At 45.6% G+C, this 54,280-nt stretch carries 52 protein-coding genes; 27 read left to right on the top strand and 25 right to left on the bottom strand.

Annotated features, from left to right (window positions below):
* A partial coding sequence (locus tag IQP38_RS10920) for an SDR family NAD(P)-dependent oxidoreductase (RefSeq protein WP_193837569.1) occupies window positions 1-486 on the bottom strand: 486 nt, incomplete at its 3' end.
* Window positions 487-713: 227 nt separating this feature from the next.
* On the opposite strand from IQP38_RS10920, the gene IQP38_RS10915 reads away from it, so the two are divergent.
* A complete protein-coding gene (locus tag IQP38_RS10915) occupies window positions 714-1,982 on the top strand; it encodes a DUF2254 domain-containing protein (RefSeq protein ID WP_005385537.1) in 1,269 nt (422 codons plus the stop codon).
* A gap of 184 nt (window positions 1,983-2,166) precedes the next feature.
* Window positions 2,167-2,646: an RDD family protein gene (locus tag IQP38_RS10910; protein WP_005381070.1), complete on the top strand. Its 480-nt coding sequence runs from the start codon at window positions 2,167-2,169 to the stop codon at window positions 2,644-2,646.
* Window positions 2,647-2,733: 87 nt separating this feature from the next.
* Here IQP38_RS10910 and lptG read toward each other — a convergent pair whose 3' ends face one another.
* Both lptG and lptF read right to left on the bottom strand, forming a co-directional pair.
* On the bottom strand, window positions 2,734-3,804 hold the full coding sequence (gene lptG / locus IQP38_RS10905) for an LPS export ABC transporter permease LptG (RefSeq protein WP_005381071.1): 1,071 nt from the start codon (window positions 3,802-3,804) through the stop codon (window positions 2,734-2,736).
* Between the two features lie 3 nt (window positions 3,805-3,807).
* Window positions 3,808-4,908, bottom strand: a complete 1,101-nt coding sequence (gene lptF / locus IQP38_RS10900; RefSeq protein ID WP_005381072.1) for an LPS export ABC transporter permease LptF — start codon at window positions 4,906-4,908, stop codon at window positions 3,808-3,810.
* A gap of 200 nt (window positions 4,909-5,108) precedes the next feature.
* On the opposite strand from lptF, the gene pepA reads away from it, so the two are divergent.
* The 5 genes from pepA (at window position 5,109) to IQP38_RS10875 (ending at window position 11,765) form a co-directional block, all read left to right on the top strand.
* Window positions 5,109-6,617, top strand: coding sequence for a leucyl aminopeptidase (gene pepA / locus IQP38_RS10895; RefSeq protein WP_005381073.1), 1,509 nt, complete (start codon window positions 5,109-5,111; stop codon window positions 6,615-6,617).
* A gap of 115 nt (window positions 6,618-6,732) precedes the next feature.
* Window positions 6,733-7,182 carry a DNA polymerase III subunit chi gene (locus IQP38_RS10890; protein ID WP_025998737.1) on the top strand — a complete coding sequence of 150 codons (450 nt, stop codon included), beginning with the start codon at window positions 6,733-6,735 and terminating at the stop codon, window positions 7,180-7,182.
* Window positions 7,183-7,278: 96 nt separating this feature from the next.
* Window positions 7,279-10,137: a valine--tRNA ligase gene (locus IQP38_RS10885; protein ID WP_025767623.1), complete on the top strand. Its 2,859-nt coding sequence runs from the start codon at window positions 7,279-7,281 to the stop codon at window positions 10,135-10,137.
* Between the two features lie 202 nt (window positions 10,138-10,339).
* Complete coding sequence (locus IQP38_RS10880; RefSeq protein ID WP_005381078.1) at window positions 10,340-10,744, top strand: DUF2061 domain-containing protein; 405 nt, start codon at window positions 10,340-10,342, stop codon at window positions 10,742-10,744.
* A gap of 115 nt (window positions 10,745-10,859) precedes the next feature.
* Entirely contained in the window at window positions 10,860-11,765 is a 906-nt protein-coding gene (locus tag IQP38_RS10875) for a bifunctional helix-turn-helix transcriptional regulator/GNAT family N-acetyltransferase (RefSeq protein ID WP_080276939.1), read from the top strand.
* A gap of 19 nt (window positions 11,766-11,784) precedes the next feature.
* On the opposite strand, the gene IQP38_RS10870 is transcribed toward IQP38_RS10875, so the two are convergent.
* Both IQP38_RS10870 and rraB read right to left on the bottom strand, forming a co-directional pair.
* A complete protein-coding gene (locus tag IQP38_RS10870) occupies window positions 11,785-12,585 on the bottom strand; it encodes a glycosyl hydrolase 2 galactose-binding domain-containing protein (RefSeq protein ID WP_104975633.1) in 801 nt (266 codons plus the stop codon).
* Window positions 12,586-12,739: 154 nt separating this feature from the next.
* Window positions 12,740-13,153, bottom strand: a complete 414-nt coding sequence (gene rraB / locus IQP38_RS10865) for a ribonuclease E inhibitor RraB (protein ID WP_005381081.1) — start codon at window positions 13,151-13,153, stop codon at window positions 12,740-12,742.
* Between the two features lie 583 nt (window positions 13,154-13,736).
* On the opposite strand from rraB, the gene arcA reads away from it, so the two are divergent.
* From arcA to IQP38_RS10835, 6 genes are all read left to right on the top strand, one after another.
* Window positions 13,737-14,957 carry an arginine deiminase gene (gene arcA, locus IQP38_RS10860; protein WP_005381082.1) on the top strand — a complete coding sequence of 407 codons (1,221 nt, stop codon included), beginning with the start codon at window positions 13,737-13,739 and terminating at the stop codon, window positions 14,955-14,957.
* A 156-nt stretch (window positions 14,958-15,113) separates the two neighbouring features.
* Window positions 15,114-16,118, top strand: a complete 1,005-nt coding sequence (locus tag IQP38_RS10855) for an ornithine carbamoyltransferase (protein ID WP_193837568.1) — start codon at window positions 15,114-15,116, stop codon at window positions 16,116-16,118.
* Between the two features lie 99 nt (window positions 16,119-16,217).
* Window positions 16,218-16,313 carry a hypothetical protein gene (locus tag IQP38_RS10850; protein WP_005381084.1) on the top strand — a complete coding sequence of 32 codons (96 nt, stop codon included), beginning with the start codon at window positions 16,218-16,220 and terminating at the stop codon, window positions 16,311-16,313.
* Window positions 16,314-16,399: 86 nt separating this feature from the next.
* On the top strand, window positions 16,400-17,329 hold the full coding sequence (gene pyrB, locus IQP38_RS10845) for an aspartate carbamoyltransferase (protein WP_005381085.1): 930 nt from the start codon (window positions 16,400-16,402) through the stop codon (window positions 17,327-17,329).
* A gap of 15 nt (window positions 17,330-17,344) precedes the next feature.
* Entirely contained in the window at window positions 17,345-17,806 is a 462-nt protein-coding gene (gene pyrI / locus IQP38_RS10840) for an aspartate carbamoyltransferase regulatory subunit (protein ID WP_005381086.1), read from the top strand.
* Window positions 17,807-17,936: 130 nt separating this feature from the next.
* A complete protein-coding gene (locus tag IQP38_RS10835; protein ID WP_005381087.1) occupies window positions 17,937-18,326 on the top strand; it encodes a RidA family protein in 390 nt (129 codons plus the stop codon).
* 85 nt (window positions 18,327-18,411) lie between these two features.
* On the opposite strand, the gene IQP38_RS10830 is transcribed toward IQP38_RS10835, so the two are convergent.
* The 8 genes from IQP38_RS10830 to mlaF form a co-directional block, all read right to left on the bottom strand.
* Window positions 18,412-19,137: a 1-acylglycerol-3-phosphate O-acyltransferase gene (locus IQP38_RS10830; RefSeq protein WP_005381088.1), complete on the bottom strand. Its 726-nt coding sequence runs from the start codon at window positions 19,135-19,137 to the stop codon at window positions 18,412-18,414.
* Window positions 19,138-19,292: 155 nt separating this feature from the next.
* On the bottom strand, window positions 19,293-20,549 hold the full coding sequence (gene murA / locus IQP38_RS10825) for a UDP-N-acetylglucosamine 1-carboxyvinyltransferase (protein WP_005388419.1): 1,257 nt from the start codon (window positions 20,547-20,549) through the stop codon (window positions 19,293-19,295).
* A 9-nt stretch (window positions 20,550-20,558) separates the two neighbouring features.
* Entirely contained in the window at window positions 20,559-20,813 is a 255-nt protein-coding gene (gene ibaG, locus IQP38_RS10820) for a BolA family iron metabolism protein IbaG (protein WP_005381092.1), read from the bottom strand.
* A gap of 3 nt (window positions 20,814-20,816) precedes the next feature.
* Window positions 20,817-21,137, bottom strand: coding sequence for an STAS domain-containing protein (locus IQP38_RS10815; protein WP_005381093.1), 321 nt, complete (start codon window positions 21,135-21,137; stop codon window positions 20,817-20,819).
* Complete coding sequence (gene mlaC, locus IQP38_RS10810) at window positions 21,137-21,775, bottom strand: phospholipid-binding protein MlaC (RefSeq protein ID WP_005381098.1); 639 nt, start codon at window positions 21,773-21,775, stop codon at window positions 21,137-21,139. Before mlaC ends, IQP38_RS10815 begins: the two co-directional genes overlap by 1 nt.
* A gap of 2 nt (window positions 21,776-21,777) precedes the next feature.
* Window positions 21,778-22,266: an outer membrane lipid asymmetry maintenance protein MlaD gene (gene mlaD, locus IQP38_RS10805; RefSeq protein ID WP_085570021.1), complete on the bottom strand. Its 489-nt coding sequence runs from the start codon at window positions 22,264-22,266 to the stop codon at window positions 21,778-21,780.
* Window positions 22,267-22,268: 2 nt separating this feature from the next.
* A complete protein-coding gene (gene mlaE, locus IQP38_RS10800) occupies window positions 22,269-23,060 on the bottom strand; it encodes a lipid asymmetry maintenance ABC transporter permease subunit MlaE (RefSeq protein ID WP_005381100.1) in 792 nt (263 codons plus the stop codon).
* Window positions 23,050-23,853 carry a phospholipid ABC transporter ATP-binding protein MlaF gene (mlaF, locus tag IQP38_RS10795; RefSeq protein WP_005388422.1) on the bottom strand — a complete coding sequence of 268 codons (804 nt, stop codon included), beginning with the start codon at window positions 23,851-23,853 and terminating at the stop codon, window positions 23,050-23,052. Before mlaF ends, mlaE begins: the two co-directional genes overlap by 11 nt.
* 374 nt (window positions 23,854-24,227) lie before the next feature.
* Here mlaF and IQP38_RS10790 point away from each other — a divergent pair, with 374 nt between their 5' ends.
* The 11 genes from IQP38_RS10790 (at window position 24,228) to mgtE (ending at window position 32,990) form a co-directional block, all read left to right on the top strand.
* Entirely contained in the window at window positions 24,228-25,193 is a 966-nt protein-coding gene (locus IQP38_RS10790) for a calcium/sodium antiporter (RefSeq protein ID WP_005381102.1), read from the top strand.
* 29 nt (window positions 25,194-25,222) lie between these two features.
* Complete coding sequence (gene kdsD / locus IQP38_RS10785) at window positions 25,223-26,194, top strand: arabinose-5-phosphate isomerase KdsD (RefSeq protein ID WP_005381104.1); 972 nt, start codon at window positions 25,223-25,225, stop codon at window positions 26,192-26,194.
* 86 nt (window positions 26,195-26,280) lie between these two features.
* Window positions 26,281-26,844, top strand: a complete 564-nt coding sequence (lptC, locus tag IQP38_RS10780) for an LPS export ABC transporter periplasmic protein LptC (RefSeq protein ID WP_005381106.1) — start codon at window positions 26,281-26,283, stop codon at window positions 26,842-26,844.
* A complete protein-coding gene (gene lptA / locus IQP38_RS10775) occupies window positions 26,825-27,319 on the top strand; it encodes a lipopolysaccharide transport periplasmic protein LptA (protein WP_005381109.1) in 495 nt (164 codons plus the stop codon). Before lptC ends, lptA begins: the two co-directional genes overlap by 20 nt.
* 1 nt (window position 27,320) lies before the next feature.
* Window positions 27,321-28,046, top strand: a complete 726-nt coding sequence (gene lptB / locus IQP38_RS10770; protein ID WP_005381111.1) for an LPS export ABC transporter ATP-binding protein — start codon at window positions 27,321-27,323, stop codon at window positions 28,044-28,046.
* Window positions 28,047-28,096: 50 nt separating this feature from the next.
* Window positions 28,097-29,566: an RNA polymerase factor sigma-54 gene (locus IQP38_RS10765; RefSeq protein ID WP_005381112.1), complete on the top strand. Its 1,470-nt coding sequence runs from the start codon at window positions 28,097-28,099 to the stop codon at window positions 29,564-29,566.
* Between the two features lie 24 nt (window positions 29,567-29,590).
* Window positions 29,591-29,878, top strand: coding sequence for a ribosome hibernation promoting factor (gene hpf, locus IQP38_RS10760; protein WP_005381114.1), 288 nt, complete (start codon window positions 29,591-29,593; stop codon window positions 29,876-29,878).
* A gap of 2 nt (window positions 29,879-29,880) precedes the next feature.
* Window positions 29,881-30,327, top strand: a complete 447-nt coding sequence (gene ptsN, locus IQP38_RS10755; RefSeq protein WP_005381116.1) for a PTS IIA-like nitrogen regulatory protein PtsN — start codon at window positions 29,881-29,883, stop codon at window positions 30,325-30,327.
* Window positions 30,328-30,341: 14 nt separating this feature from the next.
* On the top strand, window positions 30,342-31,205 hold the full coding sequence (gene rapZ / locus IQP38_RS10750; RefSeq protein ID WP_005388424.1) for an RNase adapter RapZ: 864 nt from the start codon (window positions 30,342-30,344) through the stop codon (window positions 31,203-31,205).
* Window positions 31,206-31,207: 2 nt separating this feature from the next.
* Window positions 31,208-31,483, top strand: a complete 276-nt coding sequence (locus tag IQP38_RS10745) for an HPr family phosphocarrier protein (RefSeq protein ID WP_005381120.1) — start codon at window positions 31,208-31,210, stop codon at window positions 31,481-31,483.
* Between the two features lie 148 nt (window positions 31,484-31,631).
* Window positions 31,632-32,990, top strand: coding sequence for a magnesium transporter (gene mgtE / locus IQP38_RS10740; protein ID WP_005381121.1), 1,359 nt, complete (start codon window positions 31,632-31,634; stop codon window positions 32,988-32,990).
* 64 nt (window positions 32,991-33,054) lie between these two features.
* On the opposite strand, the gene pmbA is transcribed toward mgtE, so the two are convergent.
* Window positions 33,055-34,398: a metalloprotease PmbA gene (gene pmbA, locus IQP38_RS10735; RefSeq protein WP_005381122.1), complete on the bottom strand. Its 1,344-nt coding sequence runs from the start codon at window positions 34,396-34,398 to the stop codon at window positions 33,055-33,057.
* Between the two features lie 110 nt (window positions 34,399-34,508).
* Here pmbA and yjgA point away from each other — a divergent pair, with 110 nt between their 5' ends.
* Entirely contained in the window at window positions 34,509-35,036 is a 528-nt protein-coding gene (gene yjgA / locus IQP38_RS10730) for a ribosome biogenesis factor YjgA (RefSeq protein WP_025767614.1), read from the top strand.
* A gap of 89 nt (window positions 35,037-35,125) precedes the next feature.
* On the opposite strand, the gene IQP38_RS10725 is transcribed toward yjgA, so the two are convergent.
* Window positions 35,126-36,088, bottom strand: coding sequence for a D-2-hydroxyacid dehydrogenase (locus tag IQP38_RS10725; RefSeq protein ID WP_025767613.1), 963 nt, complete (start codon window positions 36,086-36,088; stop codon window positions 35,126-35,128).
* A 103-nt stretch (window positions 36,089-36,191) separates the two neighbouring features.
* On the bottom strand, window positions 36,192-36,944 hold the full coding sequence (rluA, locus tag IQP38_RS10720; RefSeq protein WP_054575320.1) for a bifunctional tRNA pseudouridine(32) synthase/23S rRNA pseudouridine(746) synthase RluA: 753 nt from the start codon (window positions 36,942-36,944) through the stop codon (window positions 36,192-36,194).
* 342 nt (window positions 36,945-37,286) lie between these two features.
* Here rluA and IQP38_RS10715 point away from each other — a divergent pair, with 342 nt between their 5' ends.
* A complete protein-coding gene (locus tag IQP38_RS10715; RefSeq protein ID WP_054575321.1) occupies window positions 37,287-38,552 on the top strand; it encodes an NRAMP family divalent metal transporter in 1,266 nt (421 codons plus the stop codon).
* A gap of 109 nt (window positions 38,553-38,661) precedes the next feature.
* Here IQP38_RS10715 and rapA read toward each other — a convergent pair whose 3' ends face one another.
* Entirely contained in the window at window positions 38,662-41,571 is a 2,910-nt protein-coding gene (gene rapA / locus IQP38_RS10710; protein ID WP_005381132.1) for an RNA polymerase-associated protein RapA, read from the bottom strand.
* 561 nt (window positions 41,572-42,132) lie between these two features.
* Between rapA and IQP38_RS10705 the strand changes: the two genes are divergently transcribed.
* On the top strand, window positions 42,133-43,509 hold the full coding sequence (locus IQP38_RS10705; protein WP_005381133.1) for a PhoH family protein: 1,377 nt from the start codon (window positions 42,133-42,135) through the stop codon (window positions 43,507-43,509).
* A 66-nt stretch (window positions 43,510-43,575) separates the two neighbouring features.
* On the opposite strand, the gene tldD is transcribed toward IQP38_RS10705, so the two are convergent.
* The 8 genes from tldD to IQP38_RS10665 form a co-directional block, all read right to left on the bottom strand.
* A complete protein-coding gene (gene tldD, locus IQP38_RS10700) occupies window positions 43,576-45,021 on the bottom strand; it encodes a metalloprotease TldD (protein WP_005381134.1) in 1,446 nt (481 codons plus the stop codon).
* 11 nt (window positions 45,022-45,032) lie between these two features.
* Window positions 45,033-45,854, bottom strand: a complete 822-nt coding sequence (locus IQP38_RS10695) for a carbon-nitrogen hydrolase family protein (protein WP_005381136.1) — start codon at window positions 45,852-45,854, stop codon at window positions 45,033-45,035.
* 33 nt (window positions 45,855-45,887) lie between these two features.
* A complete protein-coding gene (locus IQP38_RS10690; RefSeq protein WP_193837567.1) occupies window positions 45,888-49,769 on the bottom strand; it encodes a YhdP family protein in 3,882 nt (1,293 codons plus the stop codon).
* A 12-nt stretch (window positions 49,770-49,781) separates the two neighbouring features.
* Window positions 49,782-51,251, bottom strand: coding sequence for a ribonuclease G (rng, locus tag IQP38_RS10685; protein ID WP_005381138.1), 1,470 nt, complete (start codon window positions 51,249-51,251; stop codon window positions 49,782-49,784).
* A gap of 18 nt (window positions 51,252-51,269) precedes the next feature.
* Complete coding sequence (locus tag IQP38_RS10680; RefSeq protein ID WP_005381139.1) at window positions 51,270-51,839, bottom strand: Maf family protein; 570 nt, start codon at window positions 51,837-51,839, stop codon at window positions 51,270-51,272.
* A 4-nt stretch (window positions 51,840-51,843) separates the two neighbouring features.
* On the bottom strand, window positions 51,844-52,332 hold the full coding sequence (mreD, locus tag IQP38_RS10675) for a rod shape-determining protein MreD (RefSeq protein ID WP_005381141.1): 489 nt from the start codon (window positions 52,330-52,332) through the stop codon (window positions 51,844-51,846).
* The gene (gene mreC, locus IQP38_RS10670; protein ID WP_005381142.1) at window positions 52,322-53,218 is read right to left on the bottom strand and encodes a rod shape-determining protein MreC; all 897 of its coding nucleotides are present in this window, start codon (window positions 53,216-53,218) and stop codon (window positions 52,322-52,324) included. The genes mreD and mreC overlap by 11 nt, the downstream gene beginning before the upstream one ends.
* A 150-nt stretch (window positions 53,219-53,368) precedes the next feature.
* A partial coding sequence (locus tag IQP38_RS10665; RefSeq protein WP_228010041.1) for a rod shape-determining protein occupies window positions 53,369-54,280 on the bottom strand: 912 nt, incomplete at its 5' end.

Below are 54,280 nucleotides of genomic sequence, written 5' to 3'. Positions count from 1 at the left end.
TTTTCCTTTTAGCTCCAAACGAACCGACTCAATTAATCCTTTGACGGCCCATTTCACTGCACAATACGTAGACTCTTGCGCTTTAGGTTGTTGCGCGGCTGTGGACATGATCATGACCACTTTTATTGGATGATCTTTGTAACGCTTTACTAACTCTCTTAGCACATGAATCGCAGAATTCAGGTTGTTATCAATCAACTTTTGAATCTCTTTCGGCTCCTGCTCTTCCAGTAAGCCAAAATAACCACTTCCCGCACTATGAATGACCATTTCAGGGGACTGTTTCACCCCATCAAAGAGCTGTTTCACATTTTGGTGCAATGAGAGGTTGCAAGCTTGATAACCAACGTTATGAGAGAGTTGTTTTGCTAGTGCGGATAGTTTTTCTGTATTTCTTCCTATTACATACGTCTCTTTGCCTTCCGCATCATAACGCTTTGCTAGTTCCGCCCCTAAGCCGCTACTTGCACCTGTAATTACAATCATGCGCTACCTCTTTTCAATCACATACTTTTAATTCATCTATCAATTAAGGTAACAGAATCGTGGTAATTCACACCTCAAGAGCACCATTCTTTGAAGCAAGCAGCTTTCTTACTTTCGTGATGCATGAAATATCAAGCAGAACGACGGGCATTTAACCTATGCTTAAGCAAGAATAACTTTCTGAATTTTCTATCGACTTTCTAGTGAGAACTGAATAGGAGCAAAGAATGACTGGGTCAAAATGGCAGTGGTTACTGAAACAGATGACACGAAAACTGTGGGTCCGGACGTCACTCTACGCATTACTAGCTGTTGCTACCGCCTTAATGTCGATTGTTTTAAACCAGTTCATTACTCTGCCCCCTGCCATCAACGTCAGCAAGGATTTGTTGAACAACATATTAAATATCCTCGCAACCTCCATGCTTGCAGTGACTACATTCTCTCTCAATATTATGGTCTCAGCGTACAGTGCCGCTAGTGCAGGGGTAACGCCGCGAGCGACAAAACTGTTGATGGAAGACAGCACAACACAAAATGCCTTAGCAACCTTTCTTGGCTCTTTTCTATTTAGTTTGGTAGGAATTATCGCGCTAGGTATTGGGGCCTATCATCAACAAGCACAAATTTATCTATTCATCGTGACTATCGCCGTAATCGTGATGATCATACTCACTCTGCTACGTTGGATTCAGCACCTTTCCGTACTAGGAAGGGTCAGTGAAACCACTTCATACGTAGAGCAAGCCTTGTTAGATGCGATAAGAAAACGGGGCAAAGAGCGCTGGCTAGGTGCTCACCCATGGAGCCACCCAGAGCATAAGCCCAGAGGAAGTAAGCCTATTTTGAGCCAAGAAATTGGCTACTTACAGCATGTTGATATGCATCACCTCGATAGTATTGCTGAAGCAAACCAATGCACCATCTACCTTGAGCGACAACCGGGAAGTTTTGTGTACGTAGGTCAACCATTGGCTTGGGTTTGTGGAGAATTGCCAGACGAAAGCGAAGTAACGGCAGCCTTCACGATTCGAACGGAGCGTTCATATGATCAGGACCCTCGCTTTGGTTTAGTCGTTATGGCGGAAATCGCCTCACGAGCACTATCTCCGGCTGTAAATGATAATGGCACCGCGATTGACGTTCTTGGGCGTTCTGTACGAGCACTTTCATTATGGGGAGACCTACTCAGTGAGCCACCTACCAAAACTCGATATCCTAGACTATTTGTGCCCGCATTGAGCTGCCAGGATTTGTTTGATGATGTCTTTTTGCCGATAGCACACGATGGTGCAGCGCAACTCCAAATACAGATTCGCCTACAAAAGGCCTTGCTAGCTCTCTCTAGTATGCACCCTAAGTTATTTTTGTCACCAGCAATCAAGCTGTCAGAAAAAGCTTTAGAGCTTTCATTAAGCCAACATTATACCGAAGATGAGAAACACCAACTCTCTCAGCTATCTAATCTGGTCACAGACCAAAAAGCCAATGGTTAAGAGAGTCGAATTCAGTTGAAACATATTGCTGCACGGCCTCGTGTATCATGACATGTGCTGATAACGTAGGGCAGAAAAGTCTCTTCGTTTATACACAATTAAAGACTCTGTGCGTTAGGTCTCTTTTCTCTTGGTGAGGGAATCTATATTCTGACGCACAATTTTTAAGGTAAGTGATGGAATAATGACAACGTCTACAACTCTTCCACCTGCAGGTCTCTTTCGTCGACTTGCAGCGTTGATTTACGACACATTGATTATTATCGCAATTGAAATGATGGCCGCAGGTATTGTTATGGCCGTTGTGTTTGCACTAAATGCAGCAGGATTGTTGAGCTATGGCGAGTACGCTGATGCCGCAGATATGCTCGGAAAACACCCTGTATTGAGCCCTCTATTTACACTTTATCTTGCGGGTGTGTGGATATATTTCTTTGTGTTCTTCTGGACGCGAGCAGGACAAACTCTTGGGATGCGCGCTTGGAAGCTTCGAGTTCGCAATGCCAAAGACGGTGCACCAATTACGGTAACTCAAGCTCTGATTCGTATTTCGACATCTGGCTTTGGCTTGGCAAATCTGACTGTACCGATTGATCCGAAGAAACGTGGTTTCCACGACATTTGGGCCAAAACAGAGGTAGTTGTATTACCCAAGGCAAACTAACTTGTCTAGGAACACAAAAAAGGAAGGCGTAATGCCTTCCTTTTACATTTGGTTCGGTAAAATTTGGTTTATTCGATGATGCTTCAGTTATAGCTTTCTTCGTAGCAATGCAATCGCAATAGCTAAGAACACCAAACTCGGGGCCAAAGCACCAAACACTGGGGATATGCCATACACCAAGCTTAATGGGCCAAAGAACTCACTGGATATGTAAAAAGTAAACCCGGCAACCACGCCCGACAATACCCTTGCCCCCATGGTCACGCTTCTGAGTGGGCCGAAAACAAAAGATAGCGCCATTAACATCATCACAGCAATTGAAAGCGGCTGAGTCAACTTACGCCAAAACGCCAACTCATAGCGAGATGCATCTTGTTCCGATGCTTTTAGGTAAGTCACATAATCATACAAACCGCTCAGTGACAGTTCTTCTGGCTTCACGGTCACCACAGCTAGCTTATCTGGTGCCAAAGAGGTGTGCCACTCCATCTGTTCGATGTCTTGCTTTGAAATTACGTTTTCATTTTCCATGTCCGTAATTTGTACGTAACGCATCAGCCAGTTGTTATCTTGTTGGTAGTCGACTTCTTCGGCGAAAATAACTTTTTGTAGATTCTTATCATCATCAAAACGCCACATATTTAAAGCATAAAGTTTGTCGTCTTCGACTTTACCGATAAAGATAAAGTCGTTTGCATCACGAGCCCACACACCTGAGCGCACAGACACAATGCTACCACCTGATATCGCAAACGCACGTAAGTCACGGGCCATCTTCTGGGCCTCAGGAGCGCCCCATTGACCTAACGCCATAACAACAATCATGAGCGGGACGGCCGTTTTGAGTACCGATAACCCGATATCCAGCTTAGAGAAACCAGCAGCTTGCATCACCACAAGCTCAGAGCTTGAAGCCAACATACCTAAGCCGATCAGGGCACCGAGTAATGCCGCCATTGGAAAGAACATTTCGATATCACGCGGCACACTGAGTAACACAAAGTACAACGCATGAGTGAGGTCGTACACACCTCGCCCTACTTTACGTAGCTGTTCTACATATTTGATGATGCCCGATAAGCCAACAAACGTCGCTAAAACCAAGGCAGTGGTAGAGATGATGGTTCTACCGATGTAAAGGTCTAAGATTTTGAACACAGCTTACGCGAGCCTCTTCTTGCGGAATTTGTCTTTTATTCGTCTAGCAGCAACGCTGTCCATCATATTCGCCATGATAGCAACAATCAGCAACATCGCATTGATTGGCCACATACCAATAGCAGCCGGGATGTCACCATCTTCTAATGCAGATTTGGTTGCACTGATCGCCAAGAAATACGCTAGATAGATCAGAATCGCAGGCCCCATTTTGGCAAACCGTCCCTGACGCGGATTCACCGCAGACAAAGGAATAACGAGCATTGTTAAGAGTGGAATACACACAAATAACGAAATTCGCCATTGTAGCTCCGCTTGCGCCTCTGGATCTGGGTGACCTATCAAGTCAACCGTTGGGTATGCTTCCCAGTCTCGCCCTTTCTTTTTGACCTCACGTTGGCCGATAACACCTTCGTATTCATCGAATTTCGTGATCATATATTCAACGCGAGTAGGCACACCTTCATAACGCGTACCTTCTTTCATAGTGATGATCTGACGACCGTCCGAAAGCTCTTTTACTTCACCAGAAGATGAGAACATCACACTCGGTAACACCGAATCTCGAGGGCGCATCTGCGCAACAAAAACGTTGCTCAAGGTATTGTCTTTAATGTCATCGATGAACACAACCGATGAACCGTCTGGTGTACCTTGGAACTGACCTTTTTTAAGTAGGTCAACGCTGTTTTCTGACGCTACCTGCTCATAAAGCTGCTCAACGCGGTCTTGAGACCACGGCGATAGCCACAACGCATTGAAAGCCGCCACCGCTGAAGTAATCAACGCTAGGTATAAGGCCGCTTGAACCAAGAATTTATTACCAATACCTGTCGCGTTCATTACGACAATTTCGCTCTCTGCATACAGACGACCAAATGTGATCAATATACCGATATACAGACTTAAAGGCAGCATTAACAGACCCATTGCTGGCATGTTCAAACCAACAATCGAGAAAATCAATCCAGCAGGAATATCCCCATCAGAAGCATCAGCAAGAACACTTATGAATTTCTGGCTTACAAACACCAAAAAAAGTACGAAAAAAATCGCAAATTGGCTCTTGAGTGTTTCGCGGATCAAATATCTAACAATAATCACGCTGAAATTACCTATACAAAACTTGTTTTTTTGGTCGAATCACTATAGTTTCCCGTTGAACCATTTATTTTTTTAAAAATTATAAACTAGATGTTAGTCGCTTAATCAGCTCTGCATGTAAGCCTGGAGCTAAAATTCAACAAGTAAGCGATCATTATCTAACATTTAGAGCAATTTGTCTTCAGGATGTAGGAGTACGCATGGAGTTCAGTGTAAAAAGTGGCAGTCCAGAGAAACAACGTAGCGCATGTATCGTTGTTGGTGTGTTTGAACCACGTCGCCTTTCTCCAGTAGCCGAACAACTTGATAAAATCAGTGACGGTTACATCAGTTCACTACTTCGCCGTGGTGATCTAGAGGGTAAACCTGGTCAGATGCTGCTACTGCATCAAGTACCAGGTGTTTTGTCAGAGCGCGTTTTACTTGTCGGTTGCGGCAAAGAGCGTGAACTTGGCGAGCGCCAGTACAAGGAAATCATTCAAAAGACGATCAGCACACTTAACGAGACAGGCTCAATGGAAGCGGTATGTTTCCTAACTGAACTGCATGTTAAGGGTCGTGATACATACTGGAAAGTGCGCCAGGCTGTAGAAGCGACTAAAGATGGTCTATACACATTTAATCAATTCAAGAGCGTGAAACCTGAGACTCGCCGCCCACTGCGCAAGCTTGTTTTCAACGTACCAACGCGTCGTGAATTGAACTTGGGTGAAAAAGCAATCACTCATGGTCTTGCTATCGCATCAGGTGTCAAAGCCTCAAAAGACCTTGGCAACATGCCGCCAAACGTAGCTAATCCAGCTTACCTTGCTTCTCAAGCTCGTCGTCTAGCGGACGATTACGAAACCGTAACCACCAAAATCATTGGTGAGCAAGAGATGGAAAAACTGGGTATGACCTCTTACCTAGCAGTAGGCCGTGGTTCTAAAAACGAATCTATGATGTCTATCATCGAGTACAAAGGTAACCCTGACTCAGATGCAAAACCGATTGTGCTCGTAGGTAAAGGTCTAACCTTCGATTCAGGCGGTATCTCTCTAAAGCCGGGCGAAGGTATGGATGAGATGAAGTACGACATGTGTGGTGCGGCATCGGTATTCGGTACAATGAAAGCGCTGGCGAAGCTAAACCTACCAATCAACGTTATTGGTGTTCTAGCGGGTTGTGAAAACATGCCTGGCAGCAACGCTTACCGTCCAGGTGACATCCTAACGACCATGTCTGGTCAAACTGTAGAAGTTCTGAACACGGATGCTGAAGGCCGTCTTGTTCTTTGTGACGCACTGACTTACGTAGAGCGTTTCGAACCAGACTGCGTGGTTGACGTTGCAACGCTAACTGGTGCTTGTGTTATCGCACTAGGCCACCATATCAGCGGCGTAATCTCTAACCACAACCCTCTTTCTCATGAGCTAGTAAACGCTTCTGAGCAAGCGAGTGACCGTGCATGGCGTCTACCAATGGCAGACGAGTACCACGAACAGTTGAAAAGCCCGTTTGCGGATATGGCAAACATTGGTGGTCGCCCTGGTGGCACAATTACTGCGGGTTGCTTCTTATCTAAGTTCGCGAAGAAGTACAACTGGGCACACGTCGATATCGCAGGTACCGCGTGGAAATCAGGCGCAGCGAAAGGCTCAACGGGCCGTCCTGTCTCAATGCTTGTCCAATTCCTTTTGAACCGCAGCGGCCAAGAGACAGAAGAGTAATTTCTGAACAGAATCTAAAAGGGCCGCAAGGCCCTTTTTTATTTTCCTAATTTTCTAAAATGAAAGTGGGACTTAAGATGGTCTTAGGAAGAGACCCAAGGCAAGTGAGAGAATGATGCAAACTGCAACCTTCTACATCATTAACGAAGAGAGCCCGCAAGCAACGGTGGCTGGCTTTGAAGAATACATCGTGTTTTTGGCTCAGCACTTTGCTCGCCAAGGCGCTAAAGTGTATTTAAACTGCCAAGACAAACCACACGCCGAGCAGCTCGCTGAAGCCTTTTGGCAAGTTGATGCAGACAAGTTCATGGCACATAACCTCGTAGGCGAGGGACCGAAATACGCCACCAATATTGAGATCGGCCATAACGGTGTAAAACCTAATTGGAACCGTCAGCTGGTAATTAATTTGGCGGAAAATGAGACAACCTTTGCGAACAAGTTTGCTCAAGTGGTAGACTTCGTGCCCTGCGAAGAAAAAGCTAAACAACTCGCAAGAGAAAGATATAAAATTTACCGTCAAGCAGGTTACCAGCTGCAAACGATCGAAATTCAATATCCTTAACGGTCAATCCTTATAGTTAAGGCGATCTTGTTAAGATCCCTCACTTATAAAGATTGACTAAGATTCAACCATCAACGTATCCATTAAAAGAGCGCTATGGAAAAGACATACAACCCAACTTCAATCGAACAAGCTCTGTATCAGACTTGGGAAGAGAAAGGCTACTTTAAGCCACACGGTGACACTACTAAAGAATCATACAGCATCATGATCCCGCCACCGAACGTCACTGGTAGCCTACACATGGGCCACGCGTTCCAAGATACGATCATGGATACGCTTATCCGTTGTGAACGTATGAAGGGTAAAAACACCCTTTGGCAAGTAGGTACTGACCACGCTGGTATCGCAACTCAGATGGTTGTTGAGCGTAAGATAGCTGCAGAAGAAGGCAAAACAAAACACGATTACGGTCGTGAAGCTTTCATCGACAAAATCTGGGAATGGAAAGGCGAATCTGGCGGCACTATCACTAAGCAGCTTCGTCGTCTTGGCGCATCTGTAGACTGGGATCGTGAACGCTTCACGATGGACGATGGTCTATCTAACGCCGTTCAAGAAGTGTTCGTACGTCTATACGAAGACGATCTAATCTACCGCGGTAAGCGTCTAGTTAACTGGGATCCAAAGCTACACACAGCGATTTCAGATCTAGAAGTAGAGAACAAAGACACTAAAGGCCACATGTGGCACTTCCGCTACCCACTAGCAGATGGCGCTAAAACAGCGGATGGCAAAGACTACATCGTTGTTGCAACGACTCGTCCAGAGACCGTGCTAGGCGATACGGGTGTTGCAGTTAACCCAGAAGATCCACGTTACAAAGATCTTATCGGTAAAGAAATCATCCTTCCTATCGTTGATCGTCGCATCCCAATCGTGGGCGATGAGCACGCAGATATGGAAAAAGGTACTGGCTGTGTGAAAATCACACCTGCGCACGACTTCAACGACTACGAAGTAGGTAAGCGCCACCAGCTACCAATGATCAACATTCTGACTTTCGACGCGAACATCCGCGACTCAGCAGAAGTATTCAACACTAACGGCGAAGCAAGCGACGCTTACAGCACTGAGCTACCAGCTAAATACCACGGTATGGAGCGTTTTGCCGCTCGTAAAGCTATCGTTGCTGAATTCGACGAGCTAGGCCTACTTGAAGAAGTGAAAGATCACGATCTACAAGTTCCTTACGGCGACCGTGGTGGCGTGGTTATCGAACCAATGCTAACTGACCAATGGTACGTACGTACTGCGCCTCTAGCGAAAACCGCAGTTGAAGCAGTAGAAAACGGCGACATCCAATTCGTTCCTAAGCAATACGAAAACATGTACTTCTCTTGGATGCGTGACGTTCAAGACTGGTGTATCTCTCGTCAGCTATGGTGGGGTCACCGCATCCCAGCTTGGTACGACAACCAAGGTAATGTTTACGTAGGTCGCACTGAAGAAGAAGTTCGTAAGAACAACAACCTAGAGTCTGTCATTGAACTTCACCAAGACGAAGACGTACTGGATACGTGGTTCTCTTCTGCACTATGGACGTTCGGTACTCAAGGTTGGCCAGAGCAAACTGACGATCTGAAAGTATTCCACCCTTCAGACGTTCTAGTAACTGGTTTCGACATCATCTTCTTCTGGGTTGCGCGCATGATCATGATGACCATGCACTTCGTGAAAGACGAAAACGGCAAGCCACAAGTACCATTTAAAACGGTTTACGTTACTGGTCTAATCCGTGACGAAAACGGCGACAAGATGTCTAAGTCGAAAGGTAACGTACTTGACCCAATCGACATGATCGATGGTATCGACCTAGAGTCTCTCGTAGAGAAGCGTTGTGGCAACATGATGCAGCCTCAACTAGCGAAGAAGATCGAGAAGAACACTCGTAAGACGTTTGAAAACGGTATCGAAGCATACGGTACAGACGCACTGCGTTTCACTCTTGCAGCAATGGCATCAACAGGTCGTGATATCAACTGGGATATGAAACGTCTTGAGGGTTACCGTAACTTCTGTAACAAACTATGGAACGCAAGCCGTTACGTAATGATGAACACAGAAGAGCAAGATTGTGGCTTCAACGGTGGTGAGATTGAATATTCACTAGCAGACAAGTGGATTGAGTCTCAGTTTGAACTCGCAGCGAAAGCGTTTAACAACCATATCGACAACTTCCGTCTAGATATGGCTGCGAACACGCTTTACGAATTCATCTGGAACCAATTCTGTGACTGGTACCTAGAGCTAACTAAACCCGTTCTATGGAAAGGTACTGAAGCGCAACAGCGTGGTACTCGCCGTACACTCATCACGGTTCTTGAGAAGACGCTACGTCTAGCTCACCCAGTGATTCCTTACATCACTGAAACTATCTGGCAAAGCATCAAGCCATTAGTTGAAGGTGTAGAAGGCGAGACAATCATGCTGCAAGCACTGCCTCAATTCGACGAAGCAAACTTCAACCAAGAAGCGCTAGACGACATTGAATGGGTGAAAGCGTTCATTACCAGCATCCGTAACCTACGTGCTGAATACGACATCAACCCTGGTAAGCCGCTTGACGTTATGCTGAAAGCAGCAAATGCAGAAGATGCCTCTCGTCTAGAAGCAAGCAAGCAAGTACTGATGTCACTAGCGAAGCTAGAAGCAGTACGCGTGCTTGAAGCTGGCGAACAAACTCCAGCGTGTGCAACGGCACTGGTTGGCAAGTCTGAGCTGATGATCCCAATGGCGGGTTTGATCGACAAAGATGCAGAGCTTGCTCGTCTAGATGGCGAAATCAAGAAGACGCACGGCGAAATCAAGCGTATCGAAGGCAAACTTGGCAACGAAGGCTTTGTAGCGAAAGCACCTGAAGCTGTTGTTGCTAAAGAACGTGAGAAGCTTGAAGGCTACAAAGAGACACTAGCTAAGCTAGAAGAGCAGAAGACAACGATCGCTGCACTTTAAGCCTCAGTGAAAGAGAAGAACTAACACTTCTCACTTTGAATCCAAAGGTTGGCCATCATGGTCAACCTTTTTTGTATATCTTTCACCAAAAACCATCATCAATAGCTTTCCCCTATCGCAACAATACTCATCATCCATTAGCATTAATGAGAATTATTATCGATAATGAACTCATCGAAACAAACACGATTGAGTAATTATCATGAAAAAGACACTAACTTTCGCAGCACTGCATTTTACTATCGCATTTAGTGTCGCTTACGTACTCACAGGCGACATTCTAATTGGTAGTTTAATTGCCATGATTGAGCCTTCAGTGAACACCGTAGCCTTCTACTTTCATGAAAAGGCATGGGCAAAAGTCCCAGCACTTAAAGCTCGTCAGTGGATGACCAAATTAAAAACCGCAAGCTTTGCGACCGTGCACTTCAGCGTCGCTTTTACCGTGGTTTACTTACTAACAGGTGATGCATTTGTCGGCGGCGTAATGGCGATGCTAGAGCCGAGTTTGAACACGGTGGCTTACTACTTCCACGAGAAAGTATGGATGCGTAAATCATCAGAAAAAGCTCCAGCACCGCAGTTTTGTTTACATCACCACGCTTAAACATGGAGGCTCACTACGTCTCCTAACGAGAAAAATGACATTTACCATTGACAAGGTTGCGCACCGCAATTAATTTAATTGCGGTGCGCAACCTTATTTTTAGAGGTAAGTGATAATGAACGCTCGTCAACTTCGACACTACTCCCGTCAAGCCGTCCGATTGCTTGGTATGCTTGATAAACAATGCGGCGATGTCGCTCTCACTCCAGTGCAAGCGCACGCATTGGGTGAAATCCAATTGCAGCCATTGACCATCAATCAGCTGGCACAGCAGCTTAATGTCGACAAGTCCAACGCGAGCCGAACCGTTACTGGTTTGATTAAATTAGGTTTGGTCGAGAGCATCGAAAACCCAAAAGACAAACGTAGTCAACTCGTAGCGATTACAGAGCAAGGCCAACAGGCGTTATCGCAACTGGACCAACAGCAAAACCACTTCTTTGAACAGCTGCTTACCCAACTCGATGACAGCGAGCAAGAGCAACTCAAACTTGGTCTAGAGACTTACCTAAAAGGGCTAACAAAAGTGTGTCAGGCTGAGGAATACGTTCTTCGACCTCTTACTAAAGCAGACAACCCGCAAGTCGCAGATGTGATTCGTAAAGTCTCTGCAGAATACGGCTTAACCGCAGACAAAGGTTATGGTGTGGCCGATCCAACGCTTGATGATATGTATTCGGTTTACAATCAATGCGGGGCCGCCTACTGGGTCATTGAACATCGCGGAGAGATCGTTGGTGGCGGTGGCTTTGCCCCTTTAGCTGGCGAGCCAAATGTGTGTGAACTACAAAAGATGTACTTCTTACCTCAAACACGAGGGCACGGTTTAGCCAAACGCATCGTCGCATTGAGCTTACAATTGGCGAAACAATTTGGGTATCAGCAGTGCTATTTAGAGACAACTGAATGTCTGAGAGAAGCGGTAAGCTTGTATGAAAAGCTAGGCTTTGAGCATCTCGATGCCCCGCTTGGACAAACAGGGCATGATGCATGTGAAGTCGTAATGCTTAAAACACTGTAATAAAGAGCATTACTAAGAGTTAAAGCACAACATGGGTAACACAAAGCTCCTGGCTCAAGGCAACAGTGAAGTTTTGGTGCTGCCCATCCAACTCAACAGACAACTGGTAGAGATCACTTGGATCAGGATCAGTAAGATCGGCATACTTTGGCGCTTCGATCTGGAATAAAGCGCTCGCATGCTCCGCTCGGACATCAATAGGAATATGGTAAGTCATACCATTAAACTTAACCGATGCAGAGACCAGACCCGGCGCAAAAGTTTGATAGTACAAGTCTACTTTAAACTCGCAACCACCACCGTGGTGCCAAATCTGCTCGGTTGCCACGCGGTCTAAACGTACATTGCGAATGAACTGCAGATACGGTTCTTGCCATACCCCTAAGCGCTCGTCACTCTTTTGGTATTCATGATCTGCAAGTGAACACAACTCCGGTTTATCCTCATCCAACAGAAGATCTTCTTCTTCCTCAAGGAATAGGATCTCAAAACGGTTACGCCCCATCTGCATGAACGGGCGAATGTCTTTCTTGTAGACATTTTGAGAACCGTCACAGTCGAACAATGCTACTCCGTTCAAACGCACTTCTGCATGGTAATCCACACCACCCAACACCATTTCTACCGCTGGGAATGCCATCATGGATTCGTCCACTTCAATGTCATGCATCAGGTGCCACTCTTGCTGACGAATTGCTTCTTCTGTCAGTTCAGCTGGCAATACCTGACTCAAAGGAGCAGGGAAAGTAATGTCATCCTGTGGGATAGAAAGGTCCGTCAGTGGAGAGACTTGCCATAAACCGGCGAGTGAGAGTTGCATATACACCTTGAGCTAGATCAATTTTCACGCATTATAGGGAGAAATCCCCTATAAACTCAATGTGAATTATTTATCGCCTCCACATTCGTCAGTTTTTCAAGGAATAAAAAAACCAGCGTTAAACGCTGGTTTTTCCAAAAGTAGTGAGCTTTGATTACTCGTCGTCTTCATCTTCTTCAGGGTAAAGCGCATCTTCGCCTTCGTAGTACGTACCCCAACCGTCATAGATGATGTCGTATTTTTCTGCCAAGTGAATCAATTTTTCAACTTGCGCATCAATCGCTTCTGCGTCTAGTGCGGACTCCATAGTCGCATCACAGCAAAGCAACTTGTTACCATCTTCATCTTCAGTTTCTTCTGCTTCAAGAACTTCAAAGCCCATCTTGAATGCTTCAACTACCGCTTTTTCTAGCGTGTCAAAATCTTCTGCAAACAGGTGGTGCTCAATTTCGTATAGCGAATCTGGATCGCTGCCATCTTCTAGCAATGCTGCAATGATATCGCGAGTCTCTTCCTTTTGAATCTCAATTAATTCTTCTACTGATAGATATTCATCTTCGTGAGACATGTTTTGGCTCCAGATTAGTTACTTGATGGAAACACAATACCCGATACTGAGTATGCTGATCCGGTGAAATATGGCATGGATTGCGATGAAAAGCCACAAACAAACATCATACCACTGCGATTCTTATCGGTTATTTGAATCTAAATATTAAACCAACCACACAAAGAAACAAAAAATTAACAAAGAATGGCATTTTTTAATATTCAGAACATCCTAATTGACACTTAATGTGGTTATTTTCTCTTTCTATGCGTGTTTATGATGCTTTCTTGAATACACTCACGTGTAAAACGAAGAAGCATAACGAATAAATTCACTTTAATAATGCATAATTTAGAATAAAAATGCACGTTTTATGCACTGTGCGTGTATTCTTTCTCAACGGGAAAATTAGAATAAAAACGCACGCACTCTAATTTTAGTAAAATAGCATTTATATCTAATAATAAATTTCATAAGAATCAAAATAAAAATAAAAAACTCACAAAACCAGAAACACCAGAGTATAAACAAAGCTTGATAACTTGCATCTTTCTAGGAAGCTTGTCATAACTAATGGCTGGAAAATTTGTAAGGATACAAAATGAGCAAGCTGTACGTTGGATCAGAAGTTGGTCAACTTCGACGAGTTCTATTAAATCGCCCTGAACGCGCCCTAACCCACTTAACTCCGTCAAACTGTCATGAGTTGCTATTTGATGACGTTCTTGCTGTAGAAGCGGCAGGTGAAGAGCACGATGCATTCGCACGTACGCTGCGCGAGCAAGACGTTGAAGTGCTTCTCCTCCACGATTTACTGGTCGAAACCCTCGCCGTTCCAGAAGCAAAACAATGGCTGCTGAACACTCAGATTTCTGACTTTCGCTACGGGCCAACATTTGCGCGAGACCTACGCCAATACTTTTCAGAAATGGATGATGAACATCTTGCCTGCATCTTTTTAGGTGGCTTAGCTTACTCAGAGCTGCCGATCTCCTCATCTTCTATGCTGCCAAAAATGAAGCGTCCTCTCGACTTTGTTATTGAGCCACTGCCTAATCACCTCTTTACTCGTGATACCTCATGTTGGGTTTATGGTGGTGTATCGCTCAACCCAATGATGATGCCTGCACGCCAACGTGAAACAAACCACTTACGTGCGATTTATCGTTGGCACCCAATTTTTGCTGGCCAAGATTTTATCAAATACTTCGGTGACGATGATCTGCATTATGATAATGCGAATGTCGAAGGCGGTGATGTGTTGGTTATTGGTAAAGGTGCAGTTCTTATCGGTATGTCTGAGCGTACGACTGCTCAAGGTGTAGAGAACCTTGCAGCGAGCCTATTTAAAGCAGGCCAAGCTACCGAAGTTATTGCAATTGATCTGCCTAAACACCGCTCATGTATGCATTTAGACACTGTGATGACCCATATGGATGTAGATACTTTCTCTGTCTACCCAGAGATCATGCGCAAAGATCTCGACACATGGCGCTTAACACCAAAAGGCAACGGTGAAATGCATGTTGAAGCCTCACATAACTATCTGCACGCGATTGAGTCCGCTCTTGGCTTAGATCAGCTGAAAATCATCACCACTGGTGGCGACAGCTATGAAGCGGAACGCGAACAATGGAATGACGCCAATAACGTTCTAACTGTAAAACCGGGCGTAGTAATTGGTTACGAACGCAATGTATACACCAACGAAAAATACGATAAAGCTGGCATCAAAGTACTGACAGTACCTGGTAATGAGCTTGGTCGTGGTCGCGGTGGCGCTCGCTGTATGAGCTGTCCAATAGAGCGAGACGATATATAACTTACTCGTCCCTTTACATTAGGTGAATCAAAACTAAGGTTGATGTGAATACATCAACCTTTTTTAGCTTTAGTTTAAAATAATTATTCACAATAAAAGCATTTGTATGTTTTAATGGATTCTATTAATCTAATCACATGTACTAAGGGACGAGCTATGGCTTTCAATTTACGTAACCGCAACTTTTTGAAGCTATTGGACTTCTCAACCAAAGAAATCCAGTTTTTGCTCGAACTGTCTGCAGAGCTAAAAAAAGCTAAATATGCAGGAACAGAGCAGAAGAAACTTCAAGGTAAAAACATCGCACTAATCTTTGAGAAATCTTCGACTCGTACCCGATGTGCGTTTGAAGTCGCTGCCTTTGACCAAGGTGCTCAAGTCTCTTACATCGGCCCTTCTGGCTCGCAAATCGGTCATAAGGAATCGATGAAAGACACTGCTCGTGTTCTTGGTCGTATGTACGACGGGATTGAATACCGAGGCTTTGGCCAATCCATTGTTGAAGAGCTTGGTACTTATGCTGGTGTTCCAGTGTGGAATGGTTTAACGGATGAGTTCCACCCAACCCAGATCCTTGCTGACTTCCTGACTATGCAAGAGCACGGCCGTGGTAAACAGCTACATGAAATAACCTTCGCTTACCTAGGTGATGCGCGCAACAACATGGGTAACTCACTTATGGTGGGCGCAGCGAAAATGGGCATGGATATTCGCCTTGTCGCGCCAAAAGCGTTCTGGCCTGAAGAAGAGCTCGTGGCAACTTGTCAAACTATCGCGCAACAAACTGGTGCAAAAATCACGTTAACAGAAAGCGTTGAGGAAAGTGTGAAAGGTTGTGACTTCCTATACACCGACGTTTGGGTGTCTATGGGTGAGTCTGCCGAGGCATGGGATGAGCGTGTAGCGTTAATGACACCTTATCAAATCAATATGGACGTGATTGAGCAAACGGGTAATCCACATGTGAAATTCATGCACTGCCTTCCAGCTTTCCACAATGATGAAACCACCGTCGGCAAAGAAGTCGCTGAAAAATACGGTATGAAAGGCCTTGAAGTAACAGAAGAGGTATTTGAATCGGAATACTCCATCGTATTCGACGAAGCAGAAAACCGTATGCATACCATCAAAGCCGTGATGGTTGCGACGCTAGGAAGCTAAACCAGTGCGCAAAAACAGCCGATAAAAACCATGATGTAATCGCTTGCGCTCACGAAAGTTAAGCGTATAATGCTCGGCAATTTGTCTGAGGATTAAGAAATGACCACGCTGATTGCTGACGTAAAAACGCGATTTGCTCTCGCTAAGCGACTACGCTTACGTGGTGTTATTTTCGTTAATTCTATTGAATTTTAAAACCTCCCCATTGGGGAGGTTTTTTTATGTCCAAAATTCCTTTCGGTTATTTGGATGTAGTCATCAATGTTATAGGGAAGAAGATCATGGCGAACTCGCTTTACCAGAAGCACATCATCTCTATTCCAGAGCTTTCACGCGAAGAACTGGAACTTATCGTAGAAACAGCAGGTAGCCTTAAAAAAGCACCTCGACCAGAACTGATTAAAAACAAAGTCGTTGCAAGTTGTTTCTTTGAACCATCAACACGTACACGTTTATCGTTTGAAACAGCGATTCAGCGCATTGGTGGTGACGTGATTGGCTTTGATAATGATGGTAATACCTCTCTGGCGAAGAAAGGCGAAACACTCGCAGATTCAGTACAAGTCATCTCTTCTTACGTCGATGCCTTTGTGATGCGTCATCCACAAGAAGGCGCCGCTCGCTTGGCATCTGAATTTTCAAATGGCGTGCCAGTGATCAACGCGGGCGACGGTGCAAACCAACACCCAACTCAAACGCTACTCGACCTATACACCATCGCGGAAACACAAGGGCGTCTAGACAACCTGAACGTCGCATTCGTAGGTGACCTAAAATATGGCCGCACAGTGCACTCACTGACTCAAGCCTTAGCAAAGTTTAACAACATCCGCTTCTTCTTTGTTGCACCAGATGCGCTGGCAATGCCAGATTACATCTGCGAAGAACTAGACGAAGCTGGCATTCAATATAGCCTACACACAGACATGGAAAGTGTGATTCCTGAACTGGATATTCTGTACATGACACGCGTACAGAAAGAACGCTTTGACGAATCGGAATACGCACATATTAAGTCGGCTTACATCCTAACAGCGGCACTACTAGAAGGCGCGCGCGAGAACTTGAAAGTACTGCACCCACTACCACGTGTGGATGAAATCACAACTGATGTTGATAAAACGCCTCATGCCTACTTCTTCCAGCAAGCTCAAAATGGCGTGTATGCTCGCCAAGCACTGCTGGCGCTTGTTCTAAACGAAACACTGTAATCGAGGGGAAAAATCATGGCTAAAGAAACTCAATTGCAGGTAGAAGCAATCAAAAATGGTACGGTCATCGACCACATCCCTGCGCAAATCGGCATCAAAGTATTAAGACTGTTCGATATGCACAATTCATCACAACGCGTAACGATTGGACTGAACTTGCCATCATCAGCACTCGGTCATAAAGATCTACTCAAAATCGAAAATGTGTTTATCAATGAAGAGCAAGCGAGCAAGCTAGCGTTGTATGCTCCTCACGCGACCGTGAATCAAATCGAGAATTATGAAGTGGTGAAAAAGCTAGCGTTAGAGCTTCCTGAGCGCATCAATGATGTATTTGAATGCCCGAATTCAAACTGTATTTCTCATAATGAACCAGTAGAAAGCAGCTTTAGCGTGTTCGAGAAGAAACAAGAAATCCGCCTAAAGTGTAAATACTGCGAGAAAGTGTTCTCACGCGAGATCGTAACCGAGCGATAAACACGCCGCACGACTAGGCTTTGATACGTTTAAAATACCCTGCAATGTCGGGGTATTTTGCTCTTTACCTACCGAGGGTTTAGAGGCAAACTGAGAATCTTTATTCCCTACAACTGATGGAAAAAATCAAATGACGAAAGTACTTCACACTGAGTCTGCACCAGCAGCAATCGGTCCTTACGTTCAAGGCGTAGATCTAGGTAACATGGTTCTTACTTCAGGCCAAATCCCAGTAAACCCAGCGACAGGTGAAGTGTCTGCTGATATCGCAGAACAAGCTCGTCAGTCTCTAGAAAACGTAAAGGCTGTAGTTGAATCTTCAGGTCTTAAAGTATCTGATATTGTAAAGCTAACGGTTTTTGTTAAAGACCTAAATGACTTTGGCACAGTGAACGAAGTTTACGGCAAGTTCTTTGATGAGCACGGCGTAGCAAACTACCCTGCACGCTCTTGTGTAGAAGTGGCTCGCCTACCAAAAGATGTTGGCATCGAGATTGAAGCAATCGCTGTTCGCAAATAATTGCACTTGCTGACAAACATAAAAAAACGGGTAGCTCAGGCTACCCGTTTTTTATTGTTTTCTCGTGATGATATCGCAGTAAAACTTAAGCAGCGTTGCGCTGTTTGACTTCTTCATCTAACGATTCAAGCTTCTCTTTCATCTGTTCACGACAGATATTCGCTAACTCGCGAATGCCCTCTTTACCATAGCCTTCAGTGCTGATTGGAGGTAGCATTTCAACAATCACATGACCATTGTTCCAACGGTTCAGCTTAATTTTATTCGTCGAGCTACATACGATAGGAATGATTGGCACACCTGCACCAATTGCCGCATGAAAAGCACCTGTTTTGAATGGCAGCAAACCACGCCCACGAGAACGCGTGCCTTCTGGGAACATCCACACCGAAACATCACTTTCTTTCATGCTGCTCACGACCTGATCGATAGTACCTTTTGCTTTAGAGCGATTCGCTCGGTCAATCAGAATGTTACCCGTAAGCCAGTAAAGCTGACCAAACAGTGGCATCCAAGCCAAGCTCTTTTTACCTACTGTCACAACTTTCGGAGTCACAGCCGCAGAAACAGTAAACATGTCCCAGTTGTTCTGGTGGTTAGCAATGTAAACATGTTGGCCGCGTGAATACGCATCTTCAGGGATACGCAACTCTAACTTAATCCCAAACACACGAGACATCTTGGCAAACAAACGGCCAAAAGTGAAAACGTGCTTAGGGTTTCTAGGGCTTAATAGGCAGTAACCACAACCACCAATAAACATAACAATCGCAAAGATAGCGACAGCAAATACACGTAACAGTGCAATCATTCTTGTTCTCCAGGAACCGGCTTTTGCCAGATACAGCTATTAATATCTCTCTTTCCATAAAGGGAAAATATGGTCATGAGAGTGATATAAAAAAGCCGAAACTCAGGTTTCGGCTCTCTTGATATCCAAGTTACCTGCGGTGCAGTTTAACTTGCCTAGCTCACTCGCTCAATATTTGCGCCAAGTGCAGCCAGTTTATTTTCGATTTTGTCGTAACCACGGTCGATATGGTAAATACGATCAACGACGGTTTCGCCTTTAGCAATGCAACCTGCAATAACCAAACTAGCCGAAGCTCGTAGATCGGTTGCCATCACTTGCGCACCGCTGAGTGACTCAACATCACCACAGATAACCGTATTGCCTTCGATCTCAGCTTTAGCGCCCATACGCATGAGTTCTGGTACGTGCATAAAGCGGTTTTCAAAGATAGTCTCTGTGATCACGCCGCCACCTTTCGCCATCATGTTCAGTAGCGTAAATTGAGCTTGCATATCCGTCGGAAAACCAGGATGTGGCGCAGTACGTACACTTACCGCTTTTAGCTCGCGGTCGGTCATATCAACGGAGATCCAGTCTTCCCCCGTTTCGACAAGCGCGCCAGCTTCTTCCAGCTTGGCGAGAACCGCTTCAAGCAAATGAGCATTAGTGTTGCGACATACCACTTTACCGCCAGATACTGCTGCTGCGACAAGGAATGTTCCCGTCTCAATACGGTCAGCAACCACGTTGTGTTTACAACCGCCTAGGCGCTCAACACCTTCAATCGTAATGGTATCTGTGCCAGCGCCAGAGATTTTTGCGCCAAGCTTATTTAGGAAATCAGCGGTATCGACGATTTCAGGCTCACGCGCAGCGTTATCTAGTGTTGTTGTGCCCTCCGCCAGCGCTGCGGCACACATGATGGTGATCGTCGCGCCTACGCTGACTTTATCCATCACGATGTGTGCGCCTTTTAGCCGACCATCCACTTCTGCTTTCACATAACCATCTTCTAATGTAATGGTTGCGCCAAGCTGCTCTAAACCAGAAATATGCAGATCCACAGGACGGGCACCAATGGCACAACCGCCTGGTAAAGAAACCTGACCTTGACCAAAGCGCGCCACCAAAGGACCTAAAGCCCAAATAGAAGCACGCATGGTTTTCACTAAATCATAAGGCGCGCAGTATTCTGTAATACTGCTTGGATCAACATGAACAGAGCCATTGCGGCTTACTTTCGCGCCTAAACGCTTAAGCAATTCCATGGTTGTGTCGATATCACGAAGGTGTGGTACGTTTGCCACTTCTACTGGCTCTTCCGCCAAGATAGACGCAAATAAAATCGGCAGTGCTGCGTTTTTTGCACCTGAAATGGTCACTTCACCAACTAGTGGTTTATCTGACCCAATAACTCGAAACTTTTCCATCAATAAACCTTAAAGCGACATCAATTTCTTATCACGAGCCCACTCTTCTGGTGTGAACGCTTTGATTGATAATGCGTGAATGTCGTTACGCTGGATGTATTCCATCAGAGGAGCATAAATTAGCTGCTGCTTCTTAACGCGGCTCATTCCATCGAAACAAGCATCAACAGCAACCACTTCATAGTGGCTACCTTCACCTTTCACATGCACTTCTTGAAGGTTTAGTGCTTCTTCTAATAACTGTTGTACTTTTGCGCTATCCACAATTTACCCCTGATAATTCTGTATGTGTTTGGCCACTAAAGATTCAACATTGCTCAGTTGAAACAAAGTGCGCAGTTGCGCCGGCACGAAACTGAGCATTATATGACAGTTTTGCTTTTTTGCATGCTCTAATAAGTGGATTAACATCACCATTCCTGCAGAGTCGACGCGCTCTATCTCTTTTAGCGAGCATTCCAGCTCCGATTGAGCAGGTTGCCATTGCTGTGCATACGCCCACAATGAAGGCACTGTATCTCTATCAAGTGCCCCTGTTAGCTTAAGAATGTTTTGATCCAATTGCCACTGAGCGGGAGTCTGGGCCATTATTTCTTCGCCTCGAAGCGGATCGGTTCTGCGGCCAATTTTTCTAGGTCTTTAGCAACAGATAGAATACCTTCTTGACGAATTTTACTGTTCCATTCGGATTGTTTACTAGAAAGCAAACTAATGCCCTCTGCAATCATATCGAATGCTTCCCACTCACCAGACTGGTTGTCTTTACGCAGTTTAAACTCAAGTTTGATGTTTGGACGCGGAGTATCGATGATATCAACTTTAATGCTTGTAATACGCTTAGAGTCATCAATGCTAGGCTCAGGACCAAACTCAATTTTTTGGTCAGAGTATTGCGTCAACACTTGTGCATAAGACGCAATCAGGTACGCACGAAATGCATCGATAAACTCAAGTACATCTTCACGCTTAGCACCTTTTAAGTTTGGACCAAGAAGTTTTAACCCTGCATAGCGGTAGTTGACGTAAGGCATTAGCTCTTCTTCAACGATCACTTTAAGTAAATTTGGATCTTGTTTGATTTTCGGCTGTTCGGCTTTCAATCTTTCGAACGTGACTTCAGCTACCTGCTTCATCATCTTATAAGGTTCAGTTTTATCCACCTCTGCTGCTGTTGCTCCAAAGACGCTAAACACAGCACAAACTGAAAGTAGTAATCTCGCTAACATAGTTATTCCTTACTTGAGTCGTCTGAACCACCTACGCTGTATAGTACTTGACCAATTAAGTCTTCAAGCACAAGCGCCGATTTGGTGTCTTCGATGGTATCACCATCCACTAGCATGACTTCATCATCAAAAACGAAGCCAGGTACTAAACCAATGTATTGCTCACCAATCAGGCCAGATGTCAAAATTTGTACGCTCGACGTTTCTGGGAACTGATTGTATTTGCTATTGATAGATAGTGTTACAACTGGCAATAAGTTGTCTGGGTTAAGCGAAATACTACTTACTCGACCAATCACAACGCCCCCCACTTTTACGGGAGAACGAACTTTTAAACTGCCAATATTATCGAACTCGGCTTTGAGGGTATAAGTATCACCAGAGCCAATGCTTTTTACGTCAGCAACTTGAAAAATTATCACAAGAATCGCGCAAATTCCCGCTAATACAAAGCTGCCAACCCATAATTCAGTTTTACGTGTTTGTTGCATGATTAATTCCCAAACATCAATGCGGTCAGTACAAAGTCTAATCCTAGTACTGCTAAAGAAGAATGCACAACAGTGCGCGTAGTTGCTCGGCTGATCCCTTCCGATGTTGGAATAGCATCATAACCGTTAAATAGAGCGACCCAAGTAACCGTAATTGCAAACGCAAAACATTTGATCATACTGTTACCAATGTCTTGCCCTAGCTCAACAGAGGACTGCATCGCTGACCAAAAACTGCCGTGATCAACGCCTTTCCAGTCAACACCAACAAGCTGAGCGCCCCAAATTCCCACAGCCATGAAAATCATAGCCAGTAAAGGCATTGAGATAACCCCAGCCCAAAACCGTGGTGCAATCACTCGTTTCAATGGGTCTACCGCCATCATTTCAAGGCTAGACAGTTGTTCCGTTGCTTTCATTAGACCTATCTCTGCGGTTAACGCAGAACCGGCACGACCAGCAAACAAAAGTGCAGTAACAACGGGTCCTAATTCACGGAGTAACGAAAGCGCTACCATTTGCCCCAAACTGCCTTCTGCGCCGTAATCCACCAACACAACATAGCCTTGTAGACTCAAAACCATTCCAATGAACAGACCAGATACGACGATGATCGCCAGCGACTGAACACCAACAGAATAAAGTTGCTTAACAAGCAGAGGAAAGCTTCTGATCGGTTGTGGCTTAGAAAATAGCGCCCCAATCAACATGAAAGTCGCACGACCAAATGCTCCGCAAATAGAAAGCGTGCGTCGACCCAGCGAGGCGACAAAGTGAATGAAGTTATCGACCATCAAATAAGTCCTTTTCGATACTTTGAGAAGGGAAACGAAACGGTACAGGACCGTCGGCATCACCTTGTAAGAACTGCTGGACACGAGGATCAGAGTTTTGAGTCAGCTCTTCTGGCGTACCATAGGCGATGATTTTTCCATCGGCCATCAGGTATACCCAGTCAGCAATACTCATGACTTCAGGTACGTCGTGAGAAACCACAATAGAGGTCAAACCTAACGCTTGGTTTAGATTGCTAATTAGCTCAACCAAAACGCCCATAGTGATTGGGTCTTGCCCCACGAACGGCTCATCGTACATGATCAGGTCAGGGTCAAGTGCGATTGCACGAGCCAAAGCAGCGCGTCTTGCCATACCACCTGAAAGCTCACTCGGCATTAATTGCGCCGCGCCGCGTAGACCGACAGCTTCGAGCTTGAGTAACACCATGGTGCGAATCAAATCTTCCGATAAATCGGTATGCTCTCTCAATGGAAAGGCGACATTATCAAAAACATTCAAATCAGTGAATAAAGCCCCTGACTGGAACAACATGCTCATTTTCTTTCGAGCATGGTAGAGTTTTTTACGCGAGAGAGAGGGAATATTGTCTCCATCAAACCAGATCTCTCCTTGCTCGGGATACAACTGACCACCAATCAAACGCAGCAGTGTTGTTTTACCAATTCCCGATGGTCCCATAATGGCCGTCACTTTGCCCTCAGGAACATGCAGATCAATATCATCAAAGATCATGCGTTCTCCCCGTGAAAAAGTGAGGTTGTTCACGGTGACTAAATCGTTGTTCGACATATCATCTCTTCTACTGTAGGAGCGTTGCAACTCACGGAATCATCAAGCAGATACTCATCGGAGTTGAATTCTACGTTTAATAAAGTAACGTCGGTACATTTATTAGGCTGCAATCATAAGCACATTGGCGTTGAATTTAAAGCACTGTTCAATTAAATAAAGTCGACTATATCCCTGCAATTTCTCATGGTTTATGACCTAATTAGCACGAAGTGTTTAAATCCTAGACCAGAATTGCTCATTTAAATGAGTGAGATTTACATACATTTTCGTTACTAACCTTTAATTTATTCTTCGTTTATCTTCCATTTTAGGCCGCAAAAGGTCAAAATTAGCGGTTATTCATTTTACTTATTTAATACTTAGGAATTCTCATGCTCGAAGCCGTTGCGTTGCTTATAGTCGGTCTTGTTTTGCTTGTTTGGAGTGCAGATAAACTTGTTTTTGGCTCTGCAGCGATAGCCCGCAACGTCGGTATTTCCCCGCTTGTCATCGGCATGACAATCCTTGCGATGGGCTCATCCGCCCCTGAGATGATGGTATCTGCAACCGCTGCTTGGGATGGCAAAACAGATACAGCGGTGGGTAACGTATTAGGCTCAAACATAGCGAACATTGCGTTAATCCTAGGTATTACAGCGCTGATCAAGCCTTTGTCGATTAGCTCCGCCGTCATCCGCCGAGAACTTCCACTCATGATAGCCGTAACCGTACTCGCTGGTATTCTGCTTTGGAATAGCCATCTCGGTTTTTATGAGGGTGTCTTATTGTTTGTACTCTTTGGGGCATTTTTATTTGCTATGTTGCAAATCAGCCGCAAAGAGCAAAAATCAGGTGATGTTTTTCTTGATGACCAAGAGTCAGAGATCCCAGAAGGCGTCAGTAACCCTAAAGCAATCATGTGGGTGGTTATTGGCTTGATACTGCTTCCTTTGGCAGCCAGCATGCTGGTTGATAACGCGGTAATTATTGCTAAACACTTTGGTATGAGCGACCTTGTTATCGGTCTAACTATTATCGCCATTGGCACTAGCCTGCCAGAACTAGCCGCATCACTTGCGGGAGTTTTAAAGGGTGAAGACGACATGGCTGTCGGTAACATTATCGGTTCGAATGTGTTTAACATTCTGGCGGTAATGGGGATTCCTGGCATCATTAATCCATCGGTGCTCAGTGAGTACGCGATGGGACGTGACTTCTGGGTCATGTTAGGCGTTTCATTGTTACTTGTCGCGATGTGTTTGGGTAAATCACGCAGTATTAACCGTATTGAAGGTGCCATCTTGTTTGTGTGCTTCTTAGGTTACCAAGTGTACTTATTCGCAAACATGACCGCTTAATTACCACGATCAATAAGTAGAGATCTGATATGTCCAATCAATTTGATTTTCGCGCTGCTGCTAAACAAGTTCTTGATATCGAAGTTGCTGCTCTGCAAGAGCTAGATACCTACTTTGATGATCAATTTGAAAAAGCGTGTGAACTTATCCTTTCCAACAACGGCAAAGTTGTCGTTATGGGTATTGGCAAGTCAGGCCATATTGGTAACAAGATTGCCGCCACTCTGGCAAGCACTGGGACTTCGGCGTTTTTCGTTCATCCAGGCGAAGCCGCACATGGTGACTTGGGTATGATTAGCCCTGGTGACATTGTGCTGGCAATTTCTAACTCTGGTGAATCAAACGAAATTCTGTCTCTATTTCCAGTATTAAAGCGCCTGAATATTAAGATCATCAGCATGACAGGTAAGCCAGAATCAAATATGGCCAAGCTGTCTGACTTACACCTGCAAATTACGGTACCTCAAGAAGCTTGTCCGTTAGGCCTGGCGCCAACTAGCAGTACGACTGCCACATTAGTGATGGGAGATGCATTAGCCGTAGCTCTGCTTCAAGCTCGTGGTTTTTCTGCCGAAGATTTTGCCCTATCTCACCCAGGTGGTGCACTGGGGAGAAAACTGCTACTTAAGTTGTCTGATATTATGCACTTTGGAGAAGCGTTACCTAAAGTTTCTCCTGACGCATTAATTCGCGATGCCCTGCTTGAAATTTCAGAAAAGGGGTTAGGCATGACAGCCATCGTCGATGAGCACGATGCTATGCTTGGTATATTCACCGATGGTGATTTACGTCGTACCTTAGACAAGCGTATCGATATTCATACGACGGCAATTGGCGAGGTCATGACGACAAACCCAACCACAGCACACCCTGATATGCTGGCGGTTGAAGGTTTGAACTTGATGCAGAATAAAAACATTAACGCTCTGATTTTATGTAAAGACGAAAAAATTGTGGGTGCACTGAACATGCACGATTTACTAAAAGCTGGCGTGATGTAATATCAGCACAAACATTTAAATCATTTATTAGACGAATAAAGGCAATGGTCAGGGAAGTACTGAGCTAAACGATAGGCCTTCATTATATGAGTTTTACTCGCCTTATTTATTTGCTCTTGATCTTCGTTGTAGCGTGGTGCGGTTATTACCTACTAACCCCTAAAGGCAACGACGCAATTCAAGTAGCACCAGATTCTGAACTGCCCATGTTCAGTGGTTCTGGATTAGAAAACATCACCTACGGTGAAGATGGTGTCCGCAGTTACATCATTCGCTCCACTAACTTAGACCATTATGCTAAGAGTGGAGATACTATTTTTAATAACCCGACTTTGATGGTTTACCGTGAAGGTAGCGTCATTGAATGGAAGGTGACTGCCACAAGAGCAGTGTTAGATGAAGACCAAGTTTTGACTTTATATGACAAAGTCTTAATGCAAAATCTTCTGCCTGGTGCGAGTTTTGATACCATGGCAACAGACAAATTGGTCATTAATCTAACCAATCGTGATTTTAAAGCTGACCAACAAGTGATGTTGGTTGGACCACAATTTGAAACTACTGGAGGCGCAATGCAAGGCAACTTAAAACAGCATACTGCGACTCTGACAGATGAAGTTCAAGGTCGATATGAAACCGTTACACCTTAGCCTACTGGCACTGGTATTGGCGGCGCCTCAAGCGCTGGCACTCAAGTCGGATACTCAACAGCCGGTTTACATAAACTCTGACACCCAACAGGTGGATATGAAGAGTAACCAGGTTGTTTTTGAAGGCGATGTATCTCTTAAGCAAGGGAGCATCAATATCGATGCTGATAGAATCGTGGTAACTCGCGATCCTAAAACCGAAGCAATTAAACAGATTCAAGCATTTGGTAAACCTGCGAAGTTTTCTCAGCTGATGGACGATGGTAAAACACTTAGTGGTCAAGCTACGGAGTTGGATTACCGTATTTCTACAGACGAACTGACCATGAAAGGTCAAGCGCAGCTGGCGCAAGACAACAACACCATCAAAGGTTCTTCGATTCGTTACCAAATTGGTAAACAAAAGCTAGTCGCAGATAGCTCTAAGGAAGAGCGCGTTACGACCATTTTGCAACCCAATCAGATAGAGAACTAATATGGCAGTACTGAGCGCGAAAAACTTGGCGAAAAGCTACAAAAAACGCAAAGTCGTCACTGATGTTAGCTTAGAAGTTGAATCTGGTCAGATTGTTGGGCTACTCGGTCCAAACGGTGCGGGTAAAACCACCTCGTTTTACATGATTGTCGGCTTAGTACCTCGTGATGAGGGCACCATTACCATTGACGACAATGACATCAGTATTTTACCGATGCATAGCCGTTCACGCCTTGGCATTGGCTATCTTCCGCAAGAAGCGTCGATTTTCCGTAAGCTTTCAGTAGAAGATAACATCATGGCCGTACTTGAAACTCGTCAAGAAATGACGAGGGAAGAGCGCCAAGATAAACTGGAAGATTTGTTGGAAGAATTCCACATCCAGCACATCAGAACCAGTGCTGGTATGGCACTATCAGGGGGTGAACGACGCAGGGTGGAAATCGCTCGAGCTTTAGCGGCCAACCCTCAGTTCATTTTATTGGATGAACCTTTCGCTGGTGTTGACCCAATTTCGGTTAATGACATCAAGAAAATCATTGAGCATCTGCGCGATCGTGGTCTCGGAGTGTTAATCACTGACCATAATGTACGTGAAACACTGGACGTATGTGAAAAAGCCTATATCGTGAGCCAAGGGCACCTAATTGCATCGGGAACTCCGGCAGAAGTTCTCAATAATGAACAGGTGAAACAAGTTTATCTCGGCGAACAATTCCGTCTATGATTATATTAGGAACGGTAAGATTCTGAGCATTACAAGGTAAGTAACACTGAATGAAACCTTCATTACAACTCAAGCTAGGTCAGCAGTTAGCCATGACGCCACAGTTGCAGCAAGCGATTCGCTTATTGCAATTGTCGACACTCGATCTTCAACAAGAAATCCAAGAAGCGTTGGACTCAAACCCATTATTGGAAGTTGAAGAAGGCCAAGACGAGCCTCTAGCAAACGGTGAAGATAAGTCAGCGGTCGAGGCTGCTGATAGCAACAGTGCTAGCGAACCAACAGAAATTGACGTTCCAGATAGCTCCGATGTGATAGAGAAATCAGAAATTAGCTCTGAACTTGAAATCGACACGACTTGGGATGACGTCTACAGCGCGAATACTGGTAGCACTGGCTTAGCTCTTGATGATGATATGCCCGTCTACCAGGGCGAAACCACTGAATCATTACATGATTACCTCATGTGGCAGCTTGACCTAACACCATTCAGTGAAACCGACCGCACGATTGCATTAGCGATTATTGACGCTGTTGACGACTACGGCTATTTAACTTTGTCGCCTGAAGAGATTCATGAGAGCTTCGATAATGAAGAGATAGAGTTAGACGAAGTAGAAGCCGTTCGTAAACGCATTCAACAATTCGATCCTCTTGGCGTTGCATCGCGTAACTTACAAGAATGTTTGTTACTGCAACTGACGACCTTCCCAGAAGACACGCCATGGCTTGCTGAAGCCAAAATGATACTTGCGGATCATATTGATCACCTAGGCAACCGTGACTACAAGCTCGTCATCAAAGAGACTAAGCTGAAAGAAGCCGATCTGCGTGAAGTCTTAAAGCTTATCCAACAGTTAGATCCTCGTCCAGGTAGTCGCATCACTCCTGATGATACCGAGTACGTAATTCCAGACGTATCCGTTTTTAAAGACAATGGCAAATGGACCGTTTCTATAAACCCGGATAGCGTGCCAAAATTAAAAGTAAATCAACAATATGCTCAATTAGGCAAAGGTAATAGCGCGGATAGCCAGTACATCCGCAGCAATTTGCAAGAGGCAAAATGGTTAATTAAGAGCTTAGAGAGTAGAAACGAGACGCTACTCAAAGTTGCAAGATGTATTGTTGAACATCAACAAGATTTCTTCGAGTATGGTGAGGAAGCCATGAAGCCAATGGTACTCAATGATGTCGCTTTGGCTGTGGACATGCATGAATCCACGATTTCTCGTGTAACAACGCAAAAATTTATGCATACACCACGTGGTATTTTTGAATTGAAGTACTTCTTCTCTAGCCATGTTAGTACTGACAACGGCGGAGAATGTTCGTCAACAGCAATTCGTGCACTCATTAAAAAACTGGTCGCAGCAGAGAATACTGCCAAACCACTGAGTGATAGCAAGATTGCTGCTCTTCTGGCTGACCAAGGGATTCAGGTCGCAAGACGTACGATAGCCAAATATCGCGAATCCTTGGGAATTGCCCCTTCAAGTCAGCGTAAACGCCTATTATAAGGCACTAACTGAAAAGGAAAGTCTATGCAAATCAATATTCAAGGCCATCACGTTGATCTTACCGATTCAATGCAAGACTATGTAAATTCTAAGTTTCAGAAGCTCGAAAGGTTCTTCGACCATATCAATCAAGTGCATGTTGTACTAAAAGTTGAAAAAATTACTCAAATCGCGGAAGCTACGCTTCACATAAATCAAGGCGAAATCCACGCATCAGCCGATGACGAAAATATGTATGCCGCGATCGATTCGCTGGTAGATAAATTGGTTCGCCAACTTAATAAGCACAAAGAAAAACTAAACAGTCATTAATCATGCAACTGAGCGAAATACTGTCATTGGACTGCACCAAAAGTGCGGTCCACTGCACGAGTAAAAAACGCGCCCTTGAAATGATCAGCCGTATCGTGGCTGATCAAACGGGCCAAGATTCTACCGAGCTGTTCGAATGCATGCTCAATAGAGAAAAAATGGGCAGTACCGGTATCGGAAACGGTATTGCGATCCCTCACGCGAGAATGCAATCAAGCGACAAGGCCATTGCTGTCTTACTGCAATGTGATGAAGCAATCGAATTTGATGCGATTGACAATCGACCTGTCGATCTTCTTTTTGCGCTCCTTGTACCAGAAGAACAGTGCAAAGAGCACCTCAAGACTCTATCCTCTATGGCAGAACGTCTGAGCGATAAGCAAGTATTAAAACTACTGCGTAATGCTCAGAGTGATGAAGAACTTTACGACATCATGATTCACCAATAAGCAGGACTAACTCCATGCGACTAATCGTTGTTAGCGGGCACTCAGGTGCCGGTAAAAGTATTGCGCTTCGTGTACTGGAAGACTTAGGTTACTACTGTGTTGATAACCTGCCAGTTAACTTGCTGGACGCATTTGTTCATTCTGTTGCTGACAGCAAACAGAATGTTGCAGTCAGCATTGATATTCGTAATATTCCTAAAAAGCTAAAAGAACTGACGAGTACACTAGAACAGTTAAAAACTGAGCTTGATGTGACCATGCTTTTCTTGGACGCCAATAAAGAAACGCTACTCAAACGCTACAGCGAAACACGCCGAATTCACCCGTTATCTTTAGGTGGCACCTCCCTCTCGCTCGATCAAGCCATCGAGCGTGAGAAACAAATTTTGACGCCACTCAAAGCGCATGCAGATCTGGTCCTAAATAGTAGTGGGCAGTCTTTGCATGAATTGAGTGAAACCGTGCGTATGCGCGTTGAAGGCAGAGATCGCAAAGGGCTCGTTATGGTATTTGAGTCTTTTGGTTTTAAATACGGCCTGCCTTCCGATGCCGATTACGTATTTGACGTTCGCTTCTTACCTAACCCACATTGGGAACCAGCACTACGCCCGCTTACAGGTCTGGATGCTCCTATCGCCGCATTTTTAGAGCAACACCAATCGGTGTTAAGTTTGAAATATCAAATTGAAAGCTTTATAGAGAATTGGTTACCTCTGCTTGAGAAAAACAACCGCAGCTACCTGACCGTTGCAATCGGTTGTACTGGTGGTAAGCACCGCTCGGTGTACTTAACTCAGCAAATCGGTGAATACTTCGCCAACAAAGGACACCAAGTACAAATTCGCCATACCTCACTAGAGAAAAACGCTAAGGAGTAGCCGTGGAGTTAAGTCGTAAAGTATTGATTCAAAACCGCCTTGGCTTACATGCTCGTGCAGCAGTCAAACTGGTCGAACTGGCACAGAGCTTTGAAGCGGTCATCACCATCGACAATGAAGAAGACAAAACCGCCACAGCAGACAGCGTAATGGGCCTGTTAATGCTAGAGTCCGCTCAAGGACAATACGTCACGATCCACGCAACGGGTGGGCAAGCGGAAGAAGCACTGGATGCCGTTTGCCACTTGATCGAAGATAAATTTGATGAAGGCGAGTAGTTTACTCGCTTTTTTCTTACCTCCCATTATCTTTCTCTTCCCTGACCTAATAAATAAATTTGCTTAGTATCATAAGTTGTTATTAAAAGGCGCCTAGAATTAAGTTATTATTCAACGCATTGTAAATATCAGGAATTGGGAGGAATGAATGGCAGAGCAAATTGAATTCGACCAAGCTCACCAAGCCCTCCAAGAAGTCACAGAAGCGCTAGAAAATGGTCGCTTCGTCCATGTTCGTCGTCAATTACAGGACATGGAACCTGAGGATATCGCTCACCTTTTAGAAGCCTCCCCACGGAAGAGCCGTGAAGTTCTTTGGCAACTCACCGACCCTGAAGATTATGGTGAAATCCTTGACGAGCTGAACGAAGACGTCAAAGACAGCCTCGTATCCAAAATGGCACCAGAAGCGCTTGCAGAAGCGACAGAAGGCATGGATACCGATGACGTGGCTTACGTACTGCGTAGCTTGCCTGACAACCTGTCACGCGAAGTCCTGTCGCAAATGGACTCCTCTGACCGTCTACGGGTCGAAACCGCCCTATCCTACCCAGAAGACACTGCGGGTGGACTGATGAACACCGACGTCATCACAATTCGTGGTGACGTCGATGTGGACGTAGTTTTGCGTTATCTACGTATGAAAGGCGAGCTTCCAGAAGCTACGGATGCCCTGTATGTGATCGATGAAGAGAGTAAGCTCATCGGTGAACTGCCGATCACGACGCTTATTACCACTCAGCCAGACGTAAAAATCATTGATGTAATGGAAGACGCGGACGAGGCCATCACCGTCGATACTAGCGACTCAGATGTTGCGAGTCTGTTCGAACGCCGTAATTGGGTATCTGCACCTGTTGTTGATGAAAACTTGCATTTGGTCGGTCGTATCACCATCGATGACGTGGTTGATGTTATTCGTGAAGACGCGGAACACTCGATGATGAGTATGGCGGGTATGGACGATGACGAAGATACTTTCGCGCCTGTTGTAAAATCAGCTCGCAAACGCAGTATCTGGCTTGGCGCTAACGTATTAGCCGCCCTTGCTGCTGCTTCCGTTTCTAATATGTTTGAGGCCACATTAGATCAAATGGCGGCCATTGCAGTATTGATGACGATTGTTCCGTCCATGGGTGGTGTCGCTGGTAACCAAACCGTCGCACTAGTGATTCGTGGTCTTGCTCTTGGTCATATCGGTGACTCAAACAAACGCGAACTGTTAATGAAAGAAGCTTCGATCGGCTTACTCAACGGTATCATGTGGGCGCTGATTATTGGTGGTATTGTTGTTGCTTGGAAAGGTAACTGGATGCTCGGAGGAATCATTTCCGCCGCCATGCTGACCAACTTATTGGTCGCAGGTATTGCAGGAGTAACGATTCCAATCCTATTGAAAAAAATGAACATCGATCCTGCTTTAGCTGGTGGTATGGCATTAACAACGGTGACGGATGTGATTGGTTTATCTGTCTTCTTAGGGCTTGCCACAATACTGATTACCTAACAGAAAAAACGAAAAAGCCTGATGAACACATCAGGCTTTTTTGATTCTGAATTGCTAGAAAAGCTTATTCACCCGCCACTTTCATGGTATCCAGTAGGATAGAGCCCGTTTGGATTTGTGAGCGCGTTTCAATATCACTACCAACCGCCACAATCTTGGTGAACATGTCTTTTAGATTACCTGCGATGGTAATTTCTGATACTGGGTATTGGATTTCGCCATTCTCAACCCAGAAGCCTGCGGCACCGCGAGAGTAATCCCCCGTTACCACGTTCACACCTTGTCCCATGACTTCTGTCACTAGAAGACCAGTACCGAGCTCTTTAAGCATTTGTTCGAAGTTTTGGCCTGTCGACTTCACGTACCAGTTATGAATCCCACCAGCGTGACCTGTCGGCGTCATCTTCATTTTACGTGCGGCATAACTGGTTAACAGATAAGTTGCTAGCACACCGTCGGTAATGATCTCACGGTCTTGAGTGTACACACCTTCACTATCGAATGGACTTGATGCCAAACCACGCAATACATGCGGACGTTCTGAGATATTGAACCATTCAGGAAGCACTTGTTTGCCTAGATGGTCAAGTAAGAAAGAAGATTTTCGGTACAGGTTACCACCGCTGATCGCCATAACGAGATGGCCAATCAAGCCTGTCGCAACATCAGCCGCAAACATGATTGGGTATTGACCTGTTTTTAGACGCTGCGCATCTAAGCGGTTAACCGTATTCTCTGCCGCCTTACGACCCACCGTTTCTGGGGTCCATAAGTCATCACGATGACGTGCCACGGTGTAGCTGTAATCACGTTCCATCTCGCCGTTTTGACCAACGCCAATTACACAACAGCTAGTACTATGGCGGCTAGACGCATAACTAGCTAATAAGCCATGGCTATTGCCATACACTTTCACGCCGTAATGACTATCATAACTCGCGCCATCACTTTGTTTGATTGCACTGTTATAACTTAGCGCCTCTTTTTCTGCTGCAATCGCCACATTGGCAGCATAGTCTGGATCGGGTGCGTCAGGGTGGAAAAGATCAAGCTCAGGGATATCTTGCACCATGTATTCTTTTGCTGCAGGGCCTGCAAATGGGTCTTCAGATGTGTAATGTGCAATATCTAGCGCCGCAATAACGGTTTGCTCGATTGCCGCTTCACTTAAATCAGACGTGGAAGCACTGCCTTTGCGTTGACCTCGGTAAACGGTAATGCCCAGCGCACCATCGCTGTTGAACTCGACATTCTCTACTTCACCCATACGAGTTGAAACACTTAAACCAGTGCTTTTAGTAATTGCGACTTCGGCGGCGTCAGATTTTGCCGATGCAAGCTTTAAGGCTCTTGCGACGGCTTGCTCTAGCTCGGTACGTTGCTCAGCAACCTGCTGTTTAATATCCATTGTCTTTCACATCTTGTCTTTGATGAACAATAGGATAACAAGAATTTCGCTTTCTCCCCATGATTCTTGTTAAAATAGTCATAATATTAATCAAAACACAGGCAACTGAAATGGCACGTAAGAATCAAAAAGCGCCATGGGAACCAGAAGAAGAGATCATCTGGGTAAGTAAATCCGAGATGAAGCGAGACATGGAAGAACTGCAAAAGCTAGGTGAGGAGCTTGTCGGCCTCAAACCTTCAGTTCTAGAAAAGTTTCCATTGAGCGAAGATTTGCGAGAAGCAATTGCTGACGCGCAACGCTTTAAAAATGAAGCGCGTCGTCGCCAATTACAACGTATTGGTAAATTGATGCGTTACGAAGATCCAGAGCCAATCCAAGCCGCACTGGATAAAATTCGTAATAAGCACTCTCAATTAACGGCGGTATTCCACAAACTTGAAGCGTTGCGTGATCGCGTAGTGGAAGAAGGTGACAAAGCCATTGATGACGTAATGGAAATGTACCCAGAAGCGGATCGTCAGCGTCTACGCCAACTTGCTCGCCAAGCAGCGAAAGAGAGAAAAGCTGGGAAACCAGCAAAAGCGTACCGCGAAATCTTTCAGATCCTTAAAGGTCTAAACGAAGAAGAGTTTTAATTCGAGGGCTCACGCAATGAGCATTCGATTTAAACGCAAAAAGCAGACGTCAATGTCTGCTTTTTTTATCTTTGGTTTTACAGTCAGCGTTACACTAAGCGATTAACGCGGTCTCCGCGATCGAAAGCGTTAATGTTATCAATCAGGATTTCCGCTAAACGTTGGATAGATGAGTCGCTGCCCCATGCAACATGCGGTGTCAGTAACAAATTAGGTAAACTCATATTGGCAATCAGCGGATTGCTCTCATCAGCCGGTTCTTGTGTAAAAACATCAAAACCAGCCGCTGCAATTTCTTGCTGTTTTAAGGCATCCACCAGTGCGCTCTCATCCACCAAACCTCCACGCCCTGTATTAATCAAAATGGCGTTGGACTTCATTTGTTTCAACTCTGCTTGACCAATTAAATTCTGAGTATGATCGTTGAGCGGGCAATGCAAAGTCAGCGCATCGGAGCGTTTTAATACTTCCTCAAACGACACATAACCTGGTCTACATTCTGCCGCCCCTTTACGCTCAGAAAACAACACGGTCATTCCTAACGCTTGAGCCAGATTCGCCGTCGCTTGCCCTAGTGCCCCACTACCAACAACACCTAACGTGCTACCACCAATATCCCCGATTGGGTGAGTAAAAAAACAAAACTGCTGGTTACGCTGCCACTCACCTGCGGCAATATCTTGGTGGTACCCAAATAAATTTCGTCTTAAAGCGAATAACATTGCCATCACGTGCTCGGGCACCGAACGCGTCGCGTAACCACGTACATTAGCAACCGCAATACCATTATTAGCACAGTAGTTCACATCGACGTTGTTAAAACCAGTTGCGGCAACCGCGATCATCCGTAATTTTGGTAGTTGCTCTAATACATGTTGGTCAAGCACGACTTTATTGCTAATCACGATATCGGCATCTGCTAACCTTTCTATTACCTGCCCAGGCGCAGTTAGGTCGTACTCACGCCAGTGGTGCGGAAAGCCAGGTCGTGGGATCTCAATATGTTCTGGGATGGTCGCTCGGTCTAAAAATACGATGCTTGGCAAAGACATAACAACTCCTTGTTCACGGCTGAAAGACAGGATACATCAACCACAGTAACGAAATAGCCAAAAATAGCGAACTAGAAAGAACCGTTGTTGAGTGCAATTGGCATTAAGGGTGTGGCAACGTTTTATAATCAGGCAATGTACGCTCTGGCGAAAAATAGTTAAAGATCATCGCCTCGGCTTCAGAATAAAAGTCACAGGGTACAAAAATACTGCTCAGCTGACCCGTAGCTGGATGATAAAAACTTAGCTCCGCAGCGTGCAACTCTAAACGTTCTGAAAACTGATACGCCTCTTCGCTTGCATAAAACTCATCACCCACAATCGCATGACCAATCGCCATCAAATGCACGCGTAACTGATGCGATCGACCAGTAATGGGCAGTAGTCGCACAACGGTCGTATGGGTGCCATCAGGGTGCACTTCACGCTTCACTACTTGGAATAAAGTTTGAGATGGTTTGCCGTCGTCAAAACATACTTTTTGTCGTGGACGATTTGGCCAATCACAAATTAATGGAAGATCAATATTCCCTTCTTGCGGCTCAACATGCCCCCACACACGTGCGTAATACACCTTGTGAGTGAGGCGATATTGGAACTGCTTTTTTAATGCTCGCTCCGCGGGTTTGTTTTTCGCCAGCAACATCAACCCTGATGTCGACATATCCAAGCGATGCACAACTTGAATTTCTGGGTGCAACTCTTTGAGGCGGCTCCACATGCTGTCGTAATGCTCTGCAAGGCGACCAGGGACAGACAGCAGCCCTGATGGCTTATTCACTGCCAGAATGTCGTCATCCTCAAAAACGATATCAACCCAAGGGTCGGTGGGAGGGGTATATTCAAGCATTGCCATGGGAGATCTCTACAAAATAAAAACGCCGCGATTATATACCCAAATAGCACCCAGATGCAGGATTCTGAAGAAAAGTTCAACCCAATAAAACAAAGTCAATCCTTTAGCATAAAAACTAAAAATAGCACGTTGTAAATTTAGTTTGACAACAAGACGCATAACTGAATAGAGTGCTAGATGCACACAGCATGGTATTCGCAAAGAATACTTAAAATAAATACACCAAAACACAGCATTTAAAAGACATTACCGTTGCGCAGTATAGGGCGATCGCTCAGCTTGTCATGTACTGCGGTATGTATCTCTTTAGAAAGATACATAAGATAAAAAGGACAATAAGCAATGGACTCCGCCGTTATAGATAAACCCCAATCCAAACTTTCCTTATTTTTTCGTTCGCTAGGCCCCGGCATATTAATGGCATCTGCTGCGGTCGGTGGCTCTCACCTCGTGGCATCAACCAAGGCTGGTGCGATTTATGGTTGGCAATTGGCTGCACTGATTCTGCTCGTAAACCTGTTTAAATACCCTTTTTTCCGAGCGGGCGTACAGTACACCATGGGGACAGGGCTGACCTTGGTTGAGGGCTACGCGAAATTAGGTCGGCCTTATCTATGGCTATTTCTATTTCTGAGCGTGGTATCGGCCGTCATCAATACCGCCGCTTTGTTGATGTTTAGCGCTAGCTTGCTGGGCTACTTCATTCCGTTTTCACTATCAATGGCATCACTCAGTATCATTGTGATTGTCACCTGCCTGATTATATTATTTGCTGGCCATTACAAAGCGCTCGATACGCTATCTAAGGTGATCATGTCGGTGTTAACCATCGCGACTTTACTCGCTGTTTCTATCGCCGTTGGTAACCCTGTTGAGCAAGTAGCCAACTTCGAGCCGCCATCACCTTGGTCTATTGCGGCTATTGGTTTTATCGTCGTGACAATGGGGTGGATGCCTGCACCGATTGAGATCTCCTGTTTAACCTCAGCGTGGCTAAAACGCCAATCAAGCCAGCAAGAAGTAACATACCGCTCTGCTCTATTTGACTTTAATGTCGGTTATATTGGCACGGCGTTTCTTGCCATTATCTTTGTATCGCTAGGCTCTTTGATGCTTTATGGATCTGGCGTTGCGCTTGAAAGTTCTGGTGTTGGCTTCTCCCACCAATTGGTTGGCTTATATGCGGCAACGATTGGCGAATGGTCTCGTTACTTGATCGCGGTAATTGCGTTTTTCTGTATCTTTGGCAGCACGATTACCGTTATTGATGGCTATTCGCGCGTTATTTCGGATTCTCAACGCCTACTGCGCTCGCAACCAGACACTAACCCTAAAACCACTTCAGCGATCATGCTGGTAGTCTCCTTACTTGCATTGGGTATTGTGGTTTTCTGGGCTTCTGCGTTATTGCCTATGCTGAACTTTGCGATGATCCTCGCCTTTATGACCACGCCATTCTTTGCTCTGCTAAATTACACCTTAGTGAGCAAAACTGAGTTACCTGAGCCTTTGGCTGTTGGACCTAAACTAAAGTGGTTGTCGATTGCAGGCCTGATTTACTTGTTTGGCTTCTTGGCTGTATTTATCTGGTGGAAGTGGTTGATGTAAATGAGATAGCTATCAGTGATTAATGCATTCCGCATAAAGAAACTAAACCGTAAATAAAGAAAAAGGTCTTCAACTGAAGACCTTTTTTTAATGAGCAATAAATACTTACTTAGTTGTGGCTCACCACAATCAAACGCAGCGAGTCGAGCTGAACCTGAGCTTGGTTGATGTAACCAGTGAGCTCTTTAATTTGTGCGTCGATAGCTTCAATTTCTTCGTCACGAATATTTGGGTTCACCGCTTTCAGTGCTTGCAAACGCTCAAGCTCTGCATTCAAACTGTGCTGCATATCTTGATGAGCTTGTTTGCGTACTTCTTCGACCTTCTCTTCAATAAGAACATCACCGGCTTCAATTAAGCGGTGTACGTCTTTCTGTACCGACGTAACCAACTTGCTACCTAAGTGACGGTTTACAGGGCTGAGCTGGCGGTTAAAGCTTTCAAACTCCACTTGAGCAGACAAATCATTACCACGCGAGTCCATCATTAAACGGATTGGCGTTTTCGGTAAGAAGCGCGCGATACCACTGCGTTTTGGCGCTTGCGCATCTACCGCGTAAATCAACTCAAGAAGAATAGTCCCGACTGGTAACGCTTTGTTTTTCAATAGAGATACCGCAGACGTCCCCACCCCTTCACTCATAAGAAGATCGATACCACCCTGGATCATTGGGTGTTCCCAACTGATAAAGTGCATATCTTCACGAGATAACGCTGTATCACGATCAAACGTGATCGTCGCTCCTTCGTATGGCAGACCTGGGTAGCTTGGCACCATCATGTGCTCAGATGGGGTCACAATCAGGGCGTTTTCACCTTTATCGTCTTGATTCAAGCCAATCGTGTCAAAAAGAGAAAGTGCGAAGGTGACCAGATTGGTATCGCCGTCGGTTGATTCAATTTTCTCAACGATTTGTTGTGCTTTTTCCCCGCCATTTGAATGCATTTCTAATAGGCGATCACGGCCTTGCTCCAATTGGGATTTCAGCTCTTTATTCATTTTTGCTGACGCTTCAATGATCTCATCTAGCGTGCTGGTATCACCAGAGGCAAGAATTTCAATCAGATCATCGGAGTACTTATCGTAAACAGCACGGCCTGTTGGGCAGGTTTCCGCAAAAGCGTTCAGGCCTTCATCGAACCAACGTGCTAGGATCGCTTGCGATGTGCCTTTCAGGTAAGGAACATGAATGTCGATATCGCGATTTTGACCGATACGGTCCAAACGACCAATACGTTGCTCAAGCAAGTCTGGGTTGAATGGCAAGTCGAACATGACAAGTTGGTTGGCAAACTGGAAGTTACGACCTTCAGAGCCGATTTCGCTACAGATAAGAACTTGTGCTCCACCTTCTTCTTGCGCAAAGTAAGCCGCCGCTTTGTCACGTTCAAGAATCGACATACCTTCGTGGAAAACGGTGGCGCGGATACCTTCACGCTCACGCAGTGCTTGCTCCAATTGCAGTGCGGTACTCGCACGAGAAGCAATCACGAGGATTTTCTCGCTGCGCTTCTCTTTTACTTTTTCAAGCAACCAATTCACACGCGAGTCAAACTGCCACCAGCTCGCGTCATCGCCTTCAAATTCTTGGAAAATTTCTTCCGGGTAAAGGTTCTTCATCGCACGTGCTTCAGAACTCATCTTACCGCCAATCATCCCAGCAACACGCATTGATGTAGTGTATTGCGGTGGAATATCCATTGGCATCAGATGCACGTTACGCTTAGGGAAGCCTTTGATGGCCGCGCGCGTGTTACGGAACAGAACACGCCCTGTACCATGACGATCCATCAAGTTATCGATCAGCTCTTGGCGTGCCGACGCTTTAGCTTCTTCGTCCGCTTCACTTTCGATAATGCGGAAAAGTGGTTCTACGTCTTGTTCAGACAACAACTCAGTGATCTGGTTTTTTGCTTCATTAGGTAGCTTTTCACCGGAAAAGAGTGAAGTAATCGCATCTGCTACGGGTGCGTATTGCTCTTCTTCCTCAACGAATGCTTCGTAATCATAGAAGCGGTCTGGATCCAACAAACGCAGACGAGCAAAGTGACTCTCACGACCAAGCTGCTCTGGCGTTGCAGTCAGTAGCAACACACCTGGAGTACGTTCAGCCAAGCCTTCTACCACTTGGTATTCACGGCTCGGTTTATCTTGGCTCCATTCAAGGTGATGCGCTTCATCGACAACCAGTAGGTCCCATTCACCTTCCAGTGCTTGTTCAAAACGCTTGCGGCTCTTGCGTAGGAAATCCAAAGAACACAGCACATATTGCTGAGTATCAAATGGGTTTTCTGCATCCGCAAACGCTTCGATACAGCGCTCTTCGTCAAAGATAGAGAAATGCAGATTGAAACGACGCATCATCTCAACCAGCCATTGATGCTGCAGTGTTTCAGGCACCACAATCAAAATGCGTTCGGCACGACCAGACAGAACTTGTTGGTGGATGATCATGCCCGCTTCGATGGTTTTACCCAAACCTACCTCATCCGCCAACAAGACGCGTGGCGCGTGACGACGGCCAACTTCGTGCGCGATGTAAAGCTGATGAGGGATCAAACCTGCACGCATACCACATAGGCCACGCATTGGGCTCTTATGCTGCTCAAACTGGTTAGTTAGCGCACGGTAACGCAGAACAAAGTTGTCCATACGGTCGATTTGACCGGCGTACAACTTATCTTGAGGTTTGTTAAAACGAATTTGGTTGCTAAGGAAAATCTCACGCAGAACAACAGCGGTTTCTTGCGTGTCTTCACGAGTACCGAAATAGGTGTAAAGACCTTCATCTTCCAGTACTTCTTCTACTTTTAGAGACCAACCTTCTTGGCAATCGATGACATCCCCAACATTAAAGGTGACTCGGGTAACAGGTGCATCGTTACGTGCGTAAACTCGGTTTTCCTCTGACGCTGCAAACATCAATGTCACAGTACGAGCATCCATTGCTACAACGGTACCTAAACCTAAATCGCTTTCCGTATCGCTAATCCAGCGCTGCCCCAAAGCAAATGTCATGAATTGACTACCTCGTTATTAGTTCTTGATTCGTGTTTCTTGTTGGTCTACTCATGCCCGTGGGCATGGATAATAGTTTAGATCTGATTCTGGCTTCTGCTATGCCGATAGCATTCGTCATTTCAGTATGAACTGAGTATTTTTTAAGCCAGCTCAACATGATAAATCGGACGTAGCCTATACGCAGAAAAAGGTCGCTAATCTTACTTGAAGCTGTGATTTAGGTCACGCCGAAACCGCACCAAGCAGAAACTTTTTTTCCCAAACTCTAAATGCAATCAAATTGTAAAATACTCATGCCAATTATTAAGTTGTAGAACGTAAATATTACGTATACTTCTAATGAGGGGCGTTTAAAACCATTGCATATGATTTAAGCGCGTTAGTACACGATTAGGATCAACACGGGTTTGCAGTAAGTTGTCTTGCTACTCGGTTGCACACTAGCCGACATCAGCCCGACAACCTCTATTGCAAGCAATCAGAGTTAGGTCACTTCACACCTATTTGGAAACGACCTAACAACTCGCATGCAGAGCCGTACTACGGCAAGGAGACGCTATGGGCGATACCGATCGGAAACTGTTTGTACTCGATACCAACATTCTTCTTCATGAACCCTTTGCCATCTTCTCTTTCCAAGAACACGATGTCGTTATCCCCATGACCGTGTTGGAAGAACTCGACCGAATCAAAGACAGTAAGCGCGACGTTGCAAGAGATGCGCGCGTGGCTATTCGCACCTTGGAAGATTTGTTTAAAGAAGCAACGCCAGATGAAATCTCTGAAGGCATTCCTGTTTCTAAAGACAACCCCGACCAAGGTACTATTTCCATTTTGGCGGATTTTGAACTGCAGGAAACTGTCAAAGCCTTCGCCGACAAAGCCGGTGACAACCGTATTCTCAACGCGGTGCTTTATCTGCAAAATAAACGTGCACCACGTGAAGTGGTACTGATCACGAAAGACATCAACATGCGTCTGCGAGCCAAAGGGGCTGGTGTACGCTTTGTTGAGGACTATAGAACCGACCAACTGATTGACGACATTCAATACCTAACCAAAGGCTTTCAATTGCGTGAAGGTGATTTCTGGAGCGGTATTGAGGAAGTAGAAAGCTATGCTCTGGGCGGAAAAACTTACCACAAACTCAGTCGCGAACCCTTCGACCCAACCTTTATCAACCAATACGTTATTGATGAAGACAGTGACTTTGCTGGTCGCGTAGAAACCATCAATGAAGACAAGCTAACGCTTCTCGACCTGAGCCGCGAACGTCTAATGCATCGTAAGGCTTGGGACATCACACCTAAAAATATCTACCAGGGAATGGCGTTAGATGCCTTACTCGATCCAGAAATTGACTTGGTGATTCTAACGGGTGCGGCGGGTAGTGGTAAGACATTACTGGCAATGGCAGCAGCATTGGAGCAAACCATTGAAAAAAGCATGTTCGATAAAATTATCGTAACACGTAACACGCCAGATATCGGTGAATCCATCGGCTTCTTACCCGGCTCCGAAGAGGAGAAAATGATGCCGTGGTTAGCGGCGGTGACCGATACCTTGGAAGCACTACATAAACACGATCACTGCACTGAAGGCTCATTGAAGTACATCTGCGATAAAGCCAACATTCAATTTAAATCGATCAACTTTATGCGTGGCCGTTCGATTCAAAATGCGTTTGTACTGCTTGATGAGTGTCAAAACCTCACTGCATCACAAATCAAAACCATCATTACCCGCTGTGGCGAAGGAACCAAAATCGTCTGCTCCGGTAACTTGGCGCAGATTGACTCTCATTACCTCACCCCAGTGACATCAGGATTGACGTACATGGTTGAGCGCTTCAAGAACTTTGAAGGCAGCGCAAATATTCACCTCAACGGCGTGGTTCGTAGCCGCTTGGCGGAATTTGCTGAAGAAAACCTGTAATTGACACCGACTCACAAAGCAAAAGAGCGCTCTAATGAGCGCTCTTTTTATAACGATTCGACTGAGTTACTCCGTGCCACCCACTGTCAGTGAGTCCAGCTTCAAGGTCGGCTGACCAACACCAACTGGCACACTTTGACCTGCTTTACCACATACGCCAACGCCCTTGTCGATACTTAGGTCGTTACCGACCATAGACACTTGCTGCATTGCTTCGATACCTGAGCCAATCAACGTCGCACCTTTAACAGGGCGCGTAATTTTACCGTTTTCAATCAAGTACGCTTCCGATGCAGAGAACACAAACTTACCCGAAGTAATGTCCACCTGGCCGCCACCAAAGTTTGGCGCATACAACCCTTTCTCGACCGTCGAGATAATTTCTTCTGGCGTATGTTCACCTGGAAGCATGTAGGTGTTGGTCATACGAGGCATTGGCAAGTGTGCATACGATTCACGACGACCGTTACCCGTTGGATTTACACCCATTAGCCGCGCGTTTAGCTTGTCTTGCATATAGCCTTTCAGCACACCATTCTCGATAAGCGTGTTGTACTGACCGTTTACCCCTTCATCATCCACATTCAGTGAACCACGAAGGTCTTTTAACGTGCCATCATCGACGATGGTACACAACGAAGACGTCACTTGTTGACCCATTTTGCCAGAGAAAACCGAAGATTCCTTCCGGTTAAAGTCACCTTCTAGGCCATGACCTACCGCTTCGTGTAGCAACACGCCAGGCCAGCCAGAACCCAATACCACTGGCATCATGCCAGCTGGTGCGGCTTCTGCTTCAAGGTTGATTAACGCCATGCGAATCGCTTCGTCTGCGTAATGAAAAGCTTGTTTCACACCATTGCTTTCCGTTAAAAAGAAATCGTAACCGAAACGGCCGCCGCCACCAGCACTACCGCGTTCACGTCGTTCACCTTTTTGTGCGAGCACGCTAATAGACAAACGCACCAAAGGACGAATATCGCCTGCATAAGTACCGTCTGTTGCCGCAACAAGCATCTGCTCATGCACACCGCTGATGCTGATCGAAACTTCTTTAATCAATGGTTCTTTAGTGCGGATGTAAGCATCTAGAGATTTGAGTAATTCTGTTTTTTGCTGCTTTTCCCATTCAGCTAGTGGATTCACAGCCGCGTAGTACGCTTGGTTTTCGGTGCGTTTAAACGCTTGGACTTTGCCATTTTGCCCTTGCTGAGCAATACCGCGCGCCGCCATTGCACTCTGCTTCAGGCCTTCAGGCTGGATTTGATCAGAGTAGGCAAAGCCTGTTTTCTCGCCAGTTACTGCACGGACACCAACACCACAATCAATGTTAAAAGAGCCATCTTTGATGATGCTGTCTTCTAGAACCAGAGACTCATGCCAGCTGGACTGAAAGTAAATGTCCGCATAATCGATCTGGCGCGTCGCAATGCTGGCAAGCGTGTCAGCAATGTCTTGTTCTGTCAGACCATTTGGGGCAAGGAGTGCCTGTTCTATTTGGTTTGTGCTCATAGTTAGCTCTTTTATTTCCGTCTCAATTCATTTTGAAAGCGACTGTGTTGAGTCAGCGGCATATTCTGCCTTACTTGTTGGCTTTGTGACAAATCTATCTCAGTCACCAATAAACCTACTTCATCCTGAAGCTGTTTATGGATACGTCCCCAAGGGTCAACGACCATTGAGTGTCCCCATGTTTTTCGTCCACATGGATGCGTTCCAGTTTGTCCGCTTGCCAAAATCCAACATTGTGTCTCAATCGCTCTAGCTCGCAATAATACTTCCCAGTGAGCTTGCCCCGTCACAGCGGTAAACGCAGCGGGCACCACAATGATATCCGCCCCTTCTTGACGCAATACTTTATAAAGTTCTGGGAAACGTAAATCATAACAAATACTCAATCCAACACTGCCGATATCAGTTTCCGCAACGACTATTTGATTACCCGCCATAAACGTATCCGACTCACGATAACTACCATAACCATCGGCTACGTCGACATCAAACATATGCAGTTTGTCATAGTGAGCAATGCATTTACCGTGCGGCGGAAATACAAGTGTTGTGGTGGTGACACCTTTTGCGGTTTGAATGGGCATGCTTCCGACAATTAGCGTTAACTGGTTCTTTCTAGCGATTTCACAGAGCCGCTGTTGAATCATGCCACTGCCAAGTGGCTCTGCATGTTGATGATAAGCTTCGCGACTGGAAAATAGCACTGTATTTTCAGGAGTAAGAACAAGTTTGGCACCTTGCTTGCTCGCTAAAGCACACTGTTTTTCAATGAAGTCCAAATTCGCGTTAATATCCGGACCCGAAGTCATTTGAATAATGCCAACACGCTCCATGTGTTTCCTCCCTATTCCATTATATTCGGTGAGTTATTTGGCCTGTTCACGCAGTTTTTCTGGCAGCTTATATTCACCTTTACTTCGCGAAATTTCTTTCACCGTTGGTGAATCTAGTGGGCCTTTCACTTCATAATTGACTTGAGTGAAGACCTCAACCACCGGAGATATCACCGTAGAGATGGCCAAGACATACAAAGCAGTTTGAGGCGCAACGGCAAACGCGGTCAGCATTGGTAGGCCTGATGTGATGTCTGGTGTGAATTTCACTTCCGCATCAACCATTCTGCTGTTCATATTAGCGATGCCGCGGATTTGCATTTCCCCTGCTAACGCATCCATTACGATATCATTGGTGATAAACACACCGTCTTGGATTTTGCCCGTTCCCGTGATCGAGTTGAATGCCATGCCTTTATCGAATACGTCGGTAAAGTCGAGCTGCATCTTACGGATGATAGAATCCAAGCTAAACAAGCCTAACAAGCGTGCCGCACCACTAACTTCACTGATCACGCCTTTACCAAATTCCGTTGAGACGTTTCCTTGCAAGGTTTGTGTCTTCATTGACCAAGGTGCGCCGTCCCATTCCATATTGGCATTGATCTCAAATGGTGCTTGTTGAATGCCTGATGTAATACCAAAGCGCTCCATAAGATCGGTGTTGTTATCACCTTTCATTTTCATGGTTAAGTTGGAATGACTGCTCTCTTTCGTCAGGTCCCACCAACCACTCATATCAATGCGGTTTTTGCCGCTACTAAAGGTGATATTTTTCCACTCCAAGCGGTTCTGGCGACGCTGCAAATCAACATTCACTTTGCCCACTTTGTAGCCTTGCAGCCAAAAATCATCAATGTTCAAAGTTAAGTTTGGCATCTCAGCGTGAAACTTGCGGTCAAAATTGGTAATCAAAGGTGCGTTTTGATCTTCACTCGCAAAGATTGAGCTGCGCTCTTTGGTCATCTCTTCAAACCCTGGGATGTACAGATGCAAGTGCTCTAAAGAGACCGATAGATCATAGGGTTTCAGATAGTTAGCTTTCCCTTTAACCTCTTGACTGTCCACATCGAGTTGCCAACTCAAATTTTTCTTGCTTGCTGAAAAATCCACATCATGAAACTCAATCCCACCGAGCTGTAAGTTTGGCGTTTCAACTTCAATGCGTGTCGGCAATGGAATGGTCGGCGTTTTCATGCTTGCCAAAACAGACGATGAAGGCTTGCTCTCAGAGACCTGCGCAAGCTCCGCCCATTGGTCTAAATTCAGTTCTTCGACACGCACCGAAGCATCGTACCCGACAATAGGACTAATCCGGAAGCCACCTTTGCCAACCATTAAATGAGTCGCAGTCAGAACCGGGACATCGCCAGCGATATCTATCTCAGTTTGATACTTCACATTTGGGATCTGTAGTCGTGCTGAAATACTCTCTTGGTTGCCGGATGCTTGCAGTTTCGCTTGCCCAGACTCACCAATTTTTTTCGCTAAAGGATAAGGATATTGACTAGCCAGACGATTTAGCTGCGCCAGCACTTCAAGCTGATAAGTGAAACCAACATCATTGAGTTGCAAGTCAATATCCATTTGCCACGGCGCATGGCCAGAAACAAGGTTTAACCAACGCTCACCGACATAGGGTTTGAGCGGCTCGACATCCCAATCTCCTAGTGTATTAATTGTCACGTTGTAGCCTTGCTCCGCACTCTCTCCATGGAAATCAAGAGAGATAGGCTGTTGTAATAATTCGGCCGACAAACCCGATGTGGTAACCACATCATTGTCGAAGGTGATACGTCCTGTGGCGTTTTCAAGCGTCATTGGCGGCGCTTCAATATCAACACGATTTTCTGTTAAATCGGCATAACCCCAAGCGCGAGAGTCTTTCTCAAAATCAAACGGTATGTTGAGTTGAAACTCAGAGTAAACGGGCCCACTCACTTGCAGCGCTGTCAATGCGGCACCGACTGAATCCACTAATGGCGTCGCCATCATGTAGTCACGGACTTCATTACCCGGCGCGCTTGCTTTCGCTTCAATCTCGATGTGTCCACCTTCTGCCACCTCAGGGATTCGCCCAGTGATACGCTTGGCATGAACGCCATTTAGTGTGGCTGATTTTGAATCCAAATACATGGCATCATTTTCAAACAGCAAGTCTAGCTGCAAATCCGTGATGGTTGGCCATGCCGTATCAAAGCTAAATTTCGCGTCTTTTAATCCAACCCAAGCTTGGAACATGCCATTATGTTCTTTGTAAGGAAAATCACCTAACTCGCCATACCACAACAATTTCGCTGTGTTCACTTTACCGCCCTGAATCGCGGTCGAAAGATAGTCGGTCAAGTCTTGTCCAAGTGCCAGAGTCGGTAGATAGCGCCATGTCTCACCCGCGTTGTAGAGATCCGCTTCGGCATAGAACGATAAAAATGGGCTTTGTTCTTTTGGAAAATCAAGACGGAATGCCCCCAAGACTTGAAGATCAGGCGTTGCTGCCGTCACTTTATCCGCCCACAAACGCCAACCCGCATCATCTTGCTGCCAGATAATATCGACTTCACCTTGTTTGATATTCAGCGGAGCTTGGAATACATCGCCGTACGGAAAGACATCATCAATGACGGTGACTTTTGCTTTAGCTTGATTCACATCCCCCGATACGCTGCCCTGTACGTGATGAAACCCGGGTAGGAGCTCCCATTGTGTCATCGCGAGTTCATCCAGTTCAGCCGAGTAGCGTAAGGTGTCTAAACCACCGTTCATTGACAATCGGACATCTTCGACCCGACCTTTCGGTGCTAGTTTGTTAATAAGGTCACTGGTCGACTCTGACTCTGGAGCCAGCTTGATGAGCGGAATGAGTGCTTCTATGTCGAGTTGAGAGAGATTAAGCATCCAGCCGTTTGGTTGCCAATCAAACGCGACGTCTAGCTCTGGCCAAGGGGTATTATCGGTTCTGATCTGAAGTGAGTGACCATTTACTTTCCAGCCTTGTTTATCTGGTCGAAGATTGAAAATTCCAGACTCAATAAACAGCTCATGATGTCCATCTTCATTCCACACCAACTCGGAAGGCAGCAATTCAACATAAGCATCATGCGGTTGGCTATGTTTGAGCGTTAGCCAAGTATTTAAGCTGACTTTACCCGACTCTGCTCCTGACTCTTCTTGCATGTAAGTGGTCAGCCAAGGTGTGACCGAGACATCTTGAGCACTCACGTAAAACTCACCAGATACATCGCGCAACGAGCCATGATCTTTAAAGTTAGCGCTTACTAACAATGAGTTCAGGCGAACATCGGCAATGCTAACCGTGCCTTCGGCTACGTGACGTTTCCCTTGATTACTCCAACGAAGCTGCTCAATATCTAAACGGCGAGTTTCACCAGACACCGACTTATACCAAATCCGTGAATCGCTAATAGTGAAGTCTTCGAACTGACGTAAAAGAAGTGAGTCGAGTTGGTCAATGAGTTTCACTTCGCTCTTATCCACTTCAGGCTTCGGATCTTGACGATGAGAAGTCGGCAGAATGTCTACCGTGTGAATGTCTAAAGCGAGGTTATGAATGGTAAGGTCTGCAACTACAGGTTTAAGTTGAAAAAGAGATTGAATAAGGTCGAACTCAATTTGGACTTCTTCAACAGCGAAGCGTGCATCTTGCACGTTTGGTAGATTTGCCTCTAAACCCAGTAACGCAATTGAGGGATGATTATTGCGCCACGTCCCTGCGACATTAGCAATAGAAACGTCAAAACCTGTGCCTTGTTTGACCCAGGTTTTGATCTCATCTTGGAAATGGTTAAGTTGCGGCAGTGTGACGCGAAGCGTGGTTACTAATATGGCTAATAACACCAATACAGTAACTAAACTCCACGCACAAAAACGCCCAAAACGGTTAACACCAGAATTCACAAATGTTCCAAATTACATCATTACGACGTCAAACTGTTCCTGAATGTACAGGGGTTCAGCCTGAACTCGCACTTGCTTGCCAATAAATACTTCGAGCTCTGCCAACGCATGAGACTCATCGCCCAATAGCGCTTCAGCAACAAACGGCGATGCGTACACGACAAAATTATCGGCGTCGTAAGCACGGTTCACACGAGTAATCTCGCGTAATATCTCAAAGCATACGGTTTCGACCGTTTTCACGCTGCCACGGCCTTCACAAGTAGGACAGCCAGAACACAAGATATGTTCAATACTTTCTCGTGTGCGCTTGCGCGTCATTTCAACTAAGCCAAGCTGGGTAAAGCCGTTGATGTTGGTTTTTACTCGGTCTTTCGCCAGCGCCGTTTCCAGTGAGGTAAGTACTCGCTGACGATGCTCTTCGGATGCCATATCGATAAAATCAATAATGATGATACCGCCGAGGTTACGTAAACGTAGCTGACGCGCAATAGCTTGCGTTGCCTCTATATTGGTATTGAAGATAGTCTCTTCGAGATTACGACGACCAACAAATGCACCCGTGTTGATGTCGATGGTGGTCATGGCTTCGGTTTGATCGATGATCAAATAGCCGCCCGATTTTAGCTCGACCTTGCGCTCTAAAGAACGCTGAATTTCGTTTTCGGTGTCGTACATGTCAAAGATTGGCTTGTCACCTTCGTAAAGCTCAAGCTTATCTGTTAACTCCGGTACATACTCAGAAGTGAATTCTTTCAGGTTCTCGTATTCAAGGCGGGAGTCGACCATGATCTTATCGAGCTCTGTGCCAACAAAGTCACGCAGAATGCGTTGAGCTAAGCCGAGTTCACCGTAAAGTGTTGAACGCGTTTTGTATTTTGAGCGACGCTCCATGACTTTTAGCCACAAACGCTTTAGAAATGCCGCATCTTGAGATAGCTCTTTTTCATCAGCGCCTTCTGCCGCGGTACGAATGATAAAACCACCGTGCTCATCGCAGTAATGGTTCACCACCTTTTTCAAACGCTCGCGCTCTTTTTCACTTTCAATACGCTGCGAAACACCGACATGGCTGGCCCCCGGCATAAAAACAAGATAACGCGAAGGTAAGGTGATATCCGTCGTTAAACGCGCACCTTTTGTGCCGAGCGGATCTTTGACCACTTGCACAACAATGTCTTGTCCCTGGCGTACCAGCTCAGAGATATCACGGACTTGAAACTGCTGTTTTTCGTTTTCTGCCACACATTCGGTATGAGGAACAATATCTGACGCATGTAAAAACGCCGCTTTATCTAAACCAATGTCGACGAAAGCCGCCTGCATACCTGGTAACACTCGGCTTACTTTGCCTTTGTATATATTGCCCACAATACCGCGACGCGATTCGCGCTCGATATGTATTTCTTGTAGTACTCCACCTTCAATCATGGCCACACGAGTTTCACTCGGGGTCACGTTAAGCAGCAATTCTGCACTCATGTGCACACCTCAAAACAATTATAAAAATTCTTGAATTAGCTGATCGGTTTCGAACAAAGGTAAGCCTACTACAGCGTGATAACTGCCTTCGATTCGGGTGACAAATCGCCCTCCGAGTCCCTGAATACCATAACTTCCAGCTTTATCGCATGGCTCTCCTGACTGCCAATATTGTTCGATTTCTTCGTGAGTCAGTGGTTTGAACCACACGTCAGTGGTAACGACCACTGAATGTTGTTGTTCCGATGATACAACGCTCACCGCAGTCATCACTTGATGACGACGACCCGATAAGTCAGTAAGCATACGCTTTGAATCTTCAAAACTTTTTGGTTTTTCTAGCACACGGTCATCGCATACTACGACCGTATCAGAGCCCAATACAACGGAATCAGGCTTAGCCAACGCTAAGCCTGCCTGAGCTTTTTCCAAAGAAAGACGCAACACGTAATCTCGTGCTTGCTCATGAGCCTGTTTGGCTTCCTCAATATCAGGCAATACGATCTCAAAATCATAACCCAGTTGAGCAAGCAGCTCTTTTCTTCTCGGAGAACCCGATGCGAGAACGAGAGATAAGCTTTTCTTCACCGCTTTACCTTACGTGCCATGCACGACGAACTCGTCGCATTAATAAAAACATCCATGGCCAAAGTATACAGTTTATTGCCGCCGTCCACAGAGATAATGGATTAAATACTACGTCCTGGTTCAAATATTCCCCACAGAATATCAAAACTTCCAATAACGCAGTAAAAAAGGCAATTAAAATCGACTGTTGCCACAATGCCATGTTGCGAATCAACAGGAAATTCAGCGCCACAAGGTAGATAACGATCGACATCATCATGCCACGAATTCCAAGCGTTGAGCCGATCAAGATATCCCACAATAAGCCCAACACTAGCGCAGTTCCGACGTTCACTCGGTGCGGTAGTGCCAACACCCAATAACACGTGACAAGGAACAACCATGACGGACGTAACACATCTAACACACCTGGCCATGGAATGGTTTGCAGTACCAGCGCAACGAAGAAACTGACGCCAATCACCATTCGGCTACTCAATACATTATTGGCCATCGGTTACCTCTTGTTCTTGCTCTAACCCTTCATCTACATTGGACCGCAGTACTTTGTGTTGACGGTCTTCATTCGGCCAAATCAGCAGTAGGTAGCGTAAGCGATCAAACTCCACAACCGGCTCAGCCTTGATTGAGGCGAACTCTTGACGCGTATCGTGATCCACATTGGTAACCGTCGCGACTGGATATCCTTCAGGGTAAATACCACCTAAACCGGATGTCACCAATAAATCACCAACCTGAATATCTGTGCTGGTTGGAATGTGCTCCAGTTGGATTTCATCCATTTCACCATTGCCCGATGCGATCACTCGGATATCATTGCGGATCACCTGGACAGGAATTGCATTTTTCGCGTCCGTTAGCAGCAGAACACGTGCGTTGTGCGCTGCGACAAACGTGACCTGACCAACGATGCCTTTCTCATTGATAACAGGCTGACCAACGTAAACACCATCAATACGGCCTTTATCGATCACCACTTGATGACGATAAGGTGAAGTATCAACCGCCATTACTTCTGTCACGACTTTCTTTTCATCACGGACAAATGAAGATCCTAACAACTTACGTAAGCGTTGGTTTTCTTCTTTATATTGGTCGAGCAAGATAAGCTCGCTTTTCAGGCGTAGCACTTCTCGCTTTAAGCTGCGATTGCCTTCAACCAATGCCTGATGAGAATTAAAACGTTCAAATACGCCATCGAACATACTACGAGGCAAATTCGCTGCGTACTGAATCGGTGCAACCATACTGTTTAGTAGGTATCGAACGTTGGAAAACGTATCTAGACGACTATCGGCCAGCATTAAGCTCGCCGACACGATGACAGCAAAAAACAGACGTAATTGCAGAGACGGACCTCTGCCGAAAATCGGTTTCATCTTGTTTTTGACCTGATTGCTTCCATGATTATTGAGCCTTACTTGGCAACCTAAAAATACTTAACTAAATACTTTTAGGTATGGAGCATGTTTGAATTACAGAGAGAGCAGAAATGAAGGTGAAGCCCGACATGAGCTTCACCTAAACCTTTATTCTTCAGAGAACAGATCGCCACCGTGCATGTCGATCATTTCTAGTGCTTTACCGCCACCACGCGCAACACACGTTAGTGGATCTTCCGCGATAACCACAGGAATACCAGTTTCTTCCATTAGTAGACGGTCTAGGTCTTTAAGTAGTGCACCACCACCGGTTAGTACCATACCGTTTTCAGAAATGTCTGAAGCAAGCTCTGGTGGACACTGTTCTAGTGCAACCATGACTGCTGATACGATGCCAGATAGCGGCTCTTGAAGCGCTTCTAGGATCTCGTTTGAGTTCAAGCTAAAGCTGCGTGGCACACCCTCCGCAAGGTTACGACCGCGAACTTCAATCTCTTGAACTTCATCACCAGGGTAAGCAGAACCGATTTCGTGTTTGATCTTTTCAGCCGTTGCTTCACCAATCAAGCTGCCGTAGTTACGACGTACGTAGTTGATCACCGCTTCATCAAAGCGGTCACCACCGATACGTACAGACGATGAGTAAACCACACCGTTTAGAGAGATAACGGCAACTTCAGTTGTACCACCACCGATATCGACCACCATTGAACCTGTCGGCTCAGATACGCGTAAACCAGCACCAATTGCCGCCGCCATTGGCTCGTCGATTAGGTAAACTTCACGCGCACCAGCACCAAGTGCTGATTCACGAATTGCGCGACGCTCAACTTGGGTAGAACCACAAGGAACACAAACAAGAACACGTGGGCTTGGCTTTAGGATGCTGTTATCGTGCACTTGCTTGATAAAGTGCTGAAGCATTTTTTCGGTTACGTAGAAGTCAGCGATTACGCCGTCTTTCATTGGGCGAATAGCGGAAATGTTGCCAGGTGTACGACCAAGCATCTGTTTTGCTGCGTGACCGACTGCAGCAACGCTTTTTGCAGAACCTACACG

It is taken from the genome of Vibrio sp. OPT41 (assembly GCF_015163595.1).
GTDB lineage: Bacteria > Pseudomonadota > Gammaproteobacteria > Enterobacterales > Vibrionaceae > Vibrio > Vibrio alginolyticus.
This window is presented reverse-complemented; position numbering and strand designations above follow the sequence as displayed.

Coding starts and splice junctions, on each gene's coding strand:
- arcA (WP_005381082.1), top strand. CDS start 13,737: ATGAGCAAGCTGTACGTTGGATCAGAAGTTGGTCAACTTCGACGAGTT.
- ptsN (WP_005381116.1), top strand. CDS start 29,881: ATGCAACTGAGCGAAATACTGTCATTGGACTGCACCAAAAGTGCGGTC.
- lptC (WP_005381106.1), top strand. CDS start 26,281: ATGAGTTTTACTCGCCTTATTTATTTGCTCTTGATCTTCGTTGTAGCG.
- IQP38_RS10705 (WP_005381133.1), top strand. CDS start 42,133: ATGGGCGATACCGATCGGAAACTGTTTGTACTCGATACCAACATTCTT.
- IQP38_RS10790 (WP_005381102.1), top strand. CDS start 24,228: ATGCTCGAAGCCGTTGCGTTGCTTATAGTCGGTCTTGTTTTGCTTGTT.
- mreD (WP_005381141.1), bottom strand. CDS start 52,332: ATGGCCAATAATGTATTGAGTAGCCGAATGGTGATTGGCGTCAGTTTC.
- pyrB (WP_005381085.1), top strand. CDS start 16,400: ATGGCGAACTCGCTTTACCAGAAGCACATCATCTCTATTCCAGAGCTT.
- IQP38_RS10875 (WP_080276939.1), top strand. CDS start 10,860: ATGAACGCTCGTCAACTTCGACACTACTCCCGTCAAGCCGTCCGATTG.
- IQP38_RS10830 (WP_005381088.1), bottom strand. CDS start 19,137: ATGATTGCACTGTTACGTGTATTTGCTGTCGCTATCTTTGCGATTGTT.
- IQP38_RS10915 (WP_005385537.1), top strand. CDS start 714: ATGACTGGGTCAAAATGGCAGTGGTTACTGAAACAGATGACACGAAAA.
- IQP38_RS10725 (WP_025767613.1), bottom strand. CDS start 36,088: ATGTCTTTGCCAAGCATCGTATTTTTAGACCGAGCGACCATCCCAGAA.
- lptB (WP_005381111.1), top strand. CDS start 27,321: ATGGCAGTACTGAGCGCGAAAAACTTGGCGAAAAGCTACAAAAAACGC.
- rluA (WP_054575320.1), bottom strand. CDS start 36,944: ATGGCAATGCTTGAATATACCCCTCCCACCGACCCTTGGGTTGATATC.
- IQP38_RS10715 (WP_054575321.1), top strand. CDS start 37,287: ATGGACTCCGCCGTTATAGATAAACCCCAATCCAAACTTTCCTTATTT.
- IQP38_RS10910 (WP_005381070.1), top strand. CDS start 2,167: ATGACAACGTCTACAACTCTTCCACCTGCAGGTCTCTTTCGTCGACTT.
- hpf (WP_005381114.1), top strand. CDS start 29,591: ATGCAAATCAATATTCAAGGCCATCACGTTGATCTTACCGATTCAATG.
- mreC (WP_005381142.1), bottom strand. CDS start 53,218: ATGAAACCGATTTTCGGCAGAGGTCCGTCTCTGCAATTACGTCTGTTT.
- rng (WP_005381138.1), bottom strand. CDS start 51,251: ATGAGTGCAGAATTGCTGCTTAACGTGACCCCGAGTGAAACTCGTGTG.
- IQP38_RS10835 (WP_005381087.1), top strand. CDS start 17,937: ATGACGAAAGTACTTCACACTGAGTCTGCACCAGCAGCAATCGGTCCT.
- IQP38_RS10815 (WP_005381093.1), bottom strand. CDS start 21,137: ATGGCCCAGACTCCCGCTCAGTGGCAATTGGATCAAAACATTCTTAAG.
- IQP38_RS10855 (WP_193837568.1), top strand. CDS start 15,114: ATGGCTTTCAATTTACGTAACCGCAACTTTTTGAAGCTATTGGACTTC.
- rapZ (WP_005388424.1), top strand. CDS start 30,342: ATGCGACTAATCGTTGTTAGCGGGCACTCAGGTGCCGGTAAAAGTATT.
- murA (WP_005388419.1), bottom strand. CDS start 20,549: ATGGAAAAGTTTCGAGTTATTGGGTCAGATAAACCACTAGTTGGTGAA.
- mlaD (WP_085570021.1), bottom strand. CDS start 22,266: ATGCAACAAACACGTAAAACTGAATTATGGGTTGGCAGCTTTGTATTA.
- yjgA (WP_025767614.1), top strand. CDS start 34,509: ATGGCACGTAAGAATCAAAAAGCGCCATGGGAACCAGAAGAAGAGATC.
- IQP38_RS10850 (WP_005381084.1), top strand. CDS start 16,218: ATGACCACGCTGATTGCTGACGTAAAAACGCGATTTGCTCTCGCTAAG.
- IQP38_RS10885 (WP_025767623.1), top strand. CDS start 7,279: ATGGAAAAGACATACAACCCAACTTCAATCGAACAAGCTCTGTATCAG.
- mgtE (WP_005381121.1), top strand. CDS start 31,632: ATGGCAGAGCAAATTGAATTCGACCAAGCTCACCAAGCCCTCCAAGAA.
- mlaC (WP_005381098.1), bottom strand. CDS start 21,775: ATGTTAGCGAGATTACTACTTTCAGTTTGTGCTGTGTTTAGCGTCTTT.
- mlaE (WP_005381100.1), bottom strand. CDS start 23,060: ATGGTCGATAACTTCATTCACTTTGTCGCCTCGCTGGGTCGACGCACG.
- pyrI (WP_005381086.1), top strand. CDS start 17,345: ATGGCTAAAGAAACTCAATTGCAGGTAGAAGCAATCAAAAATGGTACG.
- lptA (WP_005381109.1), top strand. CDS start 26,825: ATGAAACCGTTACACCTTAGCCTACTGGCACTGGTATTGGCGGCGCCT.
- IQP38_RS10695 (WP_005381136.1), bottom strand. CDS start 45,854: ATGGAGCGTGTTGGCATTATTCAAATGACTTCGGGTCCGGATATTAAC.
- IQP38_RS10890 (WP_025998737.1), top strand. CDS start 6,733: ATGCAAACTGCAACCTTCTACATCATTAACGAAGAGAGCCCGCAAGCA.
- pepA (WP_005381073.1), top strand. CDS start 5,109: ATGGAGTTCAGTGTAAAAAGTGGCAGTCCAGAGAAACAACGTAGCGCA.
- mlaF (WP_005388422.1), bottom strand. CDS start 23,853: ATGTCGAACAACGATTTAGTCACCGTGAACAACCTCACTTTTTCACGG.
- tldD (WP_005381134.1), bottom strand. CDS start 45,021: ATGAGCACAAACCAAATAGAACAGGCACTCCTTGCCCCAAATGGTCTG.
- IQP38_RS10870 (WP_104975633.1), bottom strand. CDS start 12,585: ATGCAACTCTCACTCGCCGGTTTATGGCAAGTCTCTCCACTGACGGAC.
- IQP38_RS10880 (WP_005381078.1), top strand. CDS start 10,340: ATGAAAAAGACACTAACTTTCGCAGCACTGCATTTTACTATCGCATTT.
- pmbA (WP_005381122.1), bottom strand. CDS start 34,398: ATGGATATTAAACAGCAGGTTGCTGAGCAACGTACCGAGCTAGAGCAA.
- kdsD (WP_005381104.1), top strand. CDS start 25,223: ATGTCCAATCAATTTGATTTTCGCGCTGCTGCTAAACAAGTTCTTGAT.
- rapA (WP_005381132.1), bottom strand. CDS start 41,571: ATGACATTTGCTTTGGGGCAGCGCTGGATTAGCGATACGGAAAGCGAT.
- rraB (WP_005381081.1), bottom strand. CDS start 13,153: ATGTCTCACGAAGATGAATATCTATCAGTAGAAGAATTAATTGAGATT.
- IQP38_RS10765 (WP_005381112.1), top strand. CDS start 28,097: ATGAAACCTTCATTACAACTCAAGCTAGGTCAGCAGTTAGCCATGACG.